Origin of the sequence: Burkholderia sp. JKS000303 (assembly GCF_002563755.1) — a bacterium.
Classification (GTDB): Bacteria; Pseudomonadota; Gammaproteobacteria; order Burkholderiales; family Burkholderiaceae; genus Burkholderia; species Burkholderia anthina_B.
Window position 1 is genome coordinate 1,196,751 of record NZ_PDBZ01000002.1, and the last position, 55,805, is coordinate 1,252,555.

General features: G+C 66.6%; 54 protein-coding genes and 4 pseudogenes (2 of these 58 cut by a window edge). 22 read left to right on the plus strand and 36 right to left on the minus strand.

The features are described 5' to 3' along the window. Positions 1–20 carry the 5' portion of a hypothetical protein gene (locus BX604_RS27460; RefSeq protein WP_098553912.1) on the minus strand. It extends 202 nt beyond the left edge of the window, so the window shows 20 of its 222 coding nt (coding positions 1–20); the start codon lies at positions 18–20; the stop codon falls past the left edge of the window. 36 nt (positions 21–56) lie between these two features. On the opposite strand from BX604_RS27460, the gene BX604_RS27465 reads away from it, so the two are divergent. The 3 genes from BX604_RS27465 (at position 57) to BX604_RS27475 (ending at position 3,346) form a co-directional block, all read left to right on the plus strand. Further along, on the plus strand, positions 57–1,595 hold the full coding sequence (locus tag BX604_RS27465; protein ID WP_257146440.1) for an amino acid permease: 1,539 nt from the start codon (positions 57–59) through the stop codon (positions 1,593–1,595). 25 nt (positions 1,596–1,620) lie between these two features. After that, complete coding sequence (locus BX604_RS27470; protein WP_098553913.1) at positions 1,621–2,412, plus strand: SDR family NAD(P)-dependent oxidoreductase; 792 nt, start codon at positions 1,621–1,623, stop codon at positions 2,410–2,412. 76 nt (positions 2,413–2,488) lie between these two features. Beyond that, positions 2,489–3,346 (plus strand): helix-turn-helix transcriptional regulator, encoded by an 858-nt coding sequence (locus BX604_RS27475; RefSeq protein ID WP_098553914.1) that lies wholly within the window; start codon positions 2,489–2,491, stop codon positions 3,344–3,346. 368 nt (positions 3,347–3,714) lie between these two features. Here the strand turns inward: BX604_RS27475 and BX604_RS27480 are convergent, their stop codons facing one another. The 5 genes from BX604_RS27480 to BX604_RS27500 form a co-directional block, all read right to left on the minus strand. Then, positions 3,715–5,034: a chloride channel protein gene (locus BX604_RS27480; protein WP_098553915.1), complete on the minus strand. Its 1,320-nt coding sequence runs from the start codon at positions 5,032–5,034 to the stop codon at positions 3,715–3,717. Between the two features lie 57 nt (positions 5,035–5,091). Further along, positions 5,092–6,279: an MFS transporter gene (locus tag BX604_RS27485; RefSeq protein WP_306668244.1), complete on the minus strand. Its 1,188-nt coding sequence runs from the start codon at positions 6,277–6,279 to the stop codon at positions 5,092–5,094. 408 nt (positions 6,280–6,687) lie between these two features. Beyond that, positions 6,688–7,011, minus strand: coding sequence for a hypothetical protein (locus BX604_RS27490; protein ID WP_257146441.1), 324 nt, complete (start codon positions 7,009–7,011; stop codon positions 6,688–6,690). 48 nt (positions 7,012–7,059) lie between these two features. Next, a complete protein-coding gene (locus tag BX604_RS27495) occupies positions 7,060–8,661 on the minus strand; it encodes an APC family permease (protein ID WP_098553917.1) in 1,602 nt (533 codons plus the stop codon). Between the two features lie 125 nt (positions 8,662–8,786). Next, a complete protein-coding gene (locus BX604_RS27500) occupies positions 8,787–9,212 on the minus strand; it encodes a MarR family winged helix-turn-helix transcriptional regulator (protein WP_098553918.1) in 426 nt (141 codons plus the stop codon). Positions 9,213–9,721: 509 nt separating this feature from the next. On the opposite strand from BX604_RS27500, the pseudogene BX604_RS27505 reads away from it, so the two are divergent. After that, positions 9,722–10,000 (plus strand): annotated as a pseudogene (locus BX604_RS27505) (TolC family protein); the annotation flags it as partial. Positions 10,001–10,030: 30 nt separating this feature from the next. Here BX604_RS27505 and BX604_RS27510 read toward each other — a convergent pair. Beyond that, complete coding sequence (locus BX604_RS27510; RefSeq protein WP_098553919.1) at positions 10,031–10,480, minus strand: hypothetical protein; 450 nt, start codon at positions 10,478–10,480, stop codon at positions 10,031–10,033. Positions 10,481–10,758: 278 nt separating this feature from the next. On the opposite strand from BX604_RS27510, the gene BX604_RS27515 reads away from it, so the two are divergent. Beyond that, positions 10,759–12,162 (plus strand): MBL fold metallo-hydrolase RNA specificity domain-containing protein, encoded by a 1,404-nt coding sequence (locus BX604_RS27515; RefSeq protein WP_098553920.1) that lies wholly within the window; start codon positions 10,759–10,761, stop codon positions 12,160–12,162. A gap of 108 nt (positions 12,163–12,270) precedes the next feature. Here BX604_RS27515 and BX604_RS27520 read toward each other — a convergent pair whose 3' ends face one another. Genes BX604_RS27520 through BX604_RS27540 form a run of 5 tightly spaced genes read right to left on the minus strand, consistent with a single transcriptional unit; the run spans position 12,271 to position 17,428 of the window. Next, a complete protein-coding gene (locus BX604_RS27520; RefSeq protein ID WP_098553921.1) occupies positions 12,271–13,311 on the minus strand; it encodes a zinc-dependent alcohol dehydrogenase family protein in 1,041 nt (346 codons plus the stop codon). Next, entirely contained in the window at positions 13,308–14,339 is a 1,032-nt protein-coding gene (locus tag BX604_RS27525) for a bifunctional enoyl-CoA hydratase/phosphate acetyltransferase (protein WP_098553922.1), read from the minus strand. The genes BX604_RS27520 and BX604_RS27525 overlap by 4 nt, the downstream gene beginning before the upstream one ends. Then, a complete protein-coding gene (locus BX604_RS27530) occupies positions 14,336–16,156 on the minus strand; it encodes a PHA/PHB synthase family protein (protein WP_098553923.1) in 1,821 nt (606 codons plus the stop codon). Before BX604_RS27530 ends, BX604_RS27525 begins: the two co-directional genes overlap by 4 nt. After that, positions 16,153–16,899 carry a beta-ketoacyl-ACP reductase gene (locus BX604_RS27535; protein WP_098553924.1) on the minus strand — a complete coding sequence of 249 codons (747 nt, stop codon included), beginning with the start codon at positions 16,897–16,899 and terminating at the stop codon, positions 16,153–16,155. Before BX604_RS27535 ends, BX604_RS27530 begins: the two co-directional genes overlap by 4 nt. Next, positions 16,889–17,428 (minus strand): hypothetical protein, encoded by a 540-nt coding sequence (locus BX604_RS27540; RefSeq protein ID WP_098553925.1) that lies wholly within the window; start codon positions 17,426–17,428, stop codon positions 16,889–16,891. The genes BX604_RS27535 and BX604_RS27540 overlap by 11 nt, the downstream gene beginning before the upstream one ends. 190 nt (positions 17,429–17,618) lie before the next feature. Between BX604_RS27540 and BX604_RS27545 the strand changes: the two genes are divergently transcribed. From BX604_RS27545 to BX604_RS27560, 4 genes are all read left to right on the plus strand, one after another. Continuing rightward, positions 17,619–18,458 (plus strand): universal stress protein, encoded by an 840-nt coding sequence (locus BX604_RS27545; protein ID WP_098553926.1) that lies wholly within the window; start codon positions 17,619–17,621, stop codon positions 18,456–18,458. An 8-nt stretch (positions 18,459–18,466) separates the two neighbouring features. Continuing rightward, complete coding sequence (locus tag BX604_RS27550; protein ID WP_098553927.1) at positions 18,467–19,666, plus strand: acetate/propionate family kinase; 1,200 nt, start codon at positions 18,467–18,469, stop codon at positions 19,664–19,666. Positions 19,667–19,735: 69 nt separating this feature from the next. Beyond that, a complete protein-coding gene (locus BX604_RS27555; protein WP_098553928.1) occupies positions 19,736–20,239 on the plus strand; it encodes a universal stress protein in 504 nt (167 codons plus the stop codon). Then, positions 20,236–21,072: a universal stress protein gene (locus BX604_RS27560; RefSeq protein ID WP_098553929.1), complete on the plus strand. Its 837-nt coding sequence runs from the start codon at positions 20,236–20,238 to the stop codon at positions 21,070–21,072. Before BX604_RS27555 ends, BX604_RS27560 begins: the two co-directional genes overlap by 4 nt. Before the next feature lie 51 nt (positions 21,073–21,123). On the opposite strand, the gene BX604_RS27565 is transcribed toward BX604_RS27560, so the two are convergent. Then, positions 21,124–21,594 (minus strand): universal stress protein, encoded by a 471-nt coding sequence (locus BX604_RS27565; protein WP_098553930.1) that lies wholly within the window; start codon positions 21,592–21,594, stop codon positions 21,124–21,126. A 251-nt stretch (positions 21,595–21,845) separates the two neighbouring features. Here BX604_RS27565 and BX604_RS27570 point away from each other — a divergent pair, with 251 nt between their 5' ends. Both BX604_RS27570 and fnr read left to right on the plus strand, forming a co-directional pair. Beyond that, positions 21,846–22,238 carry a hypothetical protein gene (locus BX604_RS27570; protein ID WP_257146442.1) on the plus strand — a complete coding sequence of 131 codons (393 nt, stop codon included), beginning with the start codon at positions 21,846–21,848 and terminating at the stop codon, positions 22,236–22,238. A gap of 278 nt (positions 22,239–22,516) precedes the next feature. Beyond that, positions 22,517–23,290 carry a fumarate/nitrate reduction transcriptional regulator Fnr gene (gene fnr, locus BX604_RS27575; RefSeq protein ID WP_098553931.1) on the plus strand — a complete coding sequence of 258 codons (774 nt, stop codon included), beginning with the start codon at positions 22,517–22,519 and terminating at the stop codon, positions 23,288–23,290. A 25-nt stretch (positions 23,291–23,315) separates the two neighbouring features. Here the strand turns inward: fnr and BX604_RS27580 are convergent, their stop codons facing one another. After that, the gene (locus tag BX604_RS27580) at positions 23,316–24,305 is read right to left on the minus strand and encodes a zinc-dependent alcohol dehydrogenase family protein (RefSeq protein WP_098554085.1); all 990 of its coding nucleotides are present in this window, start codon (positions 24,303–24,305) and stop codon (positions 23,316–23,318) included. A 175-nt stretch (positions 24,306–24,480) separates the two neighbouring features. On the opposite strand from BX604_RS27580, the gene BX604_RS27585 reads away from it, so the two are divergent. From BX604_RS27585 to BX604_RS27600, 4 genes are all read left to right on the plus strand, one after another. Then, a complete protein-coding gene (locus BX604_RS27585; RefSeq protein ID WP_098553932.1) occupies positions 24,481–25,488 on the plus strand; it encodes an Acg family FMN-binding oxidoreductase in 1,008 nt (335 codons plus the stop codon). Positions 25,489–25,507: 19 nt separating this feature from the next. Further along, on the plus strand, positions 25,508–25,843 hold the full coding sequence (locus BX604_RS27590) for a c-type cytochrome (protein ID WP_098553933.1): 336 nt from the start codon (positions 25,508–25,510) through the stop codon (positions 25,841–25,843). A 31-nt stretch (positions 25,844–25,874) separates the two neighbouring features. Next, entirely contained in the window at positions 25,875–26,807 is a 933-nt protein-coding gene (locus BX604_RS27595) for an LOG family protein (RefSeq protein ID WP_257146443.1), read from the plus strand. A 138-nt stretch (positions 26,808–26,945) separates the two neighbouring features. Next, positions 26,946–27,161 (plus strand): hypothetical protein, encoded by a 216-nt coding sequence (locus BX604_RS27600; protein WP_098554086.1) that lies wholly within the window; start codon positions 26,946–26,948, stop codon positions 27,159–27,161. Positions 27,162–27,196: 35 nt separating this feature from the next. On the opposite strand, the gene BX604_RS27605 is transcribed toward BX604_RS27600, so the two are convergent. Both BX604_RS27605 and BX604_RS27610 read right to left on the minus strand, forming a co-directional pair. Continuing rightward, entirely contained in the window at positions 27,197–27,436 is a 240-nt protein-coding gene (locus BX604_RS27605) for a hypothetical protein (protein ID WP_098553934.1), read from the minus strand. A 55-nt stretch (positions 27,437–27,491) separates the two neighbouring features. Beyond that, positions 27,492–28,142, minus strand: a complete 651-nt coding sequence (locus BX604_RS27610) for a BON domain-containing protein (RefSeq protein WP_098553935.1) — start codon at positions 28,140–28,142, stop codon at positions 27,492–27,494. Between the two features lie 173 nt (positions 28,143–28,315). Here BX604_RS27610 and BX604_RS27615 point away from each other — a divergent pair. Continuing rightward, positions 28,316–28,516, plus strand: a pseudogene (locus BX604_RS27615) (SagB/ThcOx family dehydrogenase); the annotation flags it as partial. 1 nt (position 28,517) lies between these two features. Here BX604_RS27615 and BX604_RS38665 read toward each other — a convergent pair. From BX604_RS38665 to BX604_RS27680, 14 genes and pseudogenes are all read right to left on the minus strand, one after another. After that, positions 28,518–28,583, minus strand: a pseudogene (locus tag BX604_RS38665) (Hsp20/alpha crystallin family protein); the annotation flags it as partial. 173 nt (positions 28,584–28,756) lie between these two features. Next, positions 28,757–29,032, minus strand: coding sequence for a DUF1488 domain-containing protein (locus tag BX604_RS27620; protein WP_098554087.1), 276 nt, complete (start codon positions 29,030–29,032; stop codon positions 28,757–28,759). Positions 29,033–29,037: 5 nt separating this feature from the next. Continuing rightward, positions 29,038–29,529 carry a universal stress protein gene (locus tag BX604_RS27625; protein ID WP_098553936.1) on the minus strand — a complete coding sequence of 164 codons (492 nt, stop codon included), beginning with the start codon at positions 29,527–29,529 and terminating at the stop codon, positions 29,038–29,040. 142 nt (positions 29,530–29,671) lie between these two features. After that, complete coding sequence (locus BX604_RS27630; protein ID WP_098553937.1) at positions 29,672–29,917, minus strand: hypothetical protein; 246 nt, start codon at positions 29,915–29,917, stop codon at positions 29,672–29,674. 250 nt (positions 29,918–30,167) lie between these two features. After that, entirely contained in the window at positions 30,168–30,443 is a 276-nt protein-coding gene (locus BX604_RS27635; RefSeq protein ID WP_098553938.1) for a DUF6388 family protein, read from the minus strand. A 228-nt stretch (positions 30,444–30,671) separates the two neighbouring features. After that, positions 30,672–32,567: a sulfatase-like hydrolase/transferase gene (locus BX604_RS27640; protein ID WP_098553939.1), complete on the minus strand. Its 1,896-nt coding sequence runs from the start codon at positions 32,565–32,567 to the stop codon at positions 30,672–30,674. Between the two features lie 193 nt (positions 32,568–32,760). After that, positions 32,761–33,852 carry a porin gene (locus tag BX604_RS27645; RefSeq protein WP_098553940.1) on the minus strand — a complete coding sequence of 364 codons (1,092 nt, stop codon included), beginning with the start codon at positions 33,850–33,852 and terminating at the stop codon, positions 32,761–32,763. 92 nt (positions 33,853–33,944) lie between these two features. Then, complete coding sequence (gene dmpG, locus BX604_RS27650; RefSeq protein ID WP_098553941.1) at positions 33,945–34,952, minus strand: 4-hydroxy-2-oxovalerate aldolase; 1,008 nt, start codon at positions 34,950–34,952, stop codon at positions 33,945–33,947. Between the two features lie 13 nt (positions 34,953–34,965). Further along, positions 34,966–35,913: an acetaldehyde dehydrogenase (acetylating) gene (locus tag BX604_RS27655; RefSeq protein ID WP_098553942.1), complete on the minus strand. Its 948-nt coding sequence runs from the start codon at positions 35,911–35,913 to the stop codon at positions 34,966–34,968. A 34-nt stretch (positions 35,914–35,947) separates the two neighbouring features. Next, positions 35,948–36,733, minus strand: a complete 786-nt coding sequence (gene mhpD, locus BX604_RS27660) for a 2-keto-4-pentenoate hydratase (protein ID WP_098553943.1) — start codon at positions 36,731–36,733, stop codon at positions 35,948–35,950. 97 nt (positions 36,734–36,830) lie between these two features. After that, on the minus strand, positions 36,831–38,366 hold the full coding sequence (locus tag BX604_RS27665; protein ID WP_098553944.1) for a bifunctional 3-(3-hydroxy-phenyl)propionate/3-hydroxycinnamic acid hydroxylase: 1,536 nt from the start codon (positions 38,364–38,366) through the stop codon (positions 36,831–36,833). A gap of 29 nt (positions 38,367–38,395) precedes the next feature. Next, positions 38,396–39,637, minus strand: a complete 1,242-nt coding sequence (locus tag BX604_RS27670; protein ID WP_098553945.1) for an MFS transporter — start codon at positions 39,635–39,637, stop codon at positions 38,396–38,398. 61 nt (positions 39,638–39,698) lie between these two features. Continuing rightward, positions 39,699–40,553 carry a 2-hydroxy-6-oxo-6-phenylhexa-2,4-dienoate hydrolase gene (gene bphD, locus BX604_RS27675; RefSeq protein ID WP_098553946.1) on the minus strand — a complete coding sequence of 285 codons (855 nt, stop codon included), beginning with the start codon at positions 40,551–40,553 and terminating at the stop codon, positions 39,699–39,701. A gap of 59 nt (positions 40,554–40,612) precedes the next feature. Then, positions 40,613–41,536 carry a VOC family protein gene (locus BX604_RS27680; RefSeq protein WP_098553947.1) on the minus strand — a complete coding sequence of 308 codons (924 nt, stop codon included), beginning with the start codon at positions 41,534–41,536 and terminating at the stop codon, positions 40,613–40,615. A 223-nt stretch (positions 41,537–41,759) separates the two neighbouring features. Here BX604_RS27680 and BX604_RS27685 point away from each other — a divergent pair, with 223 nt between their 5' ends. Beyond that, entirely contained in the window at positions 41,760–42,428 is a 669-nt protein-coding gene (locus BX604_RS27685) for a TetR/AcrR family transcriptional regulator (protein WP_098553948.1), read from the plus strand. Positions 42,429–42,591: 163 nt separating this feature from the next. Here BX604_RS27685 and BX604_RS27690 read toward each other — a convergent pair. Further along, positions 42,592–43,014, minus strand: a pseudogene (locus BX604_RS27690) (IS5/IS1182 family transposase); the annotation flags it as partial. A gap of 348 nt (positions 43,015–43,362) precedes the next feature. Between BX604_RS27690 and msrB the strand changes: the two are divergent. The 4 genes from msrB to BX604_RS27710 all read left to right on the plus strand — a co-directional run bounded on the left by msrB (position 43,363) and on the right by BX604_RS27710 (position 48,002). Next, positions 43,363–43,926 (plus strand): peptide-methionine (R)-S-oxide reductase MsrB, encoded by a 564-nt coding sequence (gene msrB, locus BX604_RS27695; protein ID WP_098553949.1) that lies wholly within the window; start codon positions 43,363–43,365, stop codon positions 43,924–43,926. A gap of 37 nt (positions 43,927–43,963) precedes the next feature. After that, a complete protein-coding gene (locus tag BX604_RS27700; RefSeq protein WP_098553950.1) occupies positions 43,964–45,847 on the plus strand; it encodes a cytochrome c biogenesis protein DipZ in 1,884 nt (627 codons plus the stop codon). Positions 45,848–45,925: 78 nt separating this feature from the next. Further along, the gene (gene msrA / locus BX604_RS27705) at positions 45,926–46,669 is read left to right on the plus strand and encodes a peptide-methionine (S)-S-oxide reductase MsrA (protein WP_098553951.1); all 744 of its coding nucleotides are present in this window, start codon (positions 45,926–45,928) and stop codon (positions 46,667–46,669) included. A 199-nt stretch (positions 46,670–46,868) separates the two neighbouring features. After that, entirely contained in the window at positions 46,869–48,002 is a 1,134-nt protein-coding gene (locus BX604_RS27710) for an aromatic ring-hydroxylating oxygenase subunit alpha (protein WP_098553952.1), read from the plus strand. Between the two features lie 46 nt (positions 48,003–48,048). Here BX604_RS27710 and hydA read toward each other — a convergent pair whose 3' ends face one another. The 5 genes from hydA to BX604_RS27735 form a co-directional block, all read right to left on the minus strand. Then, complete coding sequence (gene hydA, locus BX604_RS27715) at positions 48,049–49,506, minus strand: dihydropyrimidinase (RefSeq protein ID WP_098553953.1); 1,458 nt, start codon at positions 49,504–49,506, stop codon at positions 48,049–48,051. Between the two features lie 52 nt (positions 49,507–49,558). Then, positions 49,559–51,067 carry an NCS1 family nucleobase:cation symporter-1 gene (locus BX604_RS27720; protein WP_098553954.1) on the minus strand — a complete coding sequence of 503 codons (1,509 nt, stop codon included), beginning with the start codon at positions 51,065–51,067 and terminating at the stop codon, positions 49,559–49,561. A 99-nt stretch (positions 51,068–51,166) separates the two neighbouring features. Continuing rightward, positions 51,167–52,474 (minus strand): NAD-dependent dihydropyrimidine dehydrogenase subunit PreA, encoded by a 1,308-nt coding sequence (gene preA, locus BX604_RS27725; protein WP_098553955.1) that lies wholly within the window; start codon positions 52,472–52,474, stop codon positions 51,167–51,169. A 73-nt stretch (positions 52,475–52,547) separates the two neighbouring features. Beyond that, positions 52,548–53,882, minus strand: a complete 1,335-nt coding sequence (locus BX604_RS27730; protein WP_098553956.1) for an NAD(P)-dependent oxidoreductase — start codon at positions 53,880–53,882, stop codon at positions 52,548–52,550. 129 nt (positions 53,883–54,011) lie between these two features. Then, positions 54,012–55,292, minus strand: coding sequence for a Zn-dependent hydrolase (locus BX604_RS27735; RefSeq protein WP_098553957.1), 1,281 nt, complete (start codon positions 55,290–55,292; stop codon positions 54,012–54,014). 364 nt (positions 55,293–55,656) lie between these two features. Here BX604_RS27735 and BX604_RS27745 point away from each other — a divergent pair, with 364 nt between their 5' ends. Next, positions 55,657–55,805, plus strand: partial view of a TetR/AcrR family transcriptional regulator gene (locus tag BX604_RS27745; protein WP_098553959.1) — the start only. The gene runs 544 nt beyond the window's last position; only the first 149 of its 693 coding nucleotides appear in the window; it begins with the start codon at positions 55,657–55,659; the stop codon falls past the right edge of the window.

The following is a 55,805-nucleotide window of genomic DNA, read 5'->3' on the forward strand; positions in this document are numbered from 1 at the left end:
CGACCGATGATGTGCGCCATGCGCCATCCGAGCGCACCCACGACTGGAGACGAATCGTGACGGAGAAAACCCTGACCGGCGCCGGCGCCTCACCCGCCGGCGCTCCCGGCGTGAGCTATCAGCACGTCGAACACGGCTATTTCGAGCAGCGACAATTGCAGCGCCACGCCGGCTTCTTCACGCTGCTCGTGCTCGGCGTCGGCGCGGTGGTCGCCGGCCAGTATTCAGGCTGGAACCTCGGCATGTCGCAAGGCTTCGGCGGGATGCTGTTCGCCACGCTGATCATCGCCGTCATGTACGTGTTCCTGTGCGCGTCGATCGGCGAAATGGCGGCCGCGCTGCCGCACACGGGCGGCGCCTATTCGTTCGCGCGTACCACCATGGGTCCGTGGGGCGGGTTCACGACCGGTCTCGCCGAGAACATCGAGTTCGTCCTCGCGCCCGCCGGCAACATGTTTTTCATGGGCGCCTATCTCGGCGCGATCTTCGGCACGCCACCCGACGCGCAGCCGCTCTGGTGGATCGCCGGCTATGCGCTGATGCTGCTGCTATCGGTGCGCGGGCTCGACCTGTCGATGCGCGTCGTCGTGATCGTCACGATCGCCGCGGTCGCGGTGCTGGCGTTCTTCTGCATCGCCGCATTGCCGCACGCCGACTTCGCGCGCTACGCGCTCAACCTCGGCGCGGACGCCGCCGGCAAGCCGGTCGAGCTGGCCGGCGGGCACGGGCCGTGGCTGCCGTTCGGCGCGACCGGCGTCATGCTCGCGATGCCGTTCGCGGTCTACATGTTCCTCGCGATCGAGCAACTGCCGCTCACCGCCGAGGAAGCGCACGACCCGATCCGCCACATGCCGCGCGCGCTGATGTTCGGGATCCTGATCCTGGCCGTGCTCGCACTCGGGATCGTGTTCTTCAGCGCGTCGATCCCGCACGGCGCGTTCGCGCTCAGCAGGTCCGGCGAACCGCTGCTCGACGGCTTCCGCGCGCTGTTCGGGCATACGGCCAGCAAACTGCTCGCGGGCGTCGCGGTGCTCGGCCTCGCCGCGTCGTTCCTCGCCGGCAGCTTCGCGGCCGGCCGCAACATCTACTCGCTGTCGCGCGCCGGCTACCTGCCGACCGCGCTGTCCGTCACGCACCCGGTCAAGAAGACGCCGAACCGTGCGCTGACCACGGGCGCGCTGCTCGCGCTGACCGTGCTGCTCGCGTTCTGGTTCACGTTCGGACGCCGGGACAATGCGCTGATGGGCGGCGTGCTCGTCAGCATGATCGTGTTCGCCGGGATGATCTCGTACATCTTCCAGAGCCTGTCGTATATCCGCCTCAAGCGCCGACACGCGAACCTGAAGCGGCCGTTCCGCAGCCCGTTCGGCTTGTTCGGCGCCGTCGTCACGATCGCGATCGCTGCGGCGACGCTCGCCTTCCAGTTCGTCGACCCCGTCTACAAATGGGCGGCACTCGGCGCGGCGCTCTGGTACGGCGTCGGGCTCTGCTACTTCGGTTTCTACCGCCGCCACCGGCTCGTGCTGTCGCCGGAAGAGGAATTCGCCGTCACGGGCGGCCGCCGCGGCATGCCGGACGACCGCCGCTCCCATTGATTGACTCGCATCGACAGGAATCCCCATGACATTCACTTTCTCCACACCGACCGCCCGCCGGCTCGATGGCAAGGTCGCGATCGTCAGCGGCGGCGCGGGCGGTTGCGGCGCCGCCGCGGCCACGCTGTTCGCCGCGCACGGCGCGCGGGTCGCGATCATCGACCGCGATGCGGCGGCCGCCGCCGCACTGGCCGACCGGATCCGCACAAGCGGCGGCGATGCGATCGGGCTGACCGCCGATGTGTCGCGCGCCTCTGAAGTAGCCGATGCCGTCGCGGCCGCGCAGGCTGCCTTCGGCGACACCGATGTGCTGTTCAACCATGCGGGCACGTTGATCGTGAAGCCGTTCCTCGACACGAGCGAGGAAGAATGGGACTGGCTGATGGCCGTCAACGTGAAGAGCATGTACCTGATGACGCGCGCGGTCCTGCCGCAGATGCTGCGCAACGGGCGGGGCAGCATCGTCTGCACGTCGTCGATCTCCGCGCAGTTCGGGACGCCCGGCGAAGTGCTGTACGACACGACCAAGGGTGCGTGCCACATGTTCGCGCGCGCGATCGCCGTCGAGTATCGTGACCGCGGCATCCGCTGCAACGCGATCGCGCCGGGCTTCATCCGCACGCCGCATGGGCTGCGCGAATTGCGCGACCTGCAGGCGATGGGCGTGCCGGCGTCCGAAGCCGCGATCGCCGAGCAGCAGGGGCGGCTGTGCGAGCCGGAGGAAGTCGCGCGCGCCGCGCTGTTCCTGGCGTCCGACGACGCGAGCTTCGTGAACGGCGCGCACCTGTTCGTCGACAACGGCTTTTCGGCGGTTTGACGCGTGGCGGGGCGCACGCTATGCTCGGCCGATTCCGTGTGCGGCCCGCAGGCCGCGCCTCTCCCTCTCTGCGTCGATGAGCGTCCGTCCGGAATCCTCCCTGCCCCCGCATCCCGAATGGCTGGCCGCCGCGCCGGCCCTCGTCGACGCGCTTGGCGAGTCGTCGTTCATGACCACGCTCGACGATGCGCTCGCGCGAATCGTCGACTTCGACCTGACCTGCGTGCTGTTGTACGAGCACACGCATGCGCCGCTACTGCAGCATGACAACCTGAAGAACGTGTCCGAGTCGGACGCGATGCACAACTACCTGACGGGCACGTATCTGCTCGACCCGGTGTATTCAGCCTGCAGCAGCGGGATTGCAGCCGGCCTCTACCGGATGGCGAAACTGGCGCCGGACGCGTTTTTCGACAGCGACTACTATCACTCGCCGATCGTGCATCCCTGCATCTCGATGACGTCCGGCTCGCTCGCCGAGGAAATCGTATTCATCGGTGCGCCGACGCCCGCGCGTCGCGTTGCGTATTCGCTGATGCGCAGCCACGGCCGGCCGCGCTTCACCGACGACGAAATCGCGACGCTCGGCGCGATTCAGCCGCTGCTGAACGCGTTGCTATGCCGTCATACGATCGCGACGACGCCCGCGCCGCCCGCACCACCCGTCGAGCAGCCGGCACAGGACGTGCGCGGCTACCTCGAGGCCGCGTTCGCCGATTTCGCGACGGATGCGCTGACGATGCGCGAACAGGAAATCGTCAGCCTGATCCTGCGCGGGCATTCGAGCCTGTCGATCTCGCATCTGCTCGATATCGCGGAGGGCACCGTAAAAAATCATCGCAAGCATATTCACGCGAAGCTCGGGATATCGAGTCAGTCCGAGTTGTTTCATCGCTTCGTTCAGCATCTGTTCGCCCGGCGCATCGTTTCGTGACGTAGGCTGTGGGTGGTGACGTCGCGTCATCGCTGCATTGAACGGTCGGGAACGACACGCTTCCCGGTGGCATGCAGCCAGCTCGGCCGGTGCGGGTGCATACTGCGGTAACGCTCGGTCCTGTCTGTCACCCCGGACTTCGAGCGTCGGCAAATCGCTTGTATCAAGTCAACTCACGACTCGACGAGCCGGCGTCCCGTTCCGCTGCCGCGTTTCCCAATTCTCCACGACACCCACCTCCGCACCAGACGAATCGAACATCCTGCGACCGCGCACGAGGATAGTTGCGCCGATACCTCACTGCTTGCGAATGTGGAAACGAGCAGGGTCAATGAGGCGCGGTACCTTGAACCGGTGCGCGCCGAAGGTCATCGGTGGTCGGCGGGAAAATAGCGCGTCGACAATGCTTCGTACAACGGCGGAGCGAAGAATCGCGACACGCGGCTGGCGATCAGGGCCGTGGCCATCAGCGAGATGACCAGTGCGTGGCCGTTGATCATCTCGATGACGATCACGAATGCCGTGATCGGACTCTGCGTGACCGCAGCCAGATAACCGACCATGCCAAGCGCGATCAGCATCTGCAACTGCATCCCGGAGAACAGGATGTGCAGCGTGTTGCCAATCCCCGCGCCGATCGCCAGCGACGGTGCAAACAGGCCGCCCGGCGCGCCGGGCAGATACGACCCGATCATCGAAACCATCTTGAACACCGGATACAGGATGCTGACATCCGCGTGGCTCTCGAGCATGCCGCGGGCTTCCGCGTAGCCGCTGCCGAACGTATGGCCGTGGGTCGCAACGCCGACCACCGCGACGACCAGCCCGCACGCCGCACCGAACAGAATCGGCTGGCCGGCACGAAAATCCTGGAGCCCGCGCGGCATCCAGCGTCGCGTGTTCAGCAGCAGCCAGCAGAAGATGCCGCCCATGACGCCCGCGATCACGCCGATCAGCACGACCGCAAGCGCCAGCGACTCCGGCAGGTGCGCGCCGACGTCGATCGTGCCGAAATAGACGTAATTGCCCTGGATGCCGAGCGAAACGATACCGGCGAAGATGATCGCCGTGATCAGCACGCCGCTCGTCCGTTGCTCGAAGCTTCGCGTGAGCTCCTCGATCGCGAACACCACGCCGGCAAGCGGTGCATTGAAGGCGGCGGACAGGCCTGCTGCCGCACCCGCCAGCGCCAGCCGGTGCTCGAGCACGCCGGGCCGAATCGCACGAAACCGCTGCGGATAAAATTTCCGCAGGTTGAACATGAGGGCCGCACCCACGTGGATCGTCGGGCCTTCGCGACCGATCGTGAACCCGCCGAGAATGGCCAGGAACGAGACCAGGATCTTCCCGATCAGGATCCGGAGCTTGAGCAACCGCGCACCGGTGTTGCCCGGTGCATGCAGCATGGCAATCACCTGCGGAATGCCGCTCCCCTCCGCACCATCGAAGAAGCGCCGCGTCAGCCAGACCGTCAACGCACCGATCATCGGCGTGACGATCAGCGGCAGCCATGCGTGTCGGGCGGCGTAACCCAGAAACACCCCGTAGCCGAAATCGATCAGCTTCGCGTAAAGCACCGCCACGAGGCCGACAGCCACCGCGCCCAGCCAGAACACGCCATAGTGAAGCCACAGACGCCGCGCATGCAGTACCGCGCGGCGATCTGCAAGCGCGGAAATGCGAATCATCGGTCTCCCCCTGCCCACTCGTCAGTCTTGTTCGATTTCAAACGATATCCAGATCGTTCAGGTTCGCCGCGGCGGCGGCTTCATGCCGAATGCGATCGCCAGCCACACGGCAACCAGTCCGGCACACACCAGAAACACAGTGTTCGCGCCGCCGTGCTTCAGCAGCCAGCCGCCCGCGATGCCGCCGAGCGCGAGCCCGATCGACTGCGTGGTGTTGTAGACGCCCGTGGCCGCACCCTTGCGCGAACCGGGCGCGAGCTTCGACACGAGCGACGGCTGCGACGCCTCCAGGATGTTGAAACCCAGGAAGTACACGAACAGGATCGCCGCCACCATCAGGATGGTATGCGGCGCGCTGCCCAGCAGCAATTGGCCGATCAGGATAGCCAGAATGCCGCCGAGCAGCACCGGCTTCATCTTGCCCCGCTTTTCCGCGACGATGATCGCCGGGACCATCATCACGAACGCGAGCCCCATCACCGGCAGGTAGACCTTCCAGTGCGACGCGACCGGCAGCCCGCCGTCGACCAGCAGGCGCGGCACGACGAGGAACAGCGCCGTCTGCGTCGCATGCAGCACGAGCACGCCGAAGTTCAGGCGCAGCAGCTCGACGTTGTGCAGCACCTCGGCGAACGGCGCGGGCACGTGCACCGGCTTCGCCGCGTTGGGCACGATCCACACCACGACGCCGATCGCGAGGATCGACAGCACGCCGACGATCGCGAACAGGCCGCTCATCCCGACCCAGTGGAACACGATCGGCGCGCCGACGATCGCGATCGCGAACGACATGCCGATCGAGCCGCCGACCATCGCCATCGCCTTGGTGCGGTTCTGCTCGGAGGTCAGGTCGGCGATGAACGCCAGCACCGCGGACGACACGGCGCCCATCCCCTGGATCACGCGGCCGACGATGATCCACGTGATGTCGTGCGCGAACGCGGCGACGAAGCTGCCGAGCGCGAAGATCAGCAGGCCGGTGGCGATCACGGGCTTGCGGCCGAACTTGTCGGACGCCCACCCGTAGAAGATGTACAGCAGCGACTGCGTGACGCCGTAGGCCCCGAGCGCGAGGCCGACGAGCAGCACGTTGTCGCCGCCCGGGATGGTTTTCGCGTAGACCGAGAACACCGGCATGATCATGAACAGGCCGAGCATGCGCAGCGCGAAGATCGCTGCGAGCGATGCGGTCGCGCGCAGTTCGGGCGCGCTCATGCGGGATGGGACGGAGAAAGACTCGGACATCGTTGACGCGGTTTACCGGACAGACCTGACGACAGGCAAAAAAAACCCAGCTGGGCAGCCGGGTTCAAGAAGCTCGCCCCGGCCGTTCAAGCCGGGACGACTGGACGTCGAGTCCAGCGAGCTGAGGGAGCACATCTGAATTCACAATTTCGCAGAATTTCGGCATCGTAACATGGCAACTAGTCATGCTGTGACATTTCTCCCGCTCCGGTTGATGTGGTCGTTTGCACCGTCACGGGACTGCGAAAATATTTCGAACTACCCTTCAATCAATTTACAAAACGCCGTCTTCCATCCAAATGGCGCAGCGCGATTCACCGTGCTTCCGGCAGCGGACGCCATCGTGCGGGGGCCGGCTCCCGCCACGCCTTGACCGACGACAGGCGCTGTTCGTCACCGGCATCGCGATCACAAGCCCATGAAGTACGTCCGGACGTCCATCTCCGCGGACCAGGACTGCACATCGGAGAGTTCATCGAACTCGACCGGCTTCCCGTGGTAAAGGCAACAGTATCCATGGGCCGTTCTGTAGACGATGACCCAATCGCGGTCGTTACTCGCGTCGTCTTCCAGGTTGCCGGCCAACACTTCCTTCCAGTCATCGAGATGCAGGGCCACCGCAACGCGCCGACGCAGCACGGCCAGTTCAACGTTCAGTTTGATGCGAATCTCCTTGCCGGCATGCGCTTCGGCCCGAGTCACCACGATCCCCAGGCAACTCGGGCGATACATGTCGATCCCGATGTCATGACGCCCGCCTGTGTCGAGCGTGCGGATCCGTCAGCTGGTCTCGTTCATGCGCCCCATCATCTCCGACGTCTCGCCGGCATCGAGCGCACTGCGCATGGCCAGCACAAGCACCGCCACGCTCCAGACGGCGACCAGCAGGATGTCCCAGCCGAATCCGATGACGCCCAAGCCGCCGCCGATGCCACCCAGCCAAGACAACAGCCACAAGCCGCCGAACCATGGGAGCAACCATGCGATATGGTTCCAGCCGAAGTCTCGCGCGCTACGGTGCAACACGACGTGATGGTGCAGCGCGTAGAGGACGAAACCGATTGCGACCAGCGAGAACAGGAAGTTGTTGGTCTTGAAGCCGGTCCAGTAGATGACGAGGTTGCTGCAGATAAATGCGAGCGGCGCGATCAACCCGGCCCCGCTCATGCGGAACGGCCGCTGCAGTTCCGGCATGTTGCGTCGCAGGACGAGCAGCGCGACCGGCCCCAACCCGTACGTGAGCACGGTGATCGACGTGATATAGCTCACCATCTGCTGCCACGCCGGGAACGGCATCAGGAACAGCACGCCGACAGCCCACATGATCAGCACGGCAACCCACGGAATCTTGTTGGCATTCAACCGCGTCAGCATGCGCGGGCCCGCGTCCAGCTCGCCCGACGCGAACAGGATGCGCGAGCCGCCGGTGACATACATCAGGCCGGTTCCCCCTGGCGACACATAGGCGTCGATGTAAAGCAGCGTGGCCATCCATCCCATGCCGAGGGTCGTCGCGAGCCCTGCGAACGGCCCCGTCTCGCCCTTGAAGCTGAGGTGGTTCCATCCCGCGGCAAGATCGGCCGGCGCGAGCGCGTAGATGAACGCGACCTGCAGCAGGATGTAGATGACGGCCGCCAGAAGTACCGAGCCGACCACGGCCAGCGGGATATTTCTATGGGGATTGGCGCTTTCGCCGCCCAGGTCGATCGCCGTTCGAAAGCCAAGATAGCTGAAGACGATGCCTGCGGCCGGCAGCGCGGTGAACATGCCGGAGACGTGGTAGCTGTCGGGCGCCGCCTGCATCACGCCCCAGTGCGTACTCGCACCCAGCAGGCCGGCAATCGTCAGCAACGGCACGAGTATCTTCCACCACGTAATGGTCGAATTCACGCTCAACAGCCAGCGGATCACCATCAGGTTCAGCAATGCCATGACGCCGAGCAGCCCGGCGCATGCGACGAAGCCGACGGCCGTCAGCAGGCCCGCGCTTCCGGGCTGGATGAACCACGGGAGATAGTTGTTCGCGTACGTGACGATCGCCTCCGCCTCGACGGCCGGAACCGGCACGTAAGCGAGAAAGAGGAGACCGCACCAGATGCGGCCCAGACCCACGCCGTGACTCGCGTGGCTCATGTGCACCAGTGCGCCGCTGCGCGGAAACATCGCTGCCAGTTCGGCGAAACACAGCGCAATCAACATGATGATGATCGCGCCCAGAATCCAGCTGCCGATACTCAGCGGCCCGGCGATGCGCGATGCGTGATAGGCGCCGAACAACCAGCCGGAACCGACCATGCTGGTCGTGCTGGCAAACAGCAGCCCGATGATTCCGGCGTCACGCCGGAGCTTGCCTTCCAGATTGAGGCTCGAGGTCGTGCTCATGTGTCGCTCCTTGCAAACGACCTCCCCCTGCCGCGTATGTGTTCGTGATCCCGCCCTGCCCGCTATCGCGACGACCGATGGATATCGGCCGTCCCGGTGAATCGATGCGCTTCGCTGCCGCGCATTCAGTGGGTATCGGTGACGTCGTGGAATGCCCAGCCGAACGATTGAATTTCGGACTTGTGCAAAACCGCAACCTTGCGCAAGCAATCCGCTCCTTTTTCCGTGAGATGGATTTCCACTTGCCTTCGATCCTGCTCGCTCGTCTGGCGCCGGACCAGCCCGGCCGCTTCGCAGCGCGTGATGAGCGCGACCGTGCCATGCGAGGACGCCTGCAGCCGTTCGGCAATCTCGCCCACGGTCGCCCACGAACGGTCCGGAAACGCGCAGGTATGCAGCATCAGCATGTACTGCAATGGCGTCAGCCCCTCGGCACGCAGGATTTCCTCCGAGAAACGCAGAAAACGCCGCAGCCGGTAGCGAAATTCGGACAGCTGTTCGAGGTCGTGCTTCGTGGCGCCTGCGCCGGCCTTTCGATTGCTCGCTGCCATTACGAACTCCGGAAACACCGGGCGTTTTCTGGAATCATGTCATCACGTGACCTAAAATATAGGCGCGCATGACGGGTAGTGCAAAGTGCTTTCATCGGTCGCTGCTCCGGTCGCTGCGTGGATTGACCCCATCAACCTGAATCGGTGAGGAGAAGTGGACGGCATTTCGATACCGCTGCTGATCGCCCTGGTCGTCGTACAGCCCGGTCATTCGACAAGCTCACGTGCAGGAACGACCAGCCACGTCGTTGCTCCGGCGCGAAATATACTGCATGTGGGCAACGCGCGGCCATCGCAAGGTCCCACGACGGGATCCCGCAACGGATGGGCAGGCAATTCGACTTACGTCCCCGTCTACATCCCCAGTGTGACGTACCATCCCGACGGCTGGGGCGCACACTCCAGGCTGGCAGGCGATCGATTCCGGTGGTGATCGGTCGGGCCGGCATTCCGCGAATTCACCGCGACCAGTGCGTTCCCCTCGCGTCTTTCCGTGTGGATACCTTTTTCTGTCGGCGTTCTCGCAGGTGGCCGACGCATTGCGCGCGCTCGCGAACGACGCGGCGGCGCTCGATGCGCAGGCCCGCGCGACGGCAGCGGCCCGCGATGCGCTGACGCTCACGCAGGCCGGTTACGACGCCGGAATCGCCGGCTACGTCCAGTTGCCGGTCGCCGACGTGCAATACCATCAGGCGCGGCTTGCGTGGCTGCAGGCTGTCACGCAGCGCCTGCAGGACACGGTGGCGTTCTACGTCGCGCTCGGCGGCGGCTGGGGCGACGCGGGCTGACAAGCGCGCCGCGCAGGCACTCAGCCGCGTTCAGCCCGTGTGCGCGACAACGTCGGGCCGTTGCCAGGGCGGCAATTCCGCCCAGCCGAGCGGGCCGTAGACGGTGCCGCCGGCGGCCTCGATCGTCTCGACGAATTCGGCGAGGGTCGCCCCGGCCGGCACGGCCAGCTTCATCGCGTCGACGAATTCCTCGCTTCGCAGCCACGGCACCGCGCCGCCGTTGATCTGCTCGACGCTCCAGTCGTGCCCGTGCCGGCCGGATTCGGGCGGCAGCAGGCGCGGCGCGTCGAACGCCACGCGCAGCAGCTGCGCGCGCGAATCGCTGTAAGGCGGTTGTGCAATGTCCTGGTAGGGCGCGTCGGCCCAGCTTTGGCCGCATTGCAGATCGAGCGGCAGGCAGGTGAACCACGCCCAGGGTGGGCGGACGAAGCACAGCCGGTAGCCGGTCCGCGCGCCGTCCAGATTGGCGATCAAGCTCATGATGGGTTCGTCCCGAAAGCGTCGTGATCCCGCTGCGCATCGGGTACGCGACAGGCGCGGAAAAGCGCGGGCACGACATCGCATCCGCGTACACGTTCACTATCATGCCACCGGCCGCCCCGGGCGTTGACCGACGTCAAGCCGGCACGGCGACGGCCTGACGGCGAACCGCGCCCGATCGGAACCGGAATGCGGCAATCCCTGACCTCCATCAATCCCTTCACGCGGATCCGCGCTGTAATCAATTTACTGCTCCCTCGACTCCCGTGAGGCGATCCATGAAACTGACTTTTCTCGGCGCGACCGAAACCGTGACCGGCTCGAAGTATCTCGTCGAGCACGGCAGCCGGCGCGTGCTCGTCGATTGCGGCTTGTTCCAGGGCACGAAGAACCTGCGGCTGCGCAACTGGCGAGCGCTGCCGCTCGCGCCCGACACGCTGGACGCGGTCGTGCTCACCCACGCGCATATCGATCACACCGGCTATCTCCCGGTGCTGGTGCGCGAAGGCTATCGCGGGCCGGTGTACTGCACGGCGGCCACGGCCGAACTCTGCGACATCATGCTGCGCGACAGCGCGCGGCTGCAGGAAGAGGAAGCCGACTTCGCGAACCGGCACGGCTACTCGAAACATCATCCCGCGCAACCGCTTTACACGCTGGACGACGCGCAGCGCGCGCTGCACCTGCTGAAGCCCGTCGCCTTCGACGAATGCACCGCGCTGGGCGGCGACCTGGCGTTCCGCCTGCTGCCGGCCGGGCACATTCTGGGCGCGGCGAGCGTCGTGATGCACTGGGATCACAAGGTGCTCGCGTTCTCCGGCGACCTCGGCCGGTATCACGACCCGATCATGCAACCGCCGCGGCCGCCCGCGCATGCGGATTACCTGGTGGTCGAATCGACCTACGGCGACCGGCTGCACCCGGCGTCGGACCCCGAGAACGAACTGGCCGCGCTGTTCGACAAGACCTTCGCACGAGGCGGAGTCGTCGTGATGCCCTGCTTCACCGTCGGCCGCGCGCAGGAAATCCTGCACTACATCGCGCGGCTGAAGGCATCCGGCCGCATGGCGCGCGTCCCGGTGTTTCTCGACAGCCCGATGGCGACCGACGTGACGGAAATCTATCGCCACCATATCCTCGAACACCGGCTGACCGCTTCCGAAGCGAACGCGCTCGGCCACGCGGCGACGATGATCCGGTCGGTCGACCAGTCGAAGGCGATCGCCGAGCATCATGGCCCGATGGTCATCATCGCCGGCAGCGGGATGGCGACCGGCGGGCGCGTGCTGCATCACCTGAGCCGCTATGCGCCCGATGCGCGCAACACGATCGCGCTGGTCGGCTACCAGGCCGCCGGTACGCGCGGCGCGGCGCTCGCCGCACACGAGCCGACGCTGAAGATTCATGGCGAATACGTCCGCGTGCGCGCGCAGGTCGAGTCGATCACGACGCTGTCGGCCCATGCCGACTACGAAGAAATTCTCAGGTGGCTCGGCACGATGCAGAGTGCGCCCGTGCAGACATTCATCACGCATGGCGAACCCGCGGCCGCGGATGCATTGCGCCGGCGTATTTCGGAGACCCTGCATTGGCCGTGCGAGGTGCCGACTTACGAGCAGTGCGTCGATCTCGACGAGGTCGAAGCCGGCCGCGCGCAGCAGCCGGCCGCGCTGTCGTCCTGACTGAGCCGACCGGCAGCCGACCGGCCTGGCGGCGATGCCGCCGAAAACGCAGGACGCGCGCGACGGGAAGCGGATGCTCGCGGTTCCCGTCACGCGCCGCCCGGCTCATCAGCCGACTTCGATGAGCACCTTCAACGCGTGGGTTTGCGCGGCACGCCCGAACGTGTCGTATGCACCTTCCACGTCGTCGAGCGAGAACCGGTGCGTGATCAGGCGCTTCGGGTCGAGGCGCCCGGCGCGCACGGTCTTCAGCAGCATCGGCGTGCTGACCGTATCGACGAGCCGCGTCGTGATCGAGATGTTGCGATCCCACAGCTTCTCGAGATGCAGGTCGGCCTTGACGCCATGCACGCCGACGTTCGCGACCACGCCGCCCGGTGCGACGAGCGACGTGCACATCTCGAACGTCGCCGGAATGCCGACCGCCTCGATCGCGCAATCCACGCCGATGCCGTCGGTCAGCTTCATCACTTCCTCAACCGGATCGCCGCCGCGGCCGTCGAAGCAGTCGGTCGCGCCGAAGTGCCGGGCGATCTCGAGCCGGTTGCCGTCCGGGTCGATCATGATGATCCGCGCTGGCGAGTAGAACTGCGCGGTCAGCAACGCGGCCAGCCCGATCGGCCCCGCGCCGACGATCGCGACCGAGCAGCCCGGCTGCACCTTGCCGTTCAGCACGCCGCATTCGAACCCGGTCGGCAGGATGTCGGACAGCATCACGAGCGCATCCTCGTCCGCGCCCGGCGGAATCCGGTACAGGCTGGTCTGCGCATGCGGGATGCGCACGTACTCGGCCTGCGTGCCATCGATCCGGTTGCCGAGAATCCAGCCGCCGGTCGTGCAATGCGAATACAGTCCGCGGCGGCAGTACTCGCAGCGGCCGCACGACGAGATGCATGAAATCAGCACGTGATCGCCCGGCTTCAGCGAATCGACCGCGGCGCCGACCTGTTCGACGATGCCCACGCCTTCGTGGCCGAGGATGCGGCCGGGTTCGCACGTCGGCACGTCGCCCTTGAGAATGTGCAGGTCGGTGCCGCAGATCGTCGTGCGCGTCACGCGGACGATCGCATCGGTCGGCGACTGCAGTTCCGGCCTGGGTCGCTGTTCGAGCGCCTTGCGCCCGGGCCCGTGATAAACGAGTGCTTTCATCGCTGTTCCTCCATCGAAAGAATGGCCTGTCGACTGGCCGACACCGGCGCATGCCGAGCCTGCGCCAGCAATGCCGCGAGCGCGCAGGACGCGATCCGGACGGCAACCCCGTCGGCGCGGCTCGTCAGCACGATCGGTACGCGTGCGCCCACGACGATGCCTGCGTTCGCGGCACCGCCCAGGTATTCAAGTTGCTTCGCGAGCATGTTGCCCGCTTCGATATCGGGAACGACCAGGATGTCGGCGCGGCCGGCAACCGGCGAATCGATCCCCTTGTCTTGCGCGGCCCGCCGCGATATCGCGTTGTCGAACGCGAGCGGGCCGTCGACGACCGCGCCGGTGATCTGCGCGCGCCCGGCCATCTTCGCGAGCGCCGCCGCGTCGAGCGTCGAACGCATCGCCGGATTGACGGTCTCGACCGCGCACAGCACGGCCACGCGCGGGCAGGCAACGCCGAGCGCATGCGCGACGTCGATCGCGTTCTGCGTGATGGCCACCTTCTGCGCGAGGTCCGGTGCGATGTTCACGGCCGCGTCGGTCAGGATGAACGGCCTCGGATACGCCGGCGACTCGATCAGGAAACAGTGCGACATGCGCTGCTCCGTGCGCAAGCCGGATTCGGCTGCAACGACCGCGCCCATCAGCTCGTCCGTATGCAGGCTGCCCTTCATCAGCGCACCGGCGCGGCCGGACGCCGCGAGTTGCACCGCCCGGACCGCCGCCGCATGGCTGTGCGGCACGTCGTCGATCGTCCATTTCGCCGGATCGACACCCGCCTCGTCCGCCACGCGCAGCACCTTCGCGCGCGGCGCGACGATCAGCGGCTCTATCGATGCGCCCAGCGGCGACGCGTTGATCGCGGCAAGCGCGACGAGACTGGCCGTGTCGCACGGGTGGACGACGGCGACGGTGAGCGGCGGCGCGCCGCGCGCACGCGCGATCAGTTCGGGCAGTGCGCCGTCCGCCCGCGGCAGCAGCCCGGGCAGGCACGCGCCGCCGGGCGTATCCGGATGCAGGTCGCCGTTCATGTCTCGAGCACGTAGGTGCCGGGCGCGGCGGCGAAGCCGGCGGCCGGCACACGTGCCGGCATGGCGCCCGACGAATGCGCGTGCAGCCAGTCGCGCCAGCAGGTCCACCACGACCCATCGACCGCCGGCGTTTCGCGCAGGAAGTCGTGCCGGCTGCGGTAAGGCGCGCCGGGCTCGCGCGTCGCGCAGCGATAGCGGCGTCCCGGATGGCCGGGCTCGGACACGATGCCGGCATTGTGGCCGCCGGACGTCAGCACGAACGTCAGCGCGTGGTGCGTGAGCAGATGGACCTTGTAGACGGAACGCCAGGGCGACACGTGATCGCGCTCGGTCCCCACCACGAACGTCGGCACGTCGATATCCGACAGCGCGACCGGCCGCCCGTCGACGCAGTAGCGGCCCGCCGCGAGATCGTTGTCGAGAAAGAGCCGCGTCAGGTATTCCGTATGCATGCGATACGGCATGCGCGTGGTGTCCGCGTTCCACGACATCAGGTCGTTCGGCTTCGTGCGCTTGCCGAGCAGGTATTCGCTCATCATCCGCGACCAGATCAGGTCGCGCGCGTTCAGCAGTTCGAACGCGGCGGACATCTGCGCGCCGTCCAGGTAGCCCTGCCGCCACATCAGCGCATCGAGCGCGGACAGTTCGCTGGCGTCGATGAAGAGACCCAGTTCGCCGGGTTCGCTGAAATCGGTCTGGGCCGCCAGCAGCGTGACGGACCGCAATGCCTCGTGTTGCCGGCCGTCGCGCGCGAGCGCCGCCGCACCGATTGCCAGCAGCGTGCCGCCGAGGCAATAGCCGACCGCATGCACGGCTTCGCCGCAGATCGACCGGGCGGCGTCGAGCGCCGCCATGCAGCCGTCACGCAGGTAGTCGTCGAGCCCGAGCGTGCGCGCCTCCGCGCCCGGATTGCGCCACGACACCGCAAACACCGTATAGCCGGCATCGACCAGGAAGCGGATCAGCGAATCGTGCGGCTGCAGGTCGAGGATGTAGTACTTCATGATCCACGACGGCACGATCAGGATCGGCTCGCATGCCACGTCGGCCGTCGTCGGGTCGTATTGCAAAAGCTCGCACAACGCGTTGCGCCATACGACGCGGCCCGGCGTGATCGCCACGTCGCGCCCCGGCAGATAGGCGCGCGCGTCCCGGGCTCGCGCGCCGCGCGCGCGATCGAGCAACGCGTTCGCGTCGTCCAGCCAGTGCCGGAAGCCTGCCGCGAGATTCGCGCCGCCGCTGCGCATCGTCGCGTCGAGCACGACCGGGTTGGTCGCCAGGAAATTGCCCGGCGAGCATGCATCGAGCCATTGTCGCGCGGCGAATCCGACCAGTTCCTCGTGGTGCCGTTCGACACCCGGCACGCCGCGCGTCGCGTCGCGCCACCAGCGCTGGATCGACAGGAAGCCGTCGCGATACGCTTGATACGGCCATCCGGCCCACGCCGGTGCGGCGAAACGCGGGTCGGCCTGCCCCGCGTGCACGGCCAGGCCGCTCGGGTCCGCATCGTCGGCCTCGCCCTCGCCGCCGGTTGCCGCCGGGGCAACGGCAGCCTGCCACGCCTGCGTCGCGAGCGCGAAGCAGGTTCCCGGCGACACCGCCAGATGCGCGCTCCAGTCGAGCATGGCCAGCGCGAGCGAGACGGGCGACAGCCCGAAGGTCATCGCGGCCACGTTCGCGTGCGCCGCACGGTTCCATCGTTCGGCGGACGTCATACCGGCTCGCGCACATTCGGTCGCGCTCGACGCCGGTTCTTCGGTACCCGGCGCCCGCACCGATTCGCGCCCGCCCGGCGCGCGCATGGCGGATGCTTTCATCGCATGTGCATCCCGCCGTTGACGTCGAATTCCGCGCCGGTCGAGAACGCCCCGGCGTCGGAACACAGGAACGCGACGAGCGCGGCGATTTCGTCGGGGTCGCCCAGTCGGCCGACCGGAATCTGCGGCAGGATCTTCGTGTCGAGCACCGCCTTCGGCACCGACTCGAGCATCGCGGTGGCCAGGTAGCCGGGCGCGACCGTGTTGACCGTCACGCCGTGGCGCGCGAGTTCGAGCGCCAGCGCCTTCGTGAAGCCATGGATGCCGGCCTTCGCCGCCGCGTAGTTCGCCTGCCCGTATGCGCCGCGCGAACCGTTCACCGAACCGATGTTCACGATCCGCCCGAAGCCGGCTTCGATCATGCCCGGCACGAACGGCTTCGTCATGTTGAACATGCCGTCGAGGTTGGTGCGCAACACCGCATCCCACATGCTCTTGGTCATCTTCACGAAGGTGGCGTCGTGCGTGATGCCGGCGTTGTTGACGAGCACGTCGACGCGCCCGAACTCGGTCAGCACGCGCGCCGCGCAATGCTGGCACGAATCGTAGTCGGCAACGTCGACCTCGAACGCATGGAAAGTCCGGCCCGCCTCGCGTTCGTGCGTGAGCCACGTCGCGACGTGGTCGTTGCGTTCCGTGTGCGACACCGCCACCGTCATGCCGGCATCGTGCAGGCGACGGCTGATCGCGGCGCCGAGCCCGCCCATTCCGCCAGTAACGAATGCGACACGCTCAGCGCACATGGTCGCTCTCCCGGGTGCCGGCGATGCCGTTCAGGCGCCGGGCGGCACCCGGCGATTCGTCATTCGCGCCGGCCGCGTCCTCGATCCCGCGCCCCAATGCCGCCATCCACTCGGCCCACGGCATGCTGGCCTCGTTGACCACGGCCAGTCGTCCCAGATCGGGCAACCAGTCGGTCTGATAACGCGACAGCGCACCGGCGCCGTATTCGCGCAACCAGTTGCGCCACGCACCGGCGCTCTCGTATTGCGCCCGCATGCCCATCTCGGCGGCATCCTGCCAGATCGCGATGCTCGCGATCGCGTAGTCGCGCATCACCTGCCGGGCTGCCTCGCCGAAGGCCGTCCACTCTTGCGTTTCCGCCAGCGCCTGCTGCAGCCGGCGCACCGCGTCACGGTCCCGCCCGATGCGCCGCCCTGCCAGCGCATGCCATTCATGCTGCCAGTCGCGGTTCAGCGCGACCATGCGCAGCGCGAGGTCGAAGCCCGCGCGGCACACGTCATTCGGTGTGGTCAAAGCGTACGTGCTCATCGGCGTCCCTCGTTCGATCCGGTCAATGGGTTGGCATCCCGCCTCATGCCGCGTGCCCGGGATCGGCATCGCGACCGCTTCACTGTGCCGCCGCGGCGCACACGCGCCGTTGATCTGAGTCAAGCGCGCGGAAAGCCTGCTTCGTAGACTGGATTGCACTGACGGATTACCCGTCGATGGAGCGATTCCGATGAGCTACAAGAGCATGGTCGTGCACCTCGATACGAGCGCCCGCGCGCATTCGCGGCTCGAGTTCGCGTTGCGCCTCGCCCGGCGCTTCGGTGCGCATCTGACGGGCCTGTTCGCGGTCTACACGCCGGAACCGCATTCGTTCTACGTGATGGCCGGGTCCGCCGATTATTTCCGCGCGCACCGCGAACAGCGCGACGAACGGCTCGCCGCGCTGGAGCGCCTGTTCCATGCGGAAGCCGCTCGCGCGAAAGTGCCCGCCGCGTGGGTTCGCGCGGATGAGCGCGCCAATGCGGCCGTGCCGCGCGCCGCGCGCCTCGCCGACCTCGTGATCGCCGGCCAGAGCGACCCGAACGATCCCGAGGCCTATATCGACGACCAGTTCCCGGAGAACCTCGTGTTGTCCGCCGGTCGCCCGGTGCTGTTCCTGCCGTGCACGGGAGAGTTCCCGTCGGTCGGCGAACGGGTGTTCGTCGCGTGGGACGGCAGCCGGGAGGCAACGCGCGCCGCACACGATGCGATTCCCTTTCTCGGGCATGCGAAGCGCACGACGGTCGCCGCCGTGGTCGACGGCGATTCGGAAGCGGCGACCACGCGCATTCCGGCCGCCGATGCCGCGCTGATGCTGGCGCGCCATGCACACGACGTGACCGTGCTCGACATCGATACCGGCACCGGCCCGGCGGTCGGCGACACGTTGCTGTCGCGTGCCTATGAAACGGGTTCCGACCTGCTCGTGATGGGCGCCTACGGCCATCCGCGCTGGCGCGAGCTGGTGATGGGCGGCGCCACGCGCACCGTGCTGGCGTCGATGACGATGCCGGTGCTGATGTCGCACTGAGCCGGCCGATGCGCACGCTCGCGCTCCTCGTCGTCAATGCCGGTTCGTCGAGCGTGAAGTTCGCGATCTTCGCGTACCCGCCGCACGGCGATCCCGCACGGCGGCCGTTGCACGAAGGCGAAGCGGTCGAGACCGGCAACAGCGTGTCGATCCGCTTCGATGCCGAACCGGTCGGCGCGCTGCCGCTGGTTGCCGGCGACCCGTACCGTGCCGTGCTCGCGCGGATCGCGACATGGATCCGCGTGCAGTTGCCGCACATCGCGCTGGGCGCGATCGCGCATCGCGTCGTGCACGGCGGCGCACGGTACGTTGAGCCGGCGGTCGTCGACGACGCAGTGCTGGATGCGCTTCGCACGCTGACGCCGCTGGCCCCCTTGCACCAACCGCACAGCCTGGACGCGATCGAGGTGCTGCGCGACGCGTTTCCCGACGTGCCGCAAATCGCCGTGTTCGACACGGCGTTTCATCGCACCCTGCCGCGTGTCGAGCAACTGCTGCCGTTGCCGCATGCGTGGTTCGACCAGGGCGTGCGCCGCTACGGATTCCATGGCCTGTCGTACGAATACCTGGCCGTCGCGCTCGACGAATCGTTCGGCGCGCGTGCGCATGGCCGCGTGATCGCCGCCCATCTCGGCAGCGGCGCGAGCCTGTGCGCGCTGCGCGACTGCCGCAGCGTGGCGACGACCATGGGCTTCTCGGCACTCGACGGATTGATGATGAACACGCGCTGCGGAACGCTCGATCCCGGCGTCGTCCTGCACCTGCTCGAGGTCGGGAAGCTGTCGGGCGACGCACTGGGGCACCTGCTGTATCACGAGTCGGGGCTCAAGGGCGTGTCGGGTGCGTCAGGCGACACGCGTGTGCTGCTCGCGTGCGAGGCCGCTGGCGACGCGCAGGCCCGAGATGCGCTGACACTGTACGTCCATCGCATCGTGCGCGAGACCGGTGCGCTGACCGCGCTGCTCGGCGGCCTCGACATGCTGGTCTTCACGGCCGGCATCGGCGAACACGCGGCGCAATTGCGCGAGCGGATCTGCGCGTCGCTCGCCTGGCTCGGCATCGCGCTCGACACGGGCGCGAACGCCGCCCATGCGCACGTCGTGTCGTCTCCGTCGAGCGCGGTCACGGTGGTCGTCGAGCCGACCAACGAAGCATGGGTCGCGGCGCGCGCCGCGGTGCGCGTGCTGCGCGGCGACCGCGACGGTTGATCCAGATCAGCGCGATCGACGTACACGCGCCGATGATGATTCCATCCACATCCGTTCAAGGGAAACGCCATGTACTCGAACATTCTGGTTGCGCTCGACGGCAGCGATACGTCGTCCCGCGCACTCGATGCCGCGCTGAATCTCGCGTCGGAGACGGGTGCACGGCTGACCCCCGTCTACGTCGTCGATTTCCTAGTGCCGGCCTACGACACGTACGGCTACGATCCGTCGATCCTGATCGATGCCTTCCGGGAGGAAGGGCTGCGCGTGACGGAGGACGCCGCGAGACGCATGAAGGCACGCGACGTGGCCGGCACGCCACAGATCTCCAATGTCGAGCCGGCGGGCGAAGACATCCCGCAGCGGATCGTGAGTCTCGCCGACGAGATCGCCGCCGACCTGATCGTGATCGGCACGCACGGCCGGCGCGGCTTTCGCCGCCTCGTCCTCGGCAGCGTGGCCGAGCGCGTGCTGCGCCATGCCACGTGCCCCGTCCTGATGATTCCGGCGAGCTGCGCGGCGAAGGCGCCCGCCGCAACCCCCGCGACATCGACCGAAAAGGAGCCGTCATGAGCTACAAGACCCTGCTCGTCCATCTCGACGACAGCGCGCGCTGCGCGACGCGCGTCGACCTCGCGCTCGAACTCGCGGGACGCTGGAACGCCCATCTGATCGGCCTCTACGTGGTCTGCCAGGCGCTCTTCGAGCCGTTGCGACGCCCCGACGAACCGCTGAAGCTGGCCGTCTACGAACGCCTGTGCGACCAGCGGCGCCAGGAAGCCGAGGAGCGGTTCCTGGCCGCTGCCGAGCGCGCGGGACGCAACAATGTCGAGTGGCAGGCACCGACCGGCGACGCGACGGCCGCCGCGATCCTGCATGCGCGCCACGCCGACCTGCTGGTGCTCGGCCAGGAGGACCCGGACGACCGCATGACCTACGTGGCCCGCCATTTCGTCGAGGACGTCGTGATGGGCAGCGGACGCCCGGCGCTCGTCGTGCCCTGTGCGGGCGACGTGCGAACGCTCGGCGAGAACGTGCTGATCGGCTGGGACGGCGGACGCGAAGCCGCCCGCGTGATGGCCGACGCACTGCCGCTGCTCGCCCGCGCGCGCTTCGTCAATGTCGAAACGGTCAGCCGCGGGCATCCCGATCCGGACAAGACGCCGGCGGGCGTCGACGTCGCCGCGTATCTCGAGCGGCACGGCATTCGCGCATCGTTCTCGACGACGCCGCGCGAACGGTCGGTCAGCGTGGGCGCGACGCTGCTGAACCGGGTGACCGACCTGCATGCGGATCTGCTCGTGATGGGCCTGTACAGCCATGCGCGGATGCACGAACGCGTGCTGGGCGGCGCGACGCGCACGATCCTCGAGACGATGACGGTGCCGGTCCTGCTGTCCCACTGAGCCGGTGAAAGCGGGCAGCCGCTTGCGGCCGCCCGCTGCTCGTCACGACCGTCACAACACGCCGGCGCACGCGCCCGGCCCGTCCCGTACGACCAGCACCGGCCGGTCCGCGATACGCACCAGCGATTCGGCGACGCTGCCGAGCCACGCGCGACGTACGCCGCGGCGGCCATGCGTGCCCATCACGATCAGGTCCGCATCGCATTCGGCGGCGGCTCGCGCCAGCACGTCCGATACGTCCTCTCCGCACGCGTCGATCGTTCGCGCGATGCCGCGCACGCCGGACAGCTGAAACGCCGTGTCCGCGTCCGAGACGGCGATCGCGGCCGTGTCCGCATCCAGTCCGGCCGGGTCGCGCCGGTCGATATAGCCGCTGTCGACGTCGGCCAGCCGCGGCGCATCCGATACCACGCACATCGCGATGACCAGGCTGCCCGAGTCGCGGGCGAGCGAAATCGCCTCGTCGAGCGCGAGCCGCGCACTGCGGCTGCCGTCGAGCGCCGCGAAGATTCTTTGGTACATGACGCCTCCCTGCTGTCGTCCGGGTTCGACCGGCTGGTCAAGCCAGTCTGCTCCCGGCCGGCACCGTTCCGTTGATATCGGTCAAGCCCGCAAGGCATCGGGCGTACGCATCGGTCCCGATTGGCGAACGCGGGCAAAGCGCGCACAATTTCGGGCGACATCGCAGTTCCGGCCCGCCGCGCGTTTCGTGCCTCGCATCTGGCCCGCCGCCGCCAGCCAGCCACCGGCGAAATCCGCCAGGATGAACGGCAATGACAGTGAACGCGCCCTCTTTCAAGGCCGGGCCGGCTTCGCACCGGATTCGGTCCGCCGGGTATGCCGCCACGGCCGCGCTGCTGACGCTGGCGCTGGGTCTGACTGCAACGTTTGCGGCGTCCCGGTTACTGCAGAACGAGACCCGGCAAGCCGCCCGGGCAAGATTCGAGCAAACCGCGACGCTCGCGAGCGCCGACCTCAGGCGCAGCCTCGTCGGTGCGACCGCCGCATTGCGCGGCGCGCGCGGCTTCGCGTCGGCGCTGGCAGCGCCGCAATCCGCGGCGGCGTGGCGCCGCTATCTCGCCAGTCTCGATCTGGACGCCCTTCGTCGCCGCGGTCCATGTGCGCGCCATCGGCAACGATCGCGACAAGACGCCGCACCCGTGTAGGAAACGCCCTACAGCACTTCCGCGTCGCCTACCGCATCTTCAATTCCGGCTGATTTTCTTGACGCCGCGCAACGTCCATACTGCATCTCAAGAAAAACAACCCAGCGTGCCTCCCGGAGCAAAGGCAGCATCACCGTCGAGACCGGCGTACCGGTCTCCCGGCCCGTCCGGTGCGGCGTTTTCATGAGGAAGGCGGCGGAATCCAAGGCCGCCGGTACAACGGCCAGCGCGATCCCGCCCGAAGGCGGCCCGTCGCGGCCCCCGAACTGGAGCCGATCATGCAGAGCAATGCCGATGTCTCGACGACCATGCCGTTACGCCCGTTCATCCCGCTGCATCCCGTCGCACCCGTGGACCAGCCGAAGCGCGCCGCATCCCGCTGTTCGACGTGCGCATTGCGTAGCGTATGCATGCCGTCCGACCTGTCCCCTGACGATTTCGCACGCGTCGACGCGATGATCTGCTCGACGCGCCACGTCAGGCGCGGCGAGACACTGTTTCGCGCGGGCGACACGTTCAACAGCATCTATGCAGTGAGAACCGGGTCGTTCAAGACCATCGTGATGCATCGCGACGGCGACGAGCAGATCACCGGCTTCCAGATCGTCGGCGAGTCGCTCGGGCTCGACGGCGTGTACACCGGGCACCACAACGGCGACGCCATCGCGCTCGAGGACAGCACGGTCTGCATCATCCCGTTCGGCCAGCTCGAGCAGATGTGCCGCGAAGTGCGGACGATGCAGCATCACGTGTATCAGATGATGGGCGGCGAAATCGTGCGCGAGTCCTCCCAGATGCTGCTGCTCGGCACGATGACGGCCGAGCAGCGGGTGGCCGCATTCCTGCTGAATCTCTCCGCGCGCTTCAAGGCACGCGGCTACTCGGCCGCCGAATTCGTGCTGCGGATGACGCGTGACGAGATCGGCGAATATCTCGGGATGAAGCTCGAAACGGTCAGCCGTATGCTGTCGAAGTTCCAGCGCAAGGGGCTCGTCGCGGCCCAGGGCAAGCAGATCCGGATCGTCGATCCGGACGGTCTGCGGCAGATCTGAGCACGCCGCGGATCCGTCGACTCGATCAACCGCGCATGCCCAGCACGGCGGCACCCGACACGCGCCCGCCGCGCAGGTCGTCGAGTGCCCGGTTCGCATCGGTCAGTGCGTAGCGCACTGTCTCGACCCGCAGCGGCATCGCACCGGCGATCCGCATGAATTCGACCGCGTCCGCACGCGTCAGGTTGGCCACCGACGCGATGCGGCGCTCGCCCCACAGCCATGCGTACGGAAAGCCCGGGATGTCGCTCATGTGAATGCCGCCGCACACGACGATCCCGCCTTTGTCGACCGCCCGCAGGGCAGCGGGCACCAATGCGCCCACCGGCGCGAAGATCAGTGCGGCATCGAGACGCTCCGGCGGGGCTTCGTCGCTGCCGCCGGCCCATGCCGCGCCCAGCGACAGCGCGAGCCGCTGCGCCACGGCATCGCCCGGCCGGGTCAGCGCAAACACCTTGCGCCCTTCGAAATGCGCGACCTGCGCGACGAGATGGGCCGCCGCACCGAAACCGTAGATGCCGATCCGGCGCGCGTCGCCCGCCATGCGCAAGGTTCGATAACCGATCAGGCCGGCGCACAGCAGCGGCGCGGCTTCCAGATCGGAAAAACGCCGGGGCAGATGCACGCAATACCGATGGTCGGCGACGGCGCATTCGGCATAGCCGCCGTCGATCGTATAGCCGGTGAACCCCGGGCTGTCGCACAGGTTTTCGCGGCAGGATCGGCAATACGGGCAATGCCCGCACGTCGAGCCCAGCCAGGGAACGCCCACCCGGTCGCCAACCGCGAAGCCCGTCACGCCTTCGCCCGACTGGCGCACCGTCCCGACGATTTCGTGCCCGGGGATCAGCGGCAGCTTCGGGTGCGCGAGGTCGCCGTCGACGACGTGAAGATCGGTCCGGCATACGCCGCACGCATGTACGTCGATCAAGAGCTGACCCGCCGCAGGCGACGGGTCCGGCATCCGCGCTTCGCGCAAATGCGGTGTCGTGCCGTCAAACATCATCGCAAGCATGCTCGCCTCCCCCGCGCGATCGTCTTCGCGCGCTTCGCCTTCCAAGGCTAGTCGCCGCACATCGTACGCGCACCGTCCGATGACAGGCGCTTGACGTGGGTCAACGGCCGCCGGGCGGTTGCTGACACGATGAAGTGGCATTTCGCCGCCCGAGCGGCGACCTGGAGACGATCGAATGATATCCGTTCCCCCGCTTGCCGCAAGCGCCCATCCCGGCCATCACCTGAGGTCGCTGCTGGGCTACGCGGTGCTGGCGCCGTCCAGCCACAACTCCCAGCCCTGGCGCTTCCTGGTCAACGGCACCACGATTTCGGTCTGCGCGGACCGCGTTCGCGCGTTGCCCGTCGTCGATCCGTTCGATCGCGAGCTGATCATCAGCTGCGGCGCGGCATTGCTCAACCTGCGTGTCGCGCTCAATCACGCCGGGCTCGCCCACACGATCGGCACGTTCCCTTCCGAAGTCGATCCTGATCTCCTTGCGCTCGTCCGGGTTTGCGACGACGGCTATTCCGATGCGTCGCTCGGTGCGCTGTTCGATGCGATTGCGGACCGCGTCACGACGCGCGCGCCATTCGAATCGACGGCTGTTCCGGACGAGATCCAGCAGGCGTTGATCGCAGCCGGCATCGCGGAAGGCGCCGACATCGCGTGCGTCGACTCGATCGCGCATCGGGCACGCGTCGCCGAGCTGGTCGCGCAGGCCGATCGTCAGCAGTTCGCGGACCCGCGCTTCCGCCGCGAGCTGGCAAGCTGGATCGATCCGCGCCGGCACGTGGACGGCATGCCGGCATTCGCGGCCGGCGTGCCGGCGTTGCTGGACTTCGCGGCGCCCGTCGTGACGACGGCGGTCCGGACCTTCGATCTCGGCAACGGGCTGGCTGCACTGCATCACCAGCTCGTCGGCGCATCGCCGTTGATCGTCTGCATCGCGACCGTGCGCGACGATCGCGAAGCGTGGCTCGCCGCCGGCCAGGCGCTGGAGCGGATCCTGCTCGTCGCGACGCGCGCGGGGTATACCGCGTCGTACCTCAATCAACCGATCGAGACGACGGAGCTGCGCACCCATCTGCGCCACATGCTCGGCCTGCGCGGCGAGCCGCAGTTGCTGCTGCGCGTCGGACGCGGCCCGCATACGCCGCATTCGCCACGCCGCCCGCTCGACGACGTGATCGCCTTCTCCTGATCTCGACGAGGAAACGAACATGAGCATCGTGCATTGCGCCGCCTTCTGCGTGATTGCCGCGACGGCCGGCACGGCCGCCGCGCAAACGGCCGTGCCGGAGCCGACCGAACTCGTCGACGCGCAGCACTGCATGTTCTGCCATACGCCCGACATGACGTTCCTCGGGCCATCGTTCCACAAGATTGCGGATCGGTATCGCAACGATCCGCATGCCAGCGAGATGCTCGAACGCAAGCTGCGCGTCGGCGGCCGCGTGCACTGGGGCGATACGCCGATGCCGTCCGCGATCGATCGCGGCGGCCCGCTTTCCCCCGACGACGCGCACCGGCTCGTGCAATGGGTGTTGAGCCAGTGACCGGCGCGCGGCCCTTCAACGCGTGTCGACCATGATCAAACGCGTTCTCCCCGGCATGACGAACGGCAACGACGGCCTGCGACGCACCCCGCGTCGCGTTCGGCACATCGCCAAAGGCCCGAACCGCACCCCGGCCGATGAAGATGCGACGCTGCTGCAGCGCGCAAGCATGCGGGGCATCCGGCTGCAACTCGACTACTGGAAAGCCGAGGAGCGTCTGCAGAATGAACGCATCGGCCATGCGGTCGTGATCTACGGCAGCACGCGCATCGTTGCGCCGGCCGTCGCAAAGGCGCGGCTGGCCGAAGCGAATCGCCTGCTCGCGGAGCGCCCGCACGACCCGCGCCGGCGGCGCGCCGTCACGATCGCGAGCCGGCTCGTCGAGCACAGCGGGTATTACCGCGTCGCGCGCGCGTTCGGGCGCATCGTCGCCCACGCCAACCGATGCACGCGCACCGCGCGGCTCGCCATCGTGACCGGTGGTGGCCCCGGCATCATGGAGGCAGCCAACCGAGGGGCCTACGAGCGCGGCGCACCGAGCATCGGCTTCAATATCGAGCTGCCGCGAGAACAGGCGCCGAATCCGTACATCACGCCGGATCTCTGCTTCAGGTTTCACTATTTCGCGATTCGCAAGCTGCACCTGCTCGAGCGCGCGAAGGCGGCGGTATTTTTCCCGGGCGGCTACGGTACGTTCGACGAACTGTTCGAAGTGCTGACGCTGCTGCAGACACGCAAGATCGCGCCGCTGCCGGTCATTCTCGTCGGCGAAGCATACTGGCGCCGCGCGGTCGACCTGGCATTTCTCGCGGACGAAGGCATGATCGACCGCCGCGACCTCGAGCTGTTCGCGTATTGCGAATCCGCCGCGGAAATCTGGCACGCGATCGGAAGCTGGTATGCGCGGCGTCGGCAACGCGCGCCGGCACGCTGCAATGCTTCTTCGAAGCCGCGCGCCGTGTAGGCATCCGCCGACGGCATCTGCACGATTCCTACCGCAGCTTCGGGAGAGACTGATTGAATCGCGCCGCGGCGGCCTCGATACTGAAAGCGCCGAGAACGGTTGCACGACATACCGCTCGCCGGCACGAGGAGAGACGCCATGTCAGATGCCTCCTGCCGCACCGCCCCGGACAACCCGTCCGCCGCCGAAGTACTCGACACGCAGGCACTCGTCGCACTCGCTCGCGACGCCGGCATGCTCGTGATACTCGACGGACAGATCAGGCGCGAGCGCTACGAAAGCGTGACGGGATCGGTTGCCACGCTCGCCCGCTTCGCCAGGGCGCTGCGGTTGTCGGTGCTCAAGGCCGCGTGACGTGGAGCATCGCCGGGTGGTGACGCCGCGCCGGTTCAGACCGTAAAGGTATTCGACTTCCTCATCTCGATCCACGTCATTCCGGCTCGCAGAGCGTCGACTGCGGCGTCGCGCTCGACCGCATGGATCCTGCTGTGCTCGAATGTGCGCTCGCACACGCCATCCGGCGACGTGAGCGTGACGTGGATCCGGCAGCGGAAGCCGCCCGTTTCGGCCGCGATCGTCTCGATCGCGACCGACCAGTCCGCTGTGTGAAGTTCGCCCGACAGTGTCATCTGACTGCCCTCCTGGATCGCCGCGGGCCGCCCGTCCGCCGGCCGCGTGCGGGGTTCACTCGACCACCAGGTCGTCGACGACGGCACGCACGCCTCGCGCCGACCACGCGGCACCGCGCACGGCCTTGCGCTCCGAGAACGAGCCGACCTTGCCGGACAGCCGCACCGTGCCGTCGTGCACGTCGACCGCGATGTGCTTCGCTTCGCGCTCCGCGTGACGCATGATCGCGCGCTTGATGTTGCCGCCGATGTCGTCCGAACCGACCGCCCCCTGTACCGCGATGTGGTCGGTCACGCCCGTCACGCTGCGCATCTGCGAGATCGCGCGCACGGCCAGGTGGCTCTGGTACGCCCAGTCGACCTTGCCGGACAACGTGATCCAGCCGCGCTCGACCTGCACCTTGACCGCGTCGTCATGCAGGCCCACCGTCCAGTGCAGGACGGAACGCACCGCTTTCGCGATGTCCTCGTCGGTGTGCACGTCGTCGTCCGGCAGGTGTACGGTCAGGTCGACGACGAGCGCCTTGACGCCCGCCACGCGGTTCGCCGCGCGCTCGATCGCCAGCTTCTCCGCATAGCTCGGCGGGTGACCCGACAGCGTCACGATCCGGTCGGTTACCTCGACGCCGATACGCGTCCCGTCGATCGACGGGTCGGATTCCAGTTCATCCTGAACGTCCTGCTTCAACTGCCTGTCGGTTTTCATCGTCTGCTCTCCTGTGAGCCGCGGCGCGCCTGTTCGCCGCACGCAACCAGATTTGCACATGTGCGGCCCCGGATCGCTGATACAGGTCAACCGATGCGGCGCGGCCGTCTTATCGTGAGATCGCCGATGCGCGACGATCCAGGCACGCGCAATCACGCTTCAAGGAGACGCGCATGACCGAACAGCAACTGCTGGCCTATTCGCCGGCACCCGCGGCGCAACCGGCGTCGCCCCAGGGCGAGTCGTCGGCGATCGTCGACCTGCCGCGCCCGATGCTCGACGACGGCGTGCCGCTGATGGCGGCGCTCGCGACCCGAATGAGTTCCCGCGAATTCGCCGCCACGCCGCTCCCGCCCGCGACGCTCGGCACGATGCCAGTCCCTGAAACAGGTCGGACACGGGTTCGATCGAAAACGGATCGTAACGCGTCCGATTGCTCATGATTCGCACTCCTCATACGGATGACGTGCGGCCGGCGCCTTCGTCCCGACCGCACAAACCGCAATGAAGATCGGATGGCACGGCATGCCGCGCAAGGGACGAATGATCTTTCGAAGTCCAGCGTACCTGCCCGCACCGGCACGTGCTTGATGCGGGTCAAAGGCGGCGACCGATTACGTACAGAACCGGAAGTAGCCGCTATGGAGCAGGATCGGCCGACCGCCGACTGCCTCCAGCAGGCAGCGCGCCGCGCGTTCGATGGCCGGACGATGACGCGCAAACGCGTCCACGAGATCCTGCTCGCGGGGCGACGCCGCGCGGAAATGATCTTCCAGCGCCTCCGCAGTGATCGTGCAGCGCACGCGGCGACCTTCGACGAGCGCCGGAAAGGCCAGCGCCGGGTCCAGGCCGCAGTACGTCGGATGTTCGACAGGAAAGGATATTTGCATGGTGATCACCCTGCGGCGCGATGCCCGGCGGCCGCACCGGCGGCCTGTGCGCCATCGTGACCACGCACCAGCAGTACCGGACAACTCGATCCGCGCAGGAAACGTTCGGCGACACTGCCGAGGAGCAGCCGCCGCACACCGCGTCGGCCGTGCGTACCGATCACGGCCAGATCGATCGAATGATCCGCGACATAGCGCTGCAGCCGCTCGGCGATATCCTGACCGAGTTCCGTTTCGATGATTTCCGTATCGCCGTTGACGGCCGCGTGCGAGATGGCTCGTTCCGCGTTTCGCAGAACCGCCGCGCCATCCCGCCGGACATCGGCGAGCAGCGCGTCCGGGTCCAGTCGCCCGGCATACGTGATCAGCAGCGACTTGTCGACGACGAACACGGCGAACAGGCGTGCGCCGCACGATCTGGCCATCTTCAAGCCTTCGTCGAGTGCCCGATTCGACGAAGGGCTGCCGTCCACGGCGACCATGATGTTCGTGTACATACCGACCTCGCTGGATGATCCGGCGCGCAAGCGGCGTTCGGATGTGTGTTCATCATCGGCGCGCGCCGGAAACGGGTGTTGACGGAGGTCAATGGTTCGAAAACGCAATGAAACCCGCATGAGTCGGGACGGGCAAGCGGCGTTATCGAGGCTCGCCCGGTAGCGTCGGCGTTTCCGGCGAGCGCGGCGGTTTCTCATATGACTGAAAGCCCTGCTCGATTTCGAGGATCTTCATCGCGCACGCATCGTATTGCCAACCCGGGCCGCCGTCGCCCGACGCCTCGCGACGCAGAGCGATGCACGACGCGCGCGCCAGCGTGCTCTTGATGCCGAGCAACGCGCAGACGAAGCCGAGAAGAAACTCGCGGAGCTTTCCACGGAGAATCAAAGGCTCAACGATTCGTTAAACGAATGGATTGTGTCGCAAAAGGCGTTTCGCAGCCTTCTTTTTAAGCTCGGAAAAATGCCCGACGGTACGAACTTTTCCTCGTTGCCTCAGTCTGAGCGCCAGAGAATAATCGACGAAGAGAAGCTCAAGTTGAGCACTGGCGAATAAATATTCAGAAAGTTGTTTGCTGCCAGCACATATGCCCTGTGCGGCAGAAAAGTGGCGATCGCCTCGCTGCTGTTTTCCGCTCTCAAAGGCCCAAGATTTGTTTGAGCGAGGCGTCACGGCGTTCCAGCATCGCGTCGAGTTCTTCAGCGGTGTCAGCGATGCAACTCCAAAACAGTTCCGTTGAATCAATCCCCTTCTCACTTGCTACCTCGCGGCGCTCACGCATCGTCTCGCTTTCGCGCAGGAGTTCGAGACTGACACCCCGGGCATCCGCTTTGGCCTGATTTAGCGCTTCGATTCTCCACTTGATTTCAGGGTGGCCATCGAGAAAGCGCTTCGCCGTTTCTGCACGCCGCAACGGCTGGCAAGGGTGCCGCGGGCCGGGATTCGGTGCCGGACCCAGCTGGCAGCCATGCAATCACGCACCGCATCGGTCGACGCGCGCAACGACGGGCGAACGGACGCGAACGCGCCGACGAGTCCGAATGAGGATGAAGACGACGACGGGAACGGCTTGCTCACCCGCACGAAGCATCCGCACCGGCACCAAGTATCGGCGCCGGTGCGTGCGAGACGGGCTACGCGGTCACGCGTGCCGGCCGAAGTTGAACTGAACACGGCCGTCGCGAATCGGCAGGATATCGGCCCGATCGTCGCCGACTTCCGCGTCGAGGCTCGCCGACAGCTTCGCGTTCATCGCGAGCAGCAACTCGCCGTTCGCCTTCCGCGCGAGCGCCAGGTTGCGCTGTTCGTGCGGATCGTCGCGCAGGTCGTAGAGTTCCACATCGTGGTTCGCGAACAGCGCATCGAGCGAATCCGGCCGGTTGAAATTCGTCGCCGAGAAATACCGCGAGAACCGATAGCGGCCGTCGTACACGCTCCGGATCATGCCGCGATGCCGGTAATCGGGCTGATATTGCGCGACGCGGCGCTGCAGCTCGTCGGGCGGCACGCCCTTCTCGCGCAGCACGCCAACCTCCTGCGCGAGCCATTCGCTGTCGTAGAACAGCAGCATCGCGTAATTGAACAGCGCTGCCGATCGCACCGCGTCCGGCGCATGACGCTCGGGATCGCCCAGCAGCGGCGCGAGGTTGTTGCCGCGTACCGCCGGGCCGGCGATCTTCGCAATGGCGGCCGCATCGAGCCCGGTCAGGCCGAGCAGCGTCGGCGTCACATCGATATGCGACGTCAGCGCCTGGCACCGCTTGCCGCCCGGATAGGCCGGATGACGAATGACCAGCGGCACGTTGTTCTGTTCGCGATACGCGGTCGGCCCTTTGCCGACCAGCTTGTGCGCGCCGACGTGATCGCCGTGGTCCGAGCTCATCACGACGATCGTGTTCCGGTCGAGCCCAAGCTCGCGCAGCGCGTCGAGGATGCAGACCACGTGCGTGTCGCAATCGCGGATGCAATTGAAATAGTAGTCCTGGTAGATCTTCAGTCGTGCTTCGTCGAGCGCGTAATCGCCGACCAGCACGCCTTCCGCGCTGTTGTACACCCCGTGCGCGGCCGGGCGGCCCGGCGCGTCGTACGGCTGGTCATGCGTCGGCGCGAGCGGGACGTTCCACTGCGCTTCGTAGATCGCGTCGCGCGGCGGGCGCGCATTGCCGAGCATCGGACGCTTCGCGTTCTGCTGGTTGCCGCCCGGCGGATCGGTGTTCAGAAACATCGCATCGTGCGGATTGACCAGGTTGACCGCCAGGAACCACGGCTTGTGTTCCCCATCGAGCTGTTCGGCGCGGCTGCGCAACCACGACACCGCGGACGCGGCCGTCATCCCGTCATACGTGTAGCCGCCGCGCACGAGCCCGATCAGATCGCCCACGCCGACATAGTCGTCGAAGCCGTACGACTTCATCACGCTGTTGTACTCGGCGACCGGCACGTCGTACGGCGAATGATTGTGGTGGAACTTGTTCGACAGGTGCCACTTGCCGAGATAGGTCGCGTGGTAGCCGGCGTCCTTCATCATATGGCCGATGGTGCGGATGTCGGTCGACATGTCGGCCTGCCAGGGAATCCCGCAGTTGTCGAACATCCGCGTGTGCTGGATGTGCTGCCCCGTATAGATCGTCGAACGCGACGGCGTACACACGCATGCGGCGATCTGGTGATTGTCGAACGTGATGCCTTCGCGGCGCAGGCGTTCGCGGCCCGGCACCGGAAACGGCCACCGGTCGAAGTGCTGCTCCTGATCGGTCAGGATGAACAGGATGTTGTAGCCGGTTGGCGGCGTCGCTGGCGCGACCGTCGCCACGGTGCGATCGGGCGCGGGCTGACCGGCGGCCGGCGCTGACGACGCGGGCTGCATCGCGATCGCTGGCGACACGATGCCGGCCGATGCGACCGACGCGCCCGCCAGTTTCAGGAAATGCCGCCGGCTCCATGGCGACGCACGCGCGTCGTCGCGGCTCGGGCGATCCGCCGCATCGTCGTGCTCCGTAGCCTGCCGATTGATCCGGTTGTTCGCATCGTCTTGCATGTGTGTCGCTTCCTTTTCATGATGCGCCGCGAGCCCGGATCGTCATGCGGTTTGCATGGCGATCCGGACGCCACTTTCGGGCAACGGCGCTGCGTTCAGAAAATCCGGGCGTGTCAATTCATCCATGCCATGGAGCAACCGGGACAGTCGAAATGCCGGCCATCCGGATGCCCCGTTTTCGTCGTTCGCTCAATCAGAACATGGTCCGTATGCCAACCCGCGCGATCGCCTGCGAAGCGCTGCTCGACGAGCCGGCAGGACTCAGGATTCCGTTGATGTCGGCGTGTGCGCCGGAGTTGGCACGCTGATACGCGCCCTCCGCATAGACCATCGTGCGTTTCGACAGCGAGTAGCCCAAGATCGCGTTCAACTGATTGGCGTGATTGCCGTGGAGAACGTCGTTCCCTTTCATGTACATGTAACTCGCGCCGAGTGAAACAGCCGGCGTGATCTGCCAGTTGCTGGCGAGTTGTGCGGCATACGCATAGGCGCCGGTTTGCACGTTTCGCACCGTCACGAAGCTTGCCGAGTTCAGCGTTGAGCCCAGCGCGTAGTGCGCGCCGACACCCCAGTTTCGAATGGCGATCTGCGGCGTGCCATTGACCGAGCCGGGATACTTCTGCTCGGTGTACGCGGCGCCGAAACCGAACGGGCCACGATCGTAGTTCAGGCCGAAACTCGTTCCCGAGTTCGATCCGAACGACCCGGCGACGCCGCCGAACGAATACAGCGCCCCGACCGAAAAGCCGGCCATCTGCGGCGACTGGTACTTCACCGCATTGTTGATCGGAACGCCATTCGTTCGGGACCACGAAAACCAGCCCGTCGGGTTTTGCGGAATGCCGAGATTCTGGAACGGGCCCGCCGCGACGCTATAGAGGCCGCCAGAGATCAGTCCCGGCGTGTTTTTAGCCTCGGTGAGCGACGTAAACATGAACTCGTAGACGTTCCCCAGCGTCAGCTTGCCGAAACGTGCATCGTCGAGTCCGACGTACGCATTGCGGCCGAAGATGCCCGGTTGCATAGTCACGCCCGAGCCGAGCTGAAACTGGTCTTCAAGCTTGAAGATCGCTTTCGTTCCACCGCCGAGATCCTCGGTGCCACTGATAACAAACAGGTTGGGCACCAGAATCCCGTCGTCAAACTTTGCAACGGCGTGTCCTCCCTGATTCGAAACATACGCAACACCGGCGTCGAGCAAGCCGTACATCGTGATGTTGCTTTGCGCGATGGCCGAACCAACTGGAAGGACTACTATACATACGGCTGCCAATTCCTTTTTCATTCAAGTCTCCAAACATGATTTTATTTTTACGAATCGGTCACGAGGTCAGGCGTTCTTGTTATTGGCGTGAGGCGTATGGCGGCAGCCGACCACTACCGCCCGGAGAGATCGAGCGCGACATCGACGATCATGTCCTCCTGGCCGCCGACCATCCGGCGCTTGCCCAGCTCGACCAGGATGTCGACCGTCTTCAGGTCGTATTTCTTCGCGGCCACTTCCGCATGACGCAGGAAGCTCGAATACACGCCCGCATAGCCGAGCGCGAGCGTCTCGCGATCGACTCGCACCGGACGGTCCTGCAACGGCCGCACGATATCGTCGGCCGCGTCCATCAGCGTGTAGAGATCGGTGCCGTGGTTCCAGCCCATCCGCTCGGCCGCCGCGATGAACACTTCGAGTGGCGCATTGCCGGCGCCTGCGCCCATCCCCGCGAGTGACGCGTCGATCCGGTCACACCCCTCCTCCACCGCGACGATCGAGTTCGCGACCCCCAGCGACAGGTTGTGGTGCGCATGCATGCCCGTTTCCGTTTCCGGCTTCAGCATCGCCTTCACCGCACGGAACCGGTCGCGCACGTCGTTCATCGTCAGCGCGCCGCCCGAATCCACCACGTAGATGCAGGTCGCGCCGTAGCCTTCCATCTTCTTCGCCTCGACGGCGAGGTTCTCCGGCGTGGTCATGTGGCTCATCATCAGGAAGCCGACCGTGTCCATCCCGAGTTCGCGCGCATATTCGATGTGCTGCTTCGAGATGTCCGCTTCGGTGCAGTGCGTCGCGACGCGTACGACCCGCGCGCCCGCGTCATATGCGGCCTTCAGGTCATGGATCGTGCCGATGCCCGGCAGCAGCAGCGTCGCGATCTTCGCGTGCTCGACCACGTCGGCCACCGCCTCGATCCACTCGAGATCGCTGTGCGCGCCGAACCCGTAGTTGAAGCTCGATCCTTGCAGCCCGTCGCCGTGCGCAACCTCGATGCTGTCCACCTTGGCTCGATCCAGCGCGCGTGCAATGTCCTGCACGTTCGCGATCGAGTACTGGTGGCGGATCGCGTGGCTGCCGTCGCGCAGCGTCACGTCAGAGATGTACAACTTCTTGCTCATGGTGAAGGTCTCCTTACGCGCTCATGCGCTGCAGCGACTGCGCCATGCGCTCGGCGGTCGCGAGCGCGGCGGACGTCATGATGTCGAGGTTGCCGGCATAGGCAGGCAAGTAGTGCGCGGCGCCTTCGACCTCGATGAAGATCGAGGTCTTCAGTCCGCTCACTCGGCCCAGGCCCGGAATGTTCAGCGGCGCGGACGCGGGAATCGTGTCGAACTGCACCGTCTGTTTCAGTCGATAGCCCGGCACGTACGCCTGTACCGCACGGGCCATCTCGTCGATCGAGGCGGCGATCTTCGCCTCGTCGGCGGGGTCGGACAGCACGTACACGGTGTCGCGCATCATCACCGGCGGCTCGGCCGGGTTCAGGATGATGATCGCCTTGCCATGCGCGGCGCCGCCCACCACCTCGATCGCCTTCGACGTCGTCTCGGTGAATTCGTCGATGTTCGCGCGTGTGCCCGGGCCGGCCGACTTGCTGCTGATCGACGCGACGATCTCCGCGTAGTGCGCGTTCGCGACGCGCGACACGGCCGCGACCATCGGGATCGTCGCCTGGCCGCCGCACGTCACCATGTTCACGTTCGGCGCGTCGAGATGCGCGTCGAGATTGACCACCGGCACGCAGTACGGGCCGATTGCCGCGGGCGTCAGGTCGATGCAACGAATGCCGGGTTTCAGCGCGCGCAGGAATGCGTCGTTCTTCACGTGCGCGCCGGCCGACGTTGCGTCGAACACGAAGTCGATCTGGTCGAAGACCGGCAGACGCGCCAGCCCTTCGACGCCTTCGTGCGTGGTTGCGACGCCCAGGCGCGCAGCCCGTGCGAGGCCGTCGGAATTCGGATCGATGCCCACCATCGCGCCGATTTCCAGGTGCTTTCCGTGCCGCATGATCTTGATCATCAGATCGGTGCCGATGTTGCCCGAGCCGATGATCGCCGCTTTGAGTTTCGTGGAAGCCATGTCGATTTCCTGAGGAATTGAGTACGCCAATGCGCTACGCGAACGTCGCCCGCACGCTGCCGAGTCCGTCGATGTCCGCCGTATAGACGCCCGGCTGAGTGACCGCCACCATCGGGCCGAGCGCGCCCGTGAGCACCACATCGCCCGCGCGCAGCGGCGTGCCGAGTTGCACCATCCGGTCGGCGAGCCACACCGCGGCGTTCAGCGGATTGCCGAGACAGGCGGCGCCGGCGCCGCGCGACAGCACTTCGCCATCGCGGGAAAGCGTCATCGCACAACCGGCGAGATCGAGTCCGGAGAGCGGCACCGGGCGGCTGCCGACCACGAAACGCGCGCTCGACGCGTTGTCGGCCACCGTGTCGACGAAGCGGATATCCCAACCCCGGATGCGGCTGTCCACCACCTCGATCGCCGCCAGTGCATAGGCACTGGCGCGCAGGATGTCGACGAACGTATGCTTCTCGTGCACGAGATCGCGCTCCAGCACGAGCGCGATCTCGGCCTCCACCTTCGGCTGGATCAGCTGCGCGAGCGGAATCGGCTCGCCATCGCCGCAGGCCATGCTCGCGAACAATGCGCCGAAGTCGGGCTGGTCGACGCCGAGCTGCTGCTGTACCGCGAGCGACGTCAGGCCTATCTTGCGGCCGACGATGCGTTCGCCCGCGGCCACTCGCGCATCGACGTTGGCCTGCTGCACCGCGTACGCAGTCGCCATGTCGTCAAGCGCGATCGTGCCACGCACCGGCTCGATCGCGTCACACGCCGCTTCGGCTTCGCGCAGACGCGCGGCCAGGGTATTCACTACGGAGGTATCGGTCATCGGGAGGTGTCCGTTTCGAATGATCCATCGCGGGAGGCAACAAGGCCTCCCGTACTGTTTTCGGCGCAACGGGTTTCATCGCCGGCACGCCGACGCATCAGACCTGCACCGCGAGGCCGCTCACATCGGCCGCCGCCACGAACCGGTCGGGCCGCAATGCGACGGCGCGCGCACCGTACTTGCGCAGCCACGGCTTCAGCACGCCGTCGAGATCGATCAGTTCGTCCGGGCCCTCGGTATGCTGATCCTGGTTACGCACGGCAAGGTAGCGCGCATCGAGCTTGTCCCACGCCGCCTTCTCCTCCGCCGTGAGCAGCGTGGCGGGATCGACGCCGTCTCCCAGCAGCACGAAGCGATCTCCCAGCAACACGTCCAGACGCGCCATCACGCCGCGCGTGTCGCCCACAACCGGCTGCGGCACCATGCGGCCGACGATGCTGTCGTCGGCAACCGGCCCGCGCAGCCAGCCGGTCTTCAGCACCGGCGGCGCGATCAGCGGAGGCTCGACGATTTCCCCGGCAGGCTGCGCATTGAGCGCGGCCTGCTCCTCCTCCGAGAGTTCCTGCTTGATGACGCGGCCGAGCTGTACCGCGAGCTCCGTGTAGAACGCCGCATTGGGCCGGCGCTCCGCTTCGTAGGTATCGAGGAAATGCTCGGGCAAGGTCCCCTTGAGCACGCCCGCGAGCTTCCAGCCGAGATCGAACGCATCGCGCATGCCCGTCTGCATGCCGGCACCGGCCCAAGGCGGCATCAGATGCGCAGCATCGCCGGCCAGGAAAACGCGCCCGACGCGCCACTTGTCGGCCATCCGCGTATGGTGGCGATAGAACGCGTGCTGATGAATCTCGACATCGTCCTCGCTCACGCCGAGCGCCTTGAGCAACGGCCACACCTGCTCGCTCGTCGCGAAATCCGCTTGGGTCTCGCCCGGCTTGAGCGGCAATTCCCAGCGGTGATTGCCGCCCGACAGCGCGATGTCGACCACCGGGCGCTCCTTGTCCGACCAGAACGTCAGCAGGTTCCGATCCGGCCACCAGCGCTTCACCCGGCAATCGATGACGATCCACATCACGTCGATCGTATCCCCGAGCAATTTCACGTCGATCATCGTGCGCGTGGCGCTGCTGCCACCGTCGCAGCCGATCACGTAACGCACGCGCGTGTCGGCAACCGCGCCGGTATCGAGGTCCTTCGCCGTCACCGTCACGCCGGCATCGTCCTGCGTCAGCGACACGACCTCCGTGCCGTAGCGCACGTCGATCCCCGCATGCACGGCGGCGCATTCGCGCAGCGTCGCTTCCATCGTCGGCTGATAGATATTGAATTGCCGCGACCGGATACCCAGCGTCGAAGGCGGGTGCTCGATGCGCATGATCTCCGTGCCGTCGTAGCGCATCCAGCGCAGCGCACGCTGTGGATCGATGCATTTCAGAACGGCTTCGTCGACACCGATGTTCTGAAAGATCCGCATGGTCCAGTCGTTGACCGTCACGGCGCGAGCACGCTGATAAATGTCGCGATGCCGCTCGAACACCACCGCGGAGATACCGTATTTCGCGAGGGTCAGCGCGGCGATGATGCCGCTAGGGCCATATCCGACGATCGCAACGTCGGCATCAAAATTTTCGTTCATGGGATATTTCCACTCTTGCAAATGTAATTTCAATGCGGCAGCGGCATATGAGCGTGCCCGCCCACGGCTTCCGTCGGGCCGCGCTTGAGCAGCGTCAGAATCAGGGAAACGACGGCGACGGCGGCGCACACGGCCGACAGCAAGCCGATCGACACGAACAGGCCGCCCGCCTTGGCCGCAATCGCGGCGACGACCAGCGGACTGAGGAAATTGCCGAGGAAGAACGCGGCCATGTATCCCCCCGCGCCGCGGCCGCGCTGCGCAAACGGCAGCCGGACCATGATCCAGTTCAGCATCAGCGGCATGACGATTCCTCCGCCGAAGCATGCAACGAAGGCGCCCGCGATCAGCAAATCGATGTTGGCCACCGTTGATACGATGTAGAAGCCTGCCGCGATGATCGAGAATGAAACGGCAAGCAGGCGGTTGATGGCCCACCCCGACAGTCGATGGAATACGAACGCGCCGAACGGAACACCCGCATTCGCGATCGCGCTGCCGATCCCGATGACGGCGGGCGTCGTGACGCCTCGCGCTGTCAGCAGGAAGCTGATCTGGATGGTGATCACGAAGTACATCACCGCGGTGAACAACGCCATCACGCAGACATGACCGATTTCGCGCCACGGGAACGGCAAGCGCGGCGCCGTCTTGTCGCGCGCTTCGCCAAGCGCCTCGGGCTCCCACACAAACAGCGCGATGAGCGGCAGGAAGACGACTGCGCCGCCGTAGACGAGGAACGGCGTGCGCCAGCCCGCGGCGAACCCGCCGAGCGCGCCGCCCAGCGCGAACATCACGACCGCGACGATGGATGCCGAGCCCAGCTGGATCGTCAGCCACTTTTCGCGCGCCCTGCCGCTGAAATAATCGGCGGTCAGCGCGGTGGAAATCGTCGTAATTGCCGCCTCGGCGATACCCACCACCACCCGCGTCACCAGAATCGTGGAGAGGCTGTTCAGGAAGAACGGCAAGCTGCCCGCAATCGCATAGATGGCGACCGATATCAGGTACAACCGCTTTCTCCCGACCATGTCGATAATCGCGCCCATCAGCGGGCCGCAGAGCGCGATCATCAGGCCGGGAATCACCAGCACGATCAAGGTGAGCACATCGGCGTGCGGCTGGTCGGAAAATGCCTTCTGCATGAACGGGAGGACGGGAGCGATCAGTACCGCACCGGCCGACGCCAACCAACAGGTCGACACAAGCAGCCAACCCTGCAAGCTGCTCGCACCATTTCTATTTAATTCGCACTGCGAATTAGAAAGCATGTTTGTCTCCGTATCTTTTTCTTACCAGCCGCAGGTTCGATCCGACTCGGTACCGCCTTCGTCAACCCTTCAGGAATTCAATGACGAGCCGGTTGAACTCCTCTGCGTGTTCCCACTGGGCCCAGTGACCGCACTTCGGCAGGACGTGGAGCCGCGCATCCTGGAACGTGTTGATCATGCGTAAGCCATGATCAAGCGGAACAAAGCGATCGTCGCGCCCCCACGTGATCAGCGTCTTGTGGCTGATCTCGGGGAATCGGGCGGTCAGATCCCATCTGCTGACCGGGCAAAGCTTTGCGCTTTCAACGAAGTTCTTCAGGTGATTCGGGTTCGACTCGATGTTGTTCCAGCGTCCCTGGCGCAGCTCTTCGGTGATCGCGCCGGGTTCGTAGACGAACACTTCGAGCATCGCCTCGAAATTTGCATAACTCGGTTGCGTGTACAACTTGAACATGCGCTTGACGCCCTCGCCCAGCTGCGGCTGGAAGATGCTGGGGCCTTGCGCGCCCGGTCCCATCAGCACCAGGCGGTCCATCTGATCGGGGAATTCGAGCGCGAAACTCATGGCCGACGCGCCGCCCATCGAGTTGCCGACGAAGTGCGCCTTCTCGATGCCGAGCGCGTCCAGCACGCCTTTGGTCGCGCGCGCATTGATCAGCGGACGCGGAATGTCCGTGACGATCTCGTCCGATTTATTGAAACCGGGGCTGTCGATCAACAGCACGCGGTACCCCGCATTCACGAGTACCTCGATATTCCGGTAATAGTTGCTCCAGCCGCTCGCGCCGGGGCCGCCACCGTGCAGCATCACGACTGCCGGGCCGCTGCCGGCATCGTTGAAGTGAATCTTGAAGTTCTCGAGACCAGGCTGGTTGATCGTCACGAACTTGCTGGTGCTGGCTTCAGTCAGGGTCATTCCATAACTCCATTGGCAGGATTGGTACAGGGTGATTCGGCCCAACGGGCGGTACGAACTCAATGTGCGGGGCGAAGCGGGTCCGCCGGCGGCGGATTCATCGCGTGCCCCCAGTCGCTCAATTCGGTGTAGCGCTTGACTTCCCACGTCGCGTCGTCGACGACGATCCCGCCCGCGCCGAACTCGATGGCGAAACCCGATGGCGAGATCATGTAGAAGGAAAACATCCGGTCGTTGGGGTGATGCCCGAGTTCCATCAGGATCGGTACGCCGGCCCGCTTGCAGCGGTCGTATGCGAGACCGACATCGTTGGCATCGGTGCACTCGACCATCACGTGGTGGATACGCTTGCGCGTCGGGAACGGCACGTCGGCGATGGCCAGCGAATGATGACGGCCGGTCCGGGCATGAAAGAACGTCACATCGAGCTCGACGCCCGGAGCCGCGTCGCCAGTGATGGTGTCGCTCAGTTTCAGGCCGAGCACGCTCTCGCAGAACGCCTTCGCTTCCGCGCTTTGCTTGGGCACCGTCACAAAGTGACCGACGCCCAGGCGCCCCGTGCTGAACGCGCCGCGCAGCACCGAGGAACGGAAAGCGTCGCGGGTGCGGGCGCGATACGCGGTGCAATAGAACTCGTGACGAATGCCGTCGGGATCGCGGCAGACGAACAGGCGCGTGACGCGACGCTGGTCCGCCACCGCCGTATCCGCTTCCGATACGTCGATGCCCTTGGCGCGCAACTGGTCCACATAGGCCACGAGTTCAGTGTTCGACTCGAACTCCCAGCCCGCCGCGACGAAATCGTCGAGGTCGCTCTTCAGCAACAGGATGCGCTGCTCGTAGTCGTCCATGCGCAGGCCAAGGGACTCGCCCGGCACCCGTCTTCCCGCCTGCAAACCGAGTATGTCGACGGCAAACGCCTCCCATGCCGCCAGGTCGCTGACGCCAAAAACCATATATCCCAAGGTTGACACGCTACTCATTCGCTTCTCCAGGTTTCGCAATGGATCGACCGGCGACGGAAAGCCCGACAAGCATCGCCATACACGCCGCGTGAGCGCCGGCCACCTTCAACCCGGCCCGTTCAGCGCACGTCGGCCTCAAGCCGATAGTTGCGAATCATACCGAACGGTCCAAAACACGATACCTAGGGGAAACCAGTATTGGACCAATCGGTACAATAACAATCACAGCTATACTTTCCGGATGAGTAATTCACCGAAAATCGGCAACCGACGCGGCCGGCAATCGCGCCAGGAGATCCTCGACGCGGCCGCACGCGTCATGGCTGCATACGGCTACGCAGGCACCTCGATGTCCGCGCTCGTCGAAGCGACGGGTATTCCCAAGAGCGCGATCTACCACCACTTCGGATCGAAGGCGGGTCTCCTCGCGGAGGTCATGGCGCTCGGTGCACGCGAGTTCTTCGCCGCCATGCGCGACGCGCATCAGTGCCCGCCGGAAGGGACGCCGCGCGAGCGGCTGTGCTGGTATCTGCAGAAGACCGGAGAGGTGTTTCAGCACCACGAGAACTTCATGCGCCTGCAGTTCTTGCTGGTCATGACAGCCGAGACTGTCGAACCCGAAGCGATGCAGACCATTATCGAGATCCGCAAGGAAGGTCGTGACTACATGCAGAAGATGATTCGCAATGCATTGGGCGCCGACCGCAAGCACATGACGTCGAAATGCATCGACGATCTTGCCCACTTCGGTTTGGCCGGTTTCGACGGCGCGTTTATTTCGCTGCAGTCCGGCGACCCTGGCAAGATGGCGAGACACATGGAACAGCTCACCGATGCGCTGATCGCATTGGCGGATGCACGACCGTCCAATGGCACGAAACGGTCGCCGGCGTCCAAACATCCTCGTTAGGTCTCACCTGCCCCCCAAGAAGTTCAATGGTCGGAACCGGTAGTTATGCTGATGAGCGACCCACTTGGATTTCTCGGACGGCGCCGACATTAATGTTCGGTCTTTCGTGGGCCCTCGGCCATCGGACGAAAGCTGTATTGCCGGCGAATTCGCCCGGTGTTGGACCCTTGTCGGCGCCGGCCGTAATACGTCGATCTGGTAGCGCGACGTCCCGCAACATCTCGGCGGCAACGTCGCGCTCGGCTCGACCATTCGCCCGGCTGGCTTGCACATTGACCACCAGACCGTGCCGATTGTCGGTCAGCACATGACCGAGATAGCTCGGCAATGCCGGTGCCACGTTGCTCTTTCGGTGCAGCCGGCTGTCACCGTCGCGCTTTGATTCATGCGTCTCGTTGCTGCGCGTCTGGCCGTGCCAGTTGCCGGGCGGCCGGTCGTCGTCGCTACCATCTTTGCAACGGATGCTCTTGTGGCTGGCCCAGCCCTGAATCAGGGTGCCATCGACGCTGAAGTGCTCGCCCGACAGCAGGCCCCGTTGCTGCGCCGCTTCCACTGTCGCGTTGAACAGCTCCGTCACCGCATCGAATCATTTGTTGGATGGCTACCAGCATTTCCACCGCTTGCCGGTTGTACCCGACGTCGGAGATTGCGGTAAGCAGCGGCAGAGCGTTCGACGCAAACCTAAACAGAGTCTCCCCCACATCGCGAACACTAAAAAACCTACAAGGTTGCGGCTCGTGGAGGATTTCCGCGGAACTTGTCTGACCACCAATTTCCCGAAAACCCTTGTCAGACGGGGCTTTGATGGATTTCAACGGACCTGGCCGGATCCCCCGGAAAGTCTCACAAATCATTTAACTTTCCGTGAGGACTTCGACACCGGCCGCTGCCTACTCTGTGCGCATGTTTCCAGCACCTGTTTCAGGAGCCCGCCATGCCCACCCGTAGAGATCTGCTGTTCGCCGGCGCCACCGGCCTTGCCGCGCTCGCGGCGCTGTCGTCGGTCGGCCGCCGTGCGCTGGTCGGTCGCGCGTTCGCCGCGCCGCCCGCCTCCGGCGCCGAACCCGCCGCCCCGCGGATGGCCGCCCCACGGATGGCCGCCCCATTCGAAGTCACCCGCAGCGACGCCGAATGGCGCCGCCGCCTGACGCCTGCCCAATACACGGTACTGCGCGACGCCGGCACCGAGCCGCCGTACAGCAGCCCGCTGAACGACGAGCACCGCCACGGCACGTTCGCGTGCGCCGGCTGCAACCTCGCGCTGTTCTCGTCGAGCACCAAGTTCGACAGCCATACCGGCTGGCCGAGCTTCTGGAAACCGCTCGACCACGCGGTCGCGACCGAAGTCGATACGTCGTTCGGGATGGCGCGCACCGAAGTGCATTGCCGCCGCTGCGGCGGCCATCTCGGCCACGTGTTCGACGACGGCCCGCCGCCCACCGGGCTGCGCTACTGCATGAACGGGCTCGCGCTCGTCTTCCACCCGGCCGCCGCCTGAGCGGCCGCCGCCTTCCTGAACGACCGGAGACTGCTCCATGCTGCTCATCGTCCTCGCCTATCTCGGCGGCGTGCTCACGATCCTGAGCCCGTGCATCCTGCCCGTGCTGCCGTTCGTGTTCGCACGCGCCGACCAGCCGTTCGTGCGTACCGGCCTGCCGCTGCTCGCCGGCATGGCGCTCACGTTCACCGTCGTCGCCACGCTCGCCGCCGTCGGCGGCGGCTGGGTCGCGCAGGCCAACCAGGCCGGCCGCTGGCTCGCCATCGCGCTGCTCGCGGTGTTCGGCCTGACGCTGCTGCTGCCGCGCCTGGCCGAACACCTGACGCGCCCGCTCGTCGCGGCAGGCAACCGGCTCACCGGCTTCGCGCAGCGCGACGGCCGCGCGGCCGGCCCCGTGTCGTCGCTGCTGCTCGGCGTCGCCACCGGCCTGCTGTGGGCGCCGTGCGCAGGCCCGATCCTCGGACTCGTGCTGACCGGCGCCGCGCTGCGCGGCGCGAGCGTCGGCACGACGGTGCTGCTCGTCGCGTACGCGGCCGGCGCGGCGACGTCGCTCGGCATCGCGCTCGTGATCGGCGGCAAGGTGTTCGCCGCGATGAAGCGCTCGCTCGGCGCCGGCGAATGGATCCGGCGCGGCATCGGCGCGGCGCTGCTGGCCGGCGTCGCGGCGATCGCGCTCGGCCTCGATACGGGTGCGCTCGCGCAGTTGTCGACCGTCACGACCGGCGGGCTGGAGACGAAGCTCGTCGACCGGCTCGGCGGCCACTCGAACGGCGCGCCCGCGGCGATGGCCGCGACCGGCAACACCGGAGGCAGCGTCGGCGCAGCGGGCGGCGCGATGATGGCCGCAACGTCCGGCGACGCACCGGCCGCGGGCGGCGCGATGACCGGCGGCGCGATGATGCGCGCGGCCGACACGACGCCCGCGATGCACGCACCGGCCGCACTGCCCGTCGAAGGCACGCTGCCGTCGCTCGACGGCGCCGTGCAGTGGCTGAATTCGCCGCCGCTGACGGCGGCCGGCCTGCGCGGCAAGGTCGTGCTCGTCGATTTCTGGACGTACTCGTGCATCAACTGCCTGCGCACGCTGCCGTACACGACCGCGTGGGCGCGCAAATATGCGCCGTACGGGCTCGTCGTGATCGGCGTGCACGCGCCGGAGTTCGCGTTCGAGCGCGACCTCGGCAACGTGAAGAAGGCCGTGCACGACCTCGGCATCGACTACCCGGTCGCGATCGACAACCGCTATGCGATCTGGCGCGCATTCGGCAACGAATACTGGCCCGCGCACTACTTCATCGACGCGCAAGGCCGGATCCGCCATCACCACTTCGGCGAAGGCGAATACGCGCAGTCGGAACGCGCGATCCAGTCGCTGCTCGCGGAAGCCGGCCACCCCGAAGCGCTGAACGTGCCGCTCGGCCTCACCGGCGCGCCGGCGAAGGGCGCACTCGCGGCGGCCGACAGCGCGGACGTGCGCTCGCCCGAAACCTATGTCGGCTATGCACGCGCGGAAGACTTCACGTCGCCGGGCGGTGTCGTGCGCGACACGACGCACCGCTACGACGCGCCCGCGCATCCCGAGCTGAACGACTGGGGCCTCGCCGGAGCATGGCAGGTCGGCGCCGAGCGCGCGACGCTCGCCGCGCCGGCCGGGAAGATCGTCTACCGCTTCCATGCGCGCGACCTGCACCTGGTGCTCGGCCCGGGCGCGAACGGCAAGCCGGTGCGCTTTCGCGTGACGCTCGACGGCGCGGCGCCCGGCGCCGCCCACGGCACCGACGTCGACGCGCAGGGCTACGGCACCGTCACCGGGCAGCGCCTGTACCAGCTCGTCCGGCAGTCCGGCGCGATCGCCGATCGCACGTTCTCGATCGAGTTTCTCGACCCCGGCGTCGATGCCTATGCATTCACGTTCGGTTGAGCGCGGACGCAGTCACGCGCCGCCGTCCGGCCACCGCACGACCACCGTCTTCCGTCCCGCATTCCGAAGGAGCAAATCATGATCCCGACATCCACTCGCGATCGCCCGCCGCGGCGGCGGGCGTTCATGCTGCGCCGCATCGGCGCGCTCGTCGTCGCGGCCGCCGCCGTGTTCGGCTACCAACGCGTCGTCGCTTCCGCGGAACCGATGCATGCGGTGCCCGCGCCGACGCTCGACGAAACGCCGGGCGCGACCCACGAAGAAACGGCCGTGCTGGCGGGCGGTTGCTTCTGGGGCGTGCAGGGCGTGTTCGAGCACGTGAAGGGCGTGAAGCAGGTCACGGCCGGCTACGCGGGCGGCGCCTCCGAAACCGCGCACTACGCGCTCGTCGGCACCGGGCTCACGGGCCATGCGGAATCGGTACGCATCGTGTACGACCCGACGCAGATCACGTACGGCCGGCTGCTGCAGGTGTTCTTCTCGGTCGCGCACGACCCGACCGAGCTCAACCGGCAAGGCCCCGACGACGGCACGCAATACCGGTCGGCGATCTTCCCGACCACGGCGCAGCAGCGCGCCGTCGCGACCGCATACATCGCGCAGCTCGGCGCCGCACACACATACGCGGCACCCGTCGTCACGCGCGTCGAAGCGTACAAGGGCTTCTATCCCGCCGAGGCGTATCACCAGAACTACCTCGAACTGCATCCCGACGCGCCGTACATCGCGTTCAACGACCTGCCGAAGGTCGCCGGCCTGAAGCAGCGCTTCCCGGCGCTGTACCGCGCCGACGCGGTGCTGTGGCACGACGCGCGGATGTGACGGACTGCCGAGCGCGCGGCGCGGCTCGACCACCCCGCGCCGCCGCCCCGGTTTGCGCTGCATCAACGAAACCCGCGCCGCGCCGACCGGGCATACCCGCATCGCCCCAGCTTCGCGCGCCAACTTCGCGTAGACTGCTTCAGATTCCCGCCGCGTTCCGCGGCGCTCGGAACCCCAGTCCAGCCAGGAGGCGTCACGCATGCGCGCAGTGCCTTTGTCTGACAGCGGCACCCTCGAACCACCGCTCGAACGACCGTCCACCGGCACCGTCGTGCGCGACCTGCGCCGCGTGCCCATCCATCCCGATCACTGGTATCCGCTCGCGTGGTCGCGCGAACTCAAGCGCGGCAAAACGCTCGGCGTGCATTTCGCCGGCGACCCGATCGTGCTCGTGCGCACCGAATCCGGCGCCGTGTATGCGCTCGAAGATCGTTGCGCGCACCGCCAGGTGCCGCTGCATGCCGGTGTCGTGACCGGCGAAACGCTGCGGTGCTGTTACCACGGCTGGACCTACGCGTGCGACAGCGGCCGCTGCGTCGACGTCCCGTATCTCGGTCGCGATCGCCTGCCCAACGGCGTGCGCGCGTATCCGTGCCGCGAAGCGCACGGGCTGATCTTCGTGTTCCCCGGCGACGCGACGCTCGCCGACGCGCGCCCGTTCCCCGCACTCGAATCGGCGGACGATCCCGCCTACAAGACACGCCGGTTCGGCCGCGAGGTCAAGTGCCACTACTCGTTCATGCACGAGAACCTGATGGACATGAACCATCAGTTCCTTCATCGCAAGCAGATGGGACAGATGCGCGCGCGCAGCGTCGGCCGTCGCCGCGGCGACGACTGGGTCGAGGTCGACTACACGTTCGCGCGGATGGAAGGCAAGCAGCCGGTCGGCGAGGCGCTCGTGTTCGGTTCGAGCAAGAAGCCCGGCGACCAGGCCGACAAGAGCGTGATGACGGTCCGCACGGGCTACCCGTATCAAACACTGCAGATCCGCTCGAGCGAAGGCACGCTGGTGATGGACCTGTGGATCGTCTACGTGCCGCTCGACGCGGCGCAGCGCACCAACCGCACGTTCGGACTGCTGTCGATCCACAAGCCGGGCATCCCGTTCGCGCTCGATCTCGCGTGGCCGCTGCTCGTGTGGTTCACCGAGCGGATCTTCCGCGAGGATCGCTGGATCGTCGAACGCGAGCAGGAAGCGCACGACCGGCAGGGCGCCGACTGGAACCACGAGGTGTTTCCGGTCATCAACGAACTGCGCGATCTGCTGCGCGAATGCGGCGCGCGCACGGTGATCCCGATCCACCAGGCAGGCGCGGGCGACGCTCGCTAACCCCCGCGACGCACGCGCCCGCCCGGCGGCCGCTCGACCAGCTCGCTTAGCCGGCCCGCTCGACCGGGTGCGGCTCGCGCAGCCGGTTCGCGATGCGTGCGGCCTCGTAGTAGCCGGCAGCCGGCGGCCGCTTCAGGTAGCGGCCCGCCCCGCGCTGCGCACGCAGCTCGCCGTCGGCCCACGCGAGCGCGCCGCGCGTGAGCGTGTGCGTCGCGACGCCCTGCACCGTCATCCCCTCGAACACGTTGAAGTCGACCTGCTGGTGATGGGTCTTCACCGAGATCGTCTTCGTCGCGGCCGGATCCCACACGACCAGATCGGCATCGGCGCCGACCTGCACGGCCCCCTTGCGCGGATACAGGTTGAAGATCTGCGCGGCATTGGTCGACGTGATCCGCACGAACTCGTTCGGCGTGATGCGGCCGTGGTTCACGCCGTGATGCCACAGCACCGACATGCGGTCCTCGACGCCGCCGCAGCCGTTCGGAATCTTCGTGAAGTCCTCGCGGCCCATCGCCTTCTGCGACGCGCAGAACACGCAATGGTCGGTCGCCGTCGTATGCAGCTGTCCCGACTGCAGCCCGCGCCACAGCGCCTCGCGGTGCTCGGCCGAGCGGAACGGCGGGCTCATCACGTGCGCGGCCGCGCGCGTCCAGTCCGGGTCGCGATACACGGCTTCGTCGATCACGAGATGGCCCGGCAACACTTCGCCGAACACGCGCAGCCCTTCGCTGCGCGCGCGCGTGATCACGTCGACCGCGTCCTTCGCCGACACGTGCACGATATACACGGGCACGCCGAGCACCTGGGCGATGCGGATCGCGCGGTTCGCGGCCTCGCCCTCGACCTCCGGCGGCCGCGACAGCGGATGCGCCTCCGGCCCCGTCATCCCGCGCGCGAGCAGCGCCTTTTGCAGCTGGAACACGAGCTCGCCGTTTTCCGCGTGCACGGTCGGCAGCGCACCGAGTTCGAGCGAACGCGTGAAGCTGTTCACGAGCACCTCGTCGTCGGCCATGATCGCGTTCTTGTAGGCCATGAAGTGCTTGAAGCTCGACACGCCGTGCTCGCGCACGAGCGTGCCCATGTCGCGATGCACCGATTCGTCCCACCACGTCACGGCCACGTGGAAGCCGTAGTCGGACGCCGCCTTCTCGGCCCAGCCGCGCCACGCGTGGAACGCCTCCATCAGCGGTTGCTTCGGGCTCGGGATCACGAAGTCGATGATGCTCGTCGTGCCGCCCGACAGCCCGGCTGCCGTACCCGAGTAGAAATCGTCGCTCGCCTTCGTGCCCATGAACGGCAGTTCCATGTGCGTATGCGGATCAATGCCGCCCGGCATCACGTACTGGTCGTGCGCATCGACGATGCTCGCGCCGGCCGGCGCGTCGATCTTCTCTGCGATCTGCAGGATCGTGCCGCCGTCCTGCGGGTCGGCACACAGTACGTCCGCGCGATAGGTTCGGTCTGCATCGACCACGGTGCCGCCGCGAATCAGGATTGCCATTTCGTTGCCTCCTCGTTGACTGTCGGGTGCCGCATGACATGCGTCTCGCGCATCAGGCGCTCGCGATCTGCGCGCGCTGTCCGGCGCGCCACTTCATCCAGGTGCCGTACACGCCGGACGCCAGCACCAGGCCGACGAACCACGCATACGTGTAAAGCGTGTTGAAGAACGCCGGCACGTTCGCGAACGATGCCGGAAATGCCGTGTGCAGGAAGCCGGGCAGGTTCGGCAGCACGCCGACCACGAGCGCGACCAGCGCGGCCGGGTTCCAGCCGCGCGTGTAGCTGAAGTCGCCGCGCTCGTCGAACAGCGCGCGCGTATCGAGCCGCGTGCCGCGAATCAGGAAGTAGTCGACCATCAGGATCCCCGCGACCGGCCCGAGCAGCGCCGAATACCCGACGAGCCAGGTGAAGATGTAGCCGTCGGTCGTGGCGAGGATCTTCCACGGCATCATCACGATCGCGATCGTCGCGGTGATCAGACCGCCCGTGCGATACGAGATCGCCTTCGGCCACAGGCTCGAGAAGTCGTACGCGGGGCCGACCAGATTCGCCGCGAGGTTGCAGCACATCGTGTCGAGCGTGAGGATCACCAGCGCGATGCCGACGCCGATGCCGGTCATCCGGCTCGTCAGGTCGATCGGATCCCAGATCGCGTTGCCGTAGATCACCACGGTGGCCGACGTCACGACGACCGACACCACCGACAGCAGCGCCATCGGCAGCGGCAGCCCGATCGACTGTCCGATGATCTGGTCGCGCTGCGAATGCGCGAAGCGCGTGAAGTCGGGGATGTTCAGCGCGAGCGTCGCCCAGAAGCCGACCATCGCGGTCAGGCCCGGCCAGAACGTCGCCCAGAACAGCCCGGCCTTCTTGCCGCCCGCCGCGAACTGCGACGGCGCCGACAGCATCGAGCCCACGCCGCCCGCCTGGGACGTCGCCCACCACACGAGCGCGATGCACATCACGACCTTGATCGGCGCGGACCAGCTTTCGAGCCAGCGGATCGAATCGGTGCCGTGCAGGATGAAGTACAGCTGCAGCGCCCAGAACACGAGGAAGCACGCGAGCTGCCCGAGCGAAATGCCGGCGATCGGCAGCGCGGCGCCGTGCAGCGCGTTGCCGGTCAGGATGTTCAGCAGCGTGTAGATCGCGCTGCCGCCGAGCCAGGTCTGGATCCCGTACCAGCCGCACGCGACGATCGCACGCAACAGCGCGGGCAGCTTCGCGCCCTGCGTGCCGAACGACGCGCGCACGAGCACCGCGTACGGAATCCCGTGCTTCGTACCCGCATGACCGATCATCAGCATCGGCACGAGCACGATCAGGTTGCCGAGCAACACGGTCAGCACCGCCTGCCACGGCGACATGCCTTCCTGGATCAGCCCGGCCGCGAGCATGTACGACGCGATGTTCATCACCATCCCGACCCACAACGCCGCGAAGTGATACCACCGCCACGTGCGCTGCGCCGCCGTCGTCGGTGCGAGGTCGTCGTTGTACAGGCTGCCGGCCGGCGCCGCGGCGCTGTCGGAATCGGCGGGATTCGCTGCTGGTTTCATCGAACGCGCTCCACGTAAACGTCAGCGCCGGCATCGCACGATGCCGGCCGAACAGAACACAAGCAGCGGCGCGGATGGTCCCGCGCCGCCGGCCGCCGGTCAGGCCGCCTTCGCGTGCTTCTCTGGTTGCGCGGGGCTGGCGCCCGCGTCGACGCGCGCCGGGTTGTTCGGATGCGTGGTCCAGTTCGCGTAGTCGCCCGCGTCGACCCGCTCCATCGTGATGCATTGCTCGACCGGACACACATGCATGCAAAGATTGCACCCGACGCACTCCGCGTCCACCACTTCGAAATGCCGCACGCCGTCCTTCTCGGCCGTGATCGCCTGATGCGACGTGTCCTCGCATGCGATATGGCACAGCCCGCACTGGATGCAGCGGTCCTGGTCGATGCGCGCCTTGATGTCGTACTTCAGGTTCAGGTATTTCCAGTCGGTGACGTTCGGCACCGCGCGGCCGCGCACGTCGTCGAGCGTCGCGTAGCCCTTCTCGTCCATCCAGTTCGACAGCCCGTCCGCCAGATCCGTCACGATCCGGAAGCCGTAGTGCATCGCGGCGGTGCACACCTGCACGCTGCCGGCGCCCAGCACCATGAATTCGGCCGCGTCGCGCCACGACGAAATCCCGCCGATGCCGGAAATCGGCAGGTTCGGCGTTTCCGGATCGCGTGCGATTTCCGCGACCATGTTCAGCGCGATCGGCTTGACCGCCGGACCGCAGTAGCCGCCGTGCGTACCCTTGCCGTCGACGGTCGGCATCGGCGCCATCTGGTCGAGGTCCACCGCGACGATCGAGTTGATCGTGTTGATCAGCGACACGCCGTCCGCGCCGCCCTTGTAGGCCGCGCGCGACCCCATCCGGATGTCGCTGATGTTCGGCGTGAGCTTCACGAGGCACGGCAGCTTCGTGCCTTCCTTGACCCAGCGCGTGACCATCTCGACGTATTCCGGCACCTGCCCGACGGCCGCGCCCATGCCGCGCTCGCTCATCCCGTGCGGGCAGCCGAAATTCAGTTCGACCGCATCGGCGCCCGTATCCTCGACGAGCGGCAGGATCCATTTCCAGTCGCGCTCGTTGCACGGCACCATCAGCGACACGATCAGCGCGCGGTCCGGCCAGTCGCGCTTCACCTGCGCGATCTCCTTCAGGTTCACGTCGAGCGGACGGTCGGTGATCAGCTCGATGTTGTTCAGCCCGGCGATCCGCTGCCCGTTCCATTGCACCGCGCCATAGCGCGAGCTGACGTTGACGACGTGCGGATCGAGCCCGAGCGTCTTCCAGACGACGCCGCCCCAGCCGGCCTCGAATGCGCGGTTGACGTTGTACGCCTTGTCGGTCGGCGGCGCGGAAGCGAGCCAGAAGGGATTCGGCGAAGTGATGCCTGCGATGGTGCAGCGAAGGTCGGCCATGTTCGGCTCCGTGAGAATGGGGACGTTTATCGTGGCGCGCGCGACGTGCGCGCTGCCGTTGCGTATGCCGCGCTCACGCGGCCTTGGCGTCGCGCTGCGCCAGCGCCGCGTCGATCGCGGCGGCCGCGCGCTTGCCGTCCTGCACGGCCTGCACCGTCAGATCGATGCCGCCTGTCGCCGCGCAGTCGCCGCCGGCCCATACGTCGGGCAACGCCGTGCGTCCGTCGGCATCGACCGCGATGCGCGTGCCGTCCGCCGTCAGCAACGCGGCGGCACCGTCCGGCACCAGCGTCTGGCCGATCGCCTTCAGCACCATGTCCGCGTCGACGGTGAAGCGCTCGCCGGACGCCGCCTCGAATTCGACGCCCGTCACGTGCCCGTCCGCACCCGCGATACGCACCGGCTTCGCATGCGTGACCAGCGTGACGCCGCTTTTCTGCGCGAACTCGCGTTCGGCCCAGGTCGCGCTCATCGCCTCCACGCCGCGGCGATACACCATCGTCACGCGCTGCGCGCCGAGCTTGCGGCTCTGCACGGCTGCGTCGATCGCGGTATTGCCGCCGCCGATCACGACCACGCGCCGCCCGACCGGCACGTTCTCCAGCGCATCGGCCTGCCGCACCTGTTCGATGAAGTCGACCGCGTTCATCACGCCGGCCAGTTGCTCGCCGTCGATCGCGAGCGTGCGCACGCCGCCCAGGCCCATCGCGAGAAACACCGCGTCATGCCGCTCGCGCAGCGCGTCGAGCGTCACGTCGCGGCCGAGTGCGACGCCGGTCTCCAGCGTGATGCCGCCGACCGACAGCAGCCACTCGACTTCGCGCTGCGCGAAATCGTCGACGGTCTTGTATGCGGCGATCCCGTATTCGTTCAGGCCACCCGCCTTCGGCCGCGCGTCGAACAGCGTGACGCGATGGCCGACGAGCGCGAGCCGGTGCGCGCATGCCAGCCCCGCCGGCCCCGCGCCGACCACGGCGACATGCCGCCCCGTGTCGGGTGCGCGCGTGAAGCGCACCGCGCCGGTTTCCATCGCCCAGTCGGTCGCGTGGCGCTGCAGCGCGCCGATCGCAACCGGCTGCGAATCCTGGTGATTGCGCACGCATGCGCCTTCGCACAGGATCTCGGTCGGACATACCCGCGCGCACATCCCGCCGAGCGGATTCGCGGACAGGATGTCCATCGCCGCGCCCTTCAGGTTGCCGTTGCCGATCTTGCGGATGAAGCTCGGGATGTCGATCTGCGTCGGACACGCCTGCACGCACGGCGCGTCGTAGCAATAGTGGCAACGGCTGGCAGCAGCAGCCGCGGCAGTCGGATCGAGCAGCGGCGCGATATCGCTGAATTCGCACGAGAGTTGCGTGGACGACAGGCGATGCGCGGCGATATCGCCGGTTGGCTTGGTGGTCATACGCGTTCCTTCGACTGGGTGGAGACAAAACCGTCCCCGCCGGCTGCGGATACACAGTCGGGGCGGTTGTTATTAGGAATGCTACGGTCTGATGCTGGGCAGCCTCCCGGCTGCGTTACCTGCGATGCATCATGAAGCCGGCTCGCATGCGCGCGACAACATCGCGTGCAGCAGCACGTTCGCGCCGGACTCGATCCACGCAGGCGTCGCGTCCTCGATCTCGTTGTGGCTGATGCCGTCGACACACGGCACGAACACCATCGACGTCGGCGCGACCTGCGCCAGATAGCACGCGTCGTGGCCCGCGCCCGACACGATGTCGCGGTGCGAGTAGCCGAAGCGGTCGGCCGCGGCGCGCACGGCCGCCACGCAGGCCGGATCGAATGCGACCGGCTCGTAGTAGAAAATCTGCTCGAGCTCGGTTTCGAGCCCGATGTCGGCGGCGATGCGTGCGACGCCGTCGCGCAGCGCGGCGTCCATCTGCGCGAGCACGGCGTCGTCCGGATGCCGGAAGTCGACGGTGAAGAACACGCGGCCCGGGATCACGTTGCGCGAGTTCGGGTGGATCTGCATCATGCCGACCGTCGCGCAGCCGAACGGCGCGTGATCGAGACCGATCCGGTTCACGAGATCGACCACGCGCGACGCGCCGAGCAGCGCATCGCGGCGGCGCGGCATCGGCGTCGGGCCGGCATGCGCCTCCTGCCCGGTGAACGTGATCTCGTACCAGCGCTGCCCCTGCGCATCGGTCACGACGCCGATCGTCTTGCACTCCGCTTCGAGAATCGGCCCCTGCTCGATATGCAGCTCGAACGCCGCGTGCAGCTTGCGCCCGCCGCACGGCACATCGCCCGCATAGCCGATGCGCGCGAGTTCCTCGCCGATCGTCTTGCCGTCAACATCCTTGCGCGACAGCCCGTATTCGAGCGGAAACACGCCCGCGAACACGCCCGACGCGACCATCGCCGGCGCGAAGCGCGACCCTTCTTCGTTGGTCCAGATCACGACTTCGACCGGATGCTCGGTCTCGATGCCGTGATCGTTCAGACTGCGAATCACCTCGAGGCCGCCCAGCACGCCGTAGATCCCGTCGAAGCGGCCGCCCGTCGGCTGCGAGTCCGCGTGCGAGCCGGTAACGACCGGTGCCGCATCGGCCACGCGGCCCGCGCGGCGCATGAACACGTTGCCCATCGTATCGACCGTGACCGTGCAGCCGGCGGCCTTCGCCCAGCTGACGATCAGGTCGCGCCCGGCCTTGTCGAGATCGGTCAGCGCGAGGCGGCAGACCCCGCCCTTCGGCGTCGCGCCGATCTTCGCCACCTCCATCAGGCTGTCCCACAACCGCTTGCCGTCGACCTTGATCGACGTGTCGAATGCTGCCCGTTTCACTGTTTCCGATACCGCGTTCATTCGTATCGCTCCTGTGGGGTCGTCATGTCGCCATCCCGGTCGATGCCGGTGCGCGCATTGCTTCTGTCGGGGCAAACCCGCACACGCAATGTGCATGTGCGCATCGTTCGCCTGATTTGTCCGATCGAGCGACGGAGACTTTGGCACGCCGTTCCGTCACGCGTCGAATCCTGTCCGATTGGACAGGTTTTAGACGATCAAAATGTGCAATGCAATGTCTTTCTTGCGCGAGTCTCACCGAGCGAGAAACGTGCCATCGCATCGCAGCATGGCGGGCACTGCAGGAATGCGAGCACGTGCGCTCAACGCAGACGTGCGGCTAGAATGAAGCCCAACGCGGCATGCACGCCGCGCGAGGGTAACGATGAGACATGACGAAGCGGGCGCCGACGCGACCGGCACCGACGAAACGCGCGCGCCTTTGCGGCGACGCAAGGCACACATCCGCGAGTCCAACGAAGCGCATTTGCTGGCCTGTGCGGAAGCCGTGTTCGCGGAGCGCGGGCTCGACGG

What these genes read in the sequence shown, in the direction of transcription:
- BX604_RS27470 (WP_098553913.1), top strand. Translation starts at nt 1,621, where the DNA reads ATGACATTCACTTTCTCCACACCGACCGCCCGCCGGCTCGATGGCAAG.
- BX604_RS27475 (WP_098553914.1), top strand. Translation starts at nt 2,489, where the DNA reads ATGAGCGTCCGTCCGGAATCCTCCCTGCCCCCGCATCCCGAATGGCTG.
- BX604_RS27480 (WP_098553915.1), bottom strand. Translation starts at nt 5,034, where the DNA reads ATGATTCGCATTTCCGCGCTTGCAGATCGCCGCGCGGTACTGCATGCG.
- BX604_RS27485 (WP_306668244.1), bottom strand. Translation starts at nt 6,279, where the DNA reads ATGTCCGAGTCTTTCTCCGTCCCATCCCGCATGAGCGCGCCCGAACTG.
- BX604_RS27490 (WP_257146441.1), bottom strand. Translation starts at nt 7,011, where the DNA reads ATGTATCGCCCGAGTTGCCTGGGGATCGTGGTGACTCGGGCCGAAGCG.
- BX604_RS27495 (WP_098553917.1), bottom strand. Translation starts at nt 8,661, where the DNA reads ATGAGCACGACCTCGAGCCTCAATCTGGAAGGCAAGCTCCGGCGTGAC.
- BX604_RS27500 (WP_098553918.1), bottom strand. Translation starts at nt 9,212, where the DNA reads ATGGCAGCGAGCAATCGAAAGGCCGGCGCAGGCGCCACGAAGCACGAC.
- BX604_RS27510 (WP_098553919.1), bottom strand. Translation starts at nt 10,480, where the DNA reads ATGAGCTTGATCGCCAATCTGGACGGCGCGCGGACCGGCTACCGGCTG.
- BX604_RS27515 (WP_098553920.1), top strand. Translation starts at nt 10,759, where the DNA reads ATGAAACTGACTTTTCTCGGCGCGACCGAAACCGTGACCGGCTCGAAG.
- BX604_RS27520 (WP_098553921.1), bottom strand. Translation starts at nt 13,311, where the DNA reads ATGAAAGCACTCGTTTATCACGGGCCCGGGCGCAAGGCGCTCGAACAG.
- BX604_RS27525 (WP_098553922.1), bottom strand. Translation starts at nt 14,339, where the DNA reads ATGAACGGCGACCTGCATCCGGATACGCCCGGCGGCGCGTGCCTGCCC.
- BX604_RS27530 (WP_098553923.1), bottom strand. Translation starts at nt 16,156, where the DNA reads ATGAAAGCATCCGCCATGCGCGCGCCGGGCGGGCGCGAATCGGTGCGG.
- BX604_RS27535 (WP_098553924.1), bottom strand. Translation starts at nt 16,899, where the DNA reads ATGTGCGCTGAGCGTGTCGCATTCGTTACTGGCGGAATGGGCGGGCTC.
- BX604_RS27540 (WP_098553925.1), bottom strand. Translation starts at nt 17,428, where the DNA reads ATGAGCACGTACGCTTTGACCACACCGAATGACGTGTGCCGCGCGGGC.
- BX604_RS27545 (WP_098553926.1), top strand. Translation starts at nt 17,619, where the DNA reads ATGAGCTACAAGAGCATGGTCGTGCACCTCGATACGAGCGCCCGCGCG.
- BX604_RS27550 (WP_098553927.1), top strand. Translation starts at nt 18,467, where the DNA reads ATGCGCACGCTCGCGCTCCTCGTCGTCAATGCCGGTTCGTCGAGCGTG.
- BX604_RS27555 (WP_098553928.1), top strand. Translation starts at nt 19,736, where the DNA reads ATGTACTCGAACATTCTGGTTGCGCTCGACGGCAGCGATACGTCGTCC.
- BX604_RS27560 (WP_098553929.1), top strand. Translation starts at nt 20,236, where the DNA reads ATGAGCTACAAGACCCTGCTCGTCCATCTCGACGACAGCGCGCGCTGC.
- BX604_RS27565 (WP_098553930.1), bottom strand. Translation starts at nt 21,594, where the DNA reads ATGTACCAAAGAATCTTCGCGGCGCTCGACGGCAGCCGCAGTGCGCGG.
- BX604_RS27570 (WP_257146442.1), top strand. Translation starts at nt 21,846, where the DNA reads ATGACAGTGAACGCGCCCTCTTTCAAGGCCGGGCCGGCTTCGCACCGG.
- fnr (WP_098553931.1), top strand. Translation starts at nt 22,517, where the DNA reads ATGCAGAGCAATGCCGATGTCTCGACGACCATGCCGTTACGCCCGTTC.
- BX604_RS27580 (WP_098554085.1), bottom strand. Translation starts at nt 24,305, where the DNA reads ATGCTTGCGATGATGTTTGACGGCACGACACCGCATTTGCGCGAAGCG.
- BX604_RS27585 (WP_098553932.1), top strand. Translation starts at nt 24,481, where the DNA reads ATGATATCCGTTCCCCCGCTTGCCGCAAGCGCCCATCCCGGCCATCAC.
- BX604_RS27590 (WP_098553933.1), top strand. Translation starts at nt 25,508, where the DNA reads ATGAGCATCGTGCATTGCGCCGCCTTCTGCGTGATTGCCGCGACGGCC.
- BX604_RS27595 (WP_257146443.1), top strand. Translation starts at nt 25,875, where the DNA reads ATGATCAAACGCGTTCTCCCCGGCATGACGAACGGCAACGACGGCCTG.
- BX604_RS27600 (WP_098554086.1), top strand. Translation starts at nt 26,946, where the DNA reads ATGTCAGATGCCTCCTGCCGCACCGCCCCGGACAACCCGTCCGCCGCC.
- BX604_RS27605 (WP_098553934.1), bottom strand. Translation starts at nt 27,436, where the DNA reads ATGACACTGTCGGGCGAACTTCACACAGCGGACTGGTCGGTCGCGATC.
- BX604_RS27610 (WP_098553935.1), bottom strand. Translation starts at nt 28,142, where the DNA reads ATGAAAACCGACAGGCAGTTGAAGCAGGACGTTCAGGATGAACTGGAA.
- BX604_RS27620 (WP_098554087.1), bottom strand. Translation starts at nt 29,032, where the DNA reads ATGCAAATATCCTTTCCTGTCGAACATCCGACGTACTGCGGCCTGGAC.
- BX604_RS27625 (WP_098553936.1), bottom strand. Translation starts at nt 29,529, where the DNA reads ATGTACACGAACATCATGGTCGCCGTGGACGGCAGCCCTTCGTCGAAT.
- BX604_RS27640 (WP_098553939.1), bottom strand. Translation starts at nt 32,567, where the DNA reads ATGCAAGACGATGCGAACAACCGGATCAATCGGCAGGCTACGGAGCAC.
- BX604_RS27645 (WP_098553940.1), bottom strand. Translation starts at nt 33,852, where the DNA reads ATGAAAAAGGAATTGGCAGCCGTATGTATAGTAGTCCTTCCAGTTGGT.
- dmpG (WP_098553941.1), bottom strand. Translation starts at nt 34,952, where the DNA reads ATGAGCAAGAAGTTGTACATCTCTGACGTGACGCTGCGCGACGGCAGC.
- BX604_RS27655 (WP_098553942.1), bottom strand. Translation starts at nt 35,913, where the DNA reads ATGGCTTCCACGAAACTCAAAGCGGCGATCATCGGCTCGGGCAACATC.
- mhpD (WP_098553943.1), bottom strand. Translation starts at nt 36,733, where the DNA reads ATGACCGATACCTCCGTAGTGAATACCCTGGCCGCGCGTCTGCGCGAA.
- BX604_RS27665 (WP_098553944.1), bottom strand. Translation starts at nt 38,366, where the DNA reads ATGAACGAAAATTTTGATGCCGACGTTGCGATCGTCGGATATGGCCCT.
- BX604_RS27670 (WP_098553945.1), bottom strand. Translation starts at nt 39,637, where the DNA reads ATGCTTTCTAATTCGCAGTGCGAATTAAATAGAAATGGTGCGAGCAGC.
- bphD (WP_098553946.1), bottom strand. Translation starts at nt 40,553, where the DNA reads ATGACCCTGACTGAAGCCAGCACCAGCAAGTTCGTGACGATCAACCAG.
- BX604_RS27680 (WP_098553947.1), bottom strand. Translation starts at nt 41,536, where the DNA reads ATGAGTAGCGTGTCAACCTTGGGATATATGGTTTTTGGCGTCAGCGAC.
- BX604_RS27685 (WP_098553948.1), top strand. Translation starts at nt 41,760, where the DNA reads ATGAGTAATTCACCGAAAATCGGCAACCGACGCGGCCGGCAATCGCGC.
- msrB (WP_098553949.1), top strand. Translation starts at nt 43,363, where the DNA reads ATGCCCACCCGTAGAGATCTGCTGTTCGCCGGCGCCACCGGCCTTGCC.
- BX604_RS27700 (WP_098553950.1), top strand. Translation starts at nt 43,964, where the DNA reads ATGCTGCTCATCGTCCTCGCCTATCTCGGCGGCGTGCTCACGATCCTG.
- msrA (WP_098553951.1), top strand. Translation starts at nt 45,926, where the DNA reads ATGATCCCGACATCCACTCGCGATCGCCCGCCGCGGCGGCGGGCGTTC.
- BX604_RS27710 (WP_098553952.1), top strand. Translation starts at nt 46,869, where the DNA reads ATGCGCGCAGTGCCTTTGTCTGACAGCGGCACCCTCGAACCACCGCTC.
- hydA (WP_098553953.1), bottom strand. Translation starts at nt 49,506, where the DNA reads ATGGCAATCCTGATTCGCGGCGGCACCGTGGTCGATGCAGACCGAACC.
- BX604_RS27720 (WP_098553954.1), bottom strand. Translation starts at nt 51,067, where the DNA reads ATGAAACCAGCAGCGAATCCCGCCGATTCCGACAGCGCCGCGGCGCCG.
- preA (WP_098553955.1), bottom strand. Translation starts at nt 52,474, where the DNA reads ATGGCCGACCTTCGCTGCACCATCGCAGGCATCACTTCGCCGAATCCC.
- BX604_RS27730 (WP_098553956.1), bottom strand. Translation starts at nt 53,882, where the DNA reads ATGACCACCAAGCCAACCGGCGATATCGCCGCGCATCGCCTGTCGTCC.
- BX604_RS27735 (WP_098553957.1), bottom strand. Translation starts at nt 55,292, where the DNA reads ATGAACGCGGTATCGGAAACAGTGAAACGGGCAGCATTCGACACGTCG.